Here is a 57,671-nt window from a genome sequence, read left to right as displayed (position 1 = left end):
ACTGTTGAATTTGACAATGTTAAAGTTGGTGATGTTGAATTAGATAAAACTAAAGGCATCAATGCTGGTGATAAGAAAATTACAGGTGTTGCTCCAGCAACAATTGGTGATAATTCAACAGATGCGGTCAATGGTTCACAACTTAAAGATTTGGCGGATCAATTAGGTTTAACACCTGATGCAACAGGTAATGCTTTTGCTACACCAACATTAACTCAAATAGAAAATGCAGATGGAACAAAATCGGCTGCAGCAACTAATTTAGTGGATGGTGTAAATCAGGTAACAGCAAAAGTGAATGAAGGTATCAACTTCGGTGCAAGTAACACAACTAAGGGCAATCAAAAATTAGGATCAACCCTTGAAGTGGTTGCGAGTGATAAAGTTGCTGGCGAAACTTATTCGGAGAAAAATCTCACCACGACATATACAAAAGATGCCGATGGTAATGGTAAGATTTTAGTTGAAATGAATGAGAAACCAGAATTTAAAGAAGTCTCTATTGAAGGCTCAACGGTTAAATTAGCTAAAGACGGTTTAGATAATGGTGGAAACACAATCACTAATGTTGCAGCGGGCGATGATGATACAGATGCAGTCAATGTATCTCAATTAAAAGACGTTGCTAATCAGGCTGCGGATAATAATCCATTTGAATATACCAATGTAGATGGTGATAAATTAGTTAAAGTGGGTGATAAATACTTTAAAGCTGGCTCTGATGGTAAACCAACTACAGAAGAAGTTGCAAAAACTGATGTAAATGTATCCGCTAAGGGTGATGCTAAACCATTGAATAACATTAAGAGTGTAATAGGTAATAACAATGGTGATGGTGCAATTACTGCGGATAAAGCAAAAACTGCAGTAGGTGATTTATTGACCAAAACAGGTGACTTAAATCAAGCAGCCACAGCAGGTGATTTACAGGCTTTAGCACAAGCAGGTTTAGACTTTGCGGGTGATAACGGTGCTGATACTACTATTCATAAAGAATTAGGTAAAAAACTGGATATTATCGGTGGAGCAGATAAAACCAAATTAACAGAAAATAATATTGGTGTAAATGCTGTTGATGGTAAGTTAAAAGTACAACTTGCGAAAGACTTAAAAGGTCTTGATTCTGTGGTGTTAGGTGACACAACAGGTGATGATGTTGTTTCAATGACCAAAAATGGAATTAATGCAGGTAATAAGAAACTGACGGGTGTGGCTCCTGCAACTATTAGTGATGCCTCTACTGAAGCAGTAAATGGTTCGCAAATTAAAGGAATATCTGATTCTATTGCTAACGCTTTAGGTGGAAACACAACAGTAAATCCTGATGGTACAATTTCTGCACCAACATTTACATTAACAAATGGAAATCCAGTAGATGGTGGAACGACTACATATAATAATGTAGGCGAGGCATTAAATGGTTTAAATGAAGCAGTAACGAAACCAATAACCTTTAAAGCGGATGAAAATGCTGATACTGGTGCTGATGGTTCACAACAAAAATTAGGTTCTGAATTTGAAATCTTGGCAGGCAATGCGACAGAAACATCAACGAAGAACTTAAAAACAAAAGTTGAAGACAATAAAGTTACTATCTCTATGTCTGAAAAACCAATCTTTAAAGAAGTAACTGCGGAAGATAAATTAACTATTGGTACTGGGGATAATGCAATAGTATTAGAACCAACGAAAACAACGGCATTAAAAAATGGTGCACAATCTCCTGTCAATGCACTTGATATGAAGGGTTCAACCTTTACAGGTCTTGCAAGTAATGTCGCACCAGTAACGAATGAAAACGCAGTCATTAATCCTAATTTCTCACCTGCACAACAATCGAATGCAGCAACATTAGGTGATCTATTAAATACTGGTTGGAATTTGGAAGTTGCAGGGGCACCAGCAGACTTTGTTAAACCTTATGATACGGTAAACTTTGTCGGAAAAGAGGGTGTGACAGTTACTGAAAAAACAGATTCAACGGATAAGAAAACCACTATTGAAGTAGCAATAGCTAAAGGTGATGTTACCGCTAATGCGGATACTGGAATTGCAGAAGCAGGACAACCAGATGGCTTTGTAACAGGTCTGCAAGTTGCAGATGCGATTAACTCAGCATTCTGGAAAACAGGAACTGGAGCTTCAGAAAAAGGTGGCGTAGTTGAACCAGCAGATGAAGTTAAAGTTAAAGCTGGAAGTAAAGTAGAATTTACATCTGGTAAAAATATGAAAGTGAAACAAGTTAATACTGCTAATGGTGTTAAATATGTTTATGCGACTAAAGATGATGTTGAATTTAACTCTGCAAATATCGGTGGCGTAGAAATTAGTAACGATGGTATTAACTTAAATGATAAGAAGATCAAGGGAGTTAAGAAAGGAACTGATGATACTGATGGTGTAAATTTAGGTCAAATTAAAGACATCTCTAATTCAGTTGCGAATACATTCGGTGGTAAAAAAGTAGTTAATCCAGATGGAACGGTATCAACTGAGTTTGATGTTCCAGGATTAACAGGTGGACCATTTGATAATGTTGGCGAAGCACTGAAAGGTTTAGGTGATGAATTAGACAAAGGTCACGAATTCCAAGGTGATTTTGCTGATGCTTCAGATGTAGATGGGTTCTTAAAACGTAAACATGGTGAGCGTTTAATTGTCAAAGGTGGAAAAACGGTAGCTAGCGAATTAACAGAAGGAAATATTGGAGTAGAAACATTCTCTGATAATACAATGTGGATTAAGTTAGCTAAAGACTTAGAACTTACCGCTGAGGGTAGCGTCAATTTTGATGGAACTAATCTTGATAAAGATGGTTTAGAAATTAAAGATGGTCCTAAATTTACTAAGACTGATATTGATGCAAGTGGTTTACAAATTCACGGTGTTAAAGCAGGTGAGCAAGGAACTGATGCAGTTAACGTATCACAATTAGAAAAAGCTCAAGCAGCAGCTAAAACAGTTGTTAAAAAAGGCGATCATATTGCAAGTGTTGTTAAAAAAGATGGCACTGCTACAACACCTGATGAATACACCATAAATGCAAAAGATATTAAATCAGGCTCTGAGGGATTAGATGTTGTTGAAGCAGCTGATAAATTTACTATTGACTTGAGTCAAGCTAACAAAGATGCCTTAGAAAATGCAAAAAATGGTTTCTATATAACCGCTGATAATGTAACAAATGGTGTTTCTGATGTAACAAAAGATAATGTTAAATTAGATGATCGCCCAGTTAAGTTTACTGGTGGTGATAATAACCCTAACATTGTTACTACGGTTGATGATAATGAAATCACTTTTGATTTAGCAAATACCATTACGGTAGGTAATTCAAATGCAGGCGGTAAGCCAGTTGTTATAAATGGCGAAAAAGGTGAAATCACTGGATTAACGAATACAACATTTGATCCTAGTGCAACTTATAATGATAAAAAAGCAGCAACAGAAGAACAGTTGAAATCTGCTTATGATCAAGTTAAGAAAGTAGGTGAAGATTATGCTGATAGTAAGACATTTGGTTTAAAAGGTGCTGACGGCAAAAAAGTTGAAAAAGCAGTTGATAATGTTATTGAAGTCGTTGGTGCGGATAGTAATATCTCAACAGCAGTGAAAAATAATAAATTGATGATTAAACTTGCTGATACCTTAACAGATATTAAGAAAGTAACAGGTTTAGACGATCATTTATCGCCTGTAACCGATGAAACTAAGCAAGGTGTTAAACCAACTGATTTGGCAACAATAGGTAAAGATGCGGCAACGATTAATGATTTAATGAATGCAGGTTGGAACTTAGAAGTTGCTGGAGAAGAAAAAGACTTAGTAACCGCTTATGATACCGTTAATTTTGAAGGTGAAGGTCCTGTAACTGTTACTCACGAAGCAAAAGATGGTAAGCAAAATATCAAGATTGGTATTAAGAAAGGTGAGTTAGAAACAGACGCCAATGGTAATGTGATTGCTAAACCAGAAAAAGATGGTTTTGTAACAACACAAGATGTGGCAGATGCGATTAATAGTACAGGCTTTAACTTATCTACTAATGGTACGGATGCTAAACTTATCAAATCTGGTAACAAAGTAGATATGAAAAATACGGATGGAAATCTTGTTATTTCTCATAAAGACATTGTTGAGGCAGGTAAAGTTATTGGACAAGAAGTTAATTACGATTTAGCAAAAGATATCAAGGTTGATACGGTTGTTGCTAAGAAAGGATTAACAGTTGGTGAAGGTGCTGATGCGATTACCCTAGCACCAGCTAAAACAACTAATATTAATGGAGTTAATAACCAACCAGCATTAGATTTAGGTGGTAAATCAATTACTGGTTTAGCAGATAATCTTGTTCCAACCGAAGGTAAACAAGAACAAGCTGCTCCAAATACAAATGAAGTTAATGGTAAAAATGCAGCCACTGTCAATGATGTGATGAATGCAGGTTTTAACCTCAAAGCAAATGGTGTGGCTAAAGATTTTGTGAAAGCGTATGACACAGTAAACTTTGTTGACGGTAATATGGCTAAAGTTACGATTAGTGATACCAATGAAATTAAAGTGGATGTGGATACAACACAATTACCTGTTGTTTATACTGATAAAGAGGGTAACAAAGTTGCAAAAGGTAAAGATGGATTCTGGCATAAACTAAATGAAGATGGTTCATTAGATTTAGCACAGATAAAACCAGAAGATGTAAAAGCAACAATGCAATCGCCATCGGGAGATACAATAACGGGTACTAAATTAACTAATGTTGCACCTGCTAAACTTTCAGATGACTCTAAAGATGCAGTAAATGGTTCACAACTTAAGAAAGTGGCTAATACTTTAGGTTTAGAATTAAATGATGCAAAAGATGACTTCAAAGCACCTGTATTAAATGTATTGAAAGATGCTAAAGGTTCTGATCAACCTAAACCTGTAACAGTGATTGATGCAGTCAATGGTTTAACAGAGCAAGTCAATGCAGGTATTAACTTTGGTGCAAGTAATACAACGAGTGGCAAACAACAATTAGGTTCTAAACTTGATGTTGTTGCTTCTGATAAGGTTGATGGTCAAACTTATTCAACAAACAATTTAACCACTGAATATGTTAAAGATGCTGAAGGCAATGGTAAGATCACGATTTCAATGAAAGAAAAACCTGTCTTTAAAGAAGTTACCGCAGACAAAATTATTGCGAAGAATGGCTTAAACGTGGGTGATATTGAAATTACACAAGCTAAACCAGATGTTATTACAAAAGGTAGCAAGCCAACAAAAGCACTTGATTTAGGTGGTACAACCTTAACCAATATTGCTGATAACTTAAATGATGGCAATGGTACAAGCGAAAAAGCACCAGCAGATGTTAATGGTAGTAACATAGCAAGTGTGAATGATGTGCTAAATACTGGTTGGAATTTACAAGTTGATGGTGTAGAGAAAGACTTTGTTAAATCTTATGACACTGTAAATTTCAAAGGTGAAAATGGTATTAAGGTTAAACATAATACTGCAAATGGCATAAATGATATTATCATTGCACTAGAGTCGGCTGATTTTGGTAAGGGTAACAATGGTACATCAAGTGGTGCAACCAATGGCTTTATTACCGCACAAAAAGTTGAGGAAGAGCTAGATAAATCTGGCTTTACTCTGACTGCATCAGGTAAGGATGGATCTTTAGTTCAACGTGGTGAGTCTGTCGATCTTAAAAATACCGATAAAAACTTAGTTATTACTAAGGATAAATTAACTAATGATGTTAATTTCGATCTTGCCGATAAAGTTAATGTTAAGGAAAGCTTAACTGTTGGTAATACGGTGTCTATCAGTAAAAACGGTATTGATGCAGGTAAAAAGCAAATTACTAATTTAGCAAGTGGATTAGTTGATAAAGATGGAAAAGCGGTTACAGACCCACATAAAGCAGTAGCAACAAATGCTGTAAATGCAGGTGATTTGGCTACTGTTCAGGATAATGTAAATGGCAATGTTGCAAACATTAATAATATTAACAAAATTATTGGTGGAACAGATACTAATGGGAAGCCTGTTGATGTTTCTGATGCTTTAAAAACTTATGATGTCGAAGGGCAAACAGCAACAAATAATAATACGGTTGTTTCAGCTATTAAAAATATGAATGAGGGTGGTATTAAATACTTCCATACAAATGACGATAGTGGTCAAAAAGTTGGTGGTGCAGTAGCGAATACCGAAGATTCAAGTGCTTCAGGGAAAAATTCTACAGCTATTGGTCGTCAAGCTTCAGCAACAGCTGAAAATACGATTGCCTTTGGTCATGGTTCTCAAGCAACAGCTGAAAATTCAATTGCCATAGGTACGGGCAATATTGTTAATGCTAAACGATCAGGTGCATTTGGTGACCCAAGCTATATCAGTGCAAAAGCGGGTAAAGATGGCAAGGGTAGTGATGTAGAAGGAAGCTACTCTGTTGGTAATGATAATGTTATTAATAGTTCAAATACTTTTGTATTAGGTAATAACGTTAATAATTCAGGGAAGAAAGATACTGATGGAAAACCAGTTGCTCAAGGTGATACTGTTGAAAATTCTATTTATTTAGGTAATCAAACTACTGCGACAAAAGGAAATAGAGCAGGTACACAAAACTTAGATAAACAAGGTAAAAAAGGTAAAACAACTACAGCTGGGGATAGAGGAAAAGTTGAATCAGCTACAGTAGGCAGTATTACTTATGGTGGTTTTGCAGGAGCTCAAGCAAATGGAGTTGTTTCTGTAGGGGCGTCAGGAAATGAACGACGTATTCAAAATGTTGCTGCAGGTGAAATATCTAAAACTTCAACAGATGCTATAAATGGTAGTCAACTTCATGCAACTAATAGAGAAATTGCTAAACTCTCTAATAAATTAGGTGATATGAAATCTGGAATAACTGCAGGCGTTGCGGGTGCTTATGCCGCTGCTGCTTTAGGGCAACCACACGATCCTGGTGCTAGCTCGGTGGGTGTGGCAGTAGGTAATTTCCAAGGAGAGTCTGCATTATCATTGGGTATTTCAACTATTTCTGATAATGGTAAATGGATTTTAAAAGGAATGGTAACTCACGATACACAAAATCATACAGGTGCAGGAGCCAGTGTGAATTATCAGTGGTAAGAGGGAAACTATTGTTAAGTTGAGTTTCTTTGAAGCTCAACTTTTAATAATTGTTAGTTGACTAAATGTACTAGTTAGCTATAATGTAATCGATTTTTAATAAGAGGTTTAAAAAATGAAACTACTAAAATATGCGGGTTTAACCGTAGGTGTGCTATCTTTAATGGCATGTACAAATACATTAAATAAATTTAATGATAATGCTGTATTAGAAAATTCTAATATTGATGATCTTGTTTGGCCAGAACTTGATGAAGCTACACAACGTGAAGGTATCTTTCCTAATTTAGGAAATTTAGATCGTATTGGTCCTGGAGTGACAAAAAAAGATTTGTACTATCTAATTGATCGTCCTCATTTCTCTGAAACTCACGGAGCAAGAGAGTGGGATTATATTCTGAAATTCCGTCAAGTAGATCGTAGTATAAAAATCTGTCAGTATAAAGTATTGTTTGATAGCAATATGGTGGCTCAAAACTTTTATTGGTTACCAAAAGATTGTTTAACAGAGAAATTTGATTTAGCTGCAGATGCATTATTCCCATTCAATCGTGGTGGAGTAAAAGATATTAAACTTGCAGGTAAGCAAAAATTAGATAAATTAGCAGCACACATTACAAGTTTAGGTAATAAAGCTCAAGTACATTTAATTGGTCATACAGATTATATTGGTAGTGATTCATACAATCAAAAATTATCTGAAAAACGCGCAAGAAGTGTTGGTCGTTATTTAGTAATGAAAGGTGTAAGATCATCTAATATCACAACTTCAGGTATGGGTGAAACTCAACCAGTTAAGCAATGTGCTAAAACAACAAAAGCACGTTTAGTTAAATGTTTAGCGCCTAACCGTCGTGTAAGCGTTGAAATTGTTAAACGTTAATTAATAATTTAGTTTTATTTAAAGATAATAAAAAGAGAGTAATTTAATTACTCTCTTTTTTCTATGTCGCTATTTAGTAAAAAATCACAAAATCTCTTTTGCTTTTGCTACTACATTTTCAACAGTGAAACCGAATAGTTTAAATAATTCGCCTGCTGGTGCAGATTCACCAAAGCTGTTCATTCCAACAATACGTCCACCGAAGCCAACATATTTGTACCAGAAATCTGCAATACCCGCTTCAATCGCAACACGTTTGGTTACTGAGCTTGGTAATACACTTTCACGGTATTCTTCATCTTGACGATCAAAGATGTTAGTACAAGGCATTGAAACCACACGTGCTTTTTTACCTTCCGCTGTTAATTGTTCTGCTGCTTTCACCGCTAATTCAACTTCTGAACCTGTTGCGATTAAGATTAATTCAGGTGTGCCTTCACAGTCTTTTAATACATAACCACCACGAGAAACATCTGCTAATTGTTGAGCATTACGATCCATTTGCTCTAAGTTTTGACGAGTAAAGATCAATGCACTTGGACCATCTTTACGTTCAACTGCACATTTCCAAGCAACCGCTGATTCAACTTGGTCACAAGGACGCCACGTGTCTAAGTTTGGAATTAAACGTAATGCAGTCGTTTGTTCAACAGGTTGGTGGGTTGGACCGTCTTCCCCTAAACCGATAGAATCGTGGGTATAAACGAATAATGCACGCTGTTTCATTAATGCAGCCATACGGATTGCATTATGGGCATATTCCATAAACATTAAGAAGGTTGCACCGTAAGGAATGAAACCGCCGTGTAATGCGATACCGTTCATCATTGCTGACATACCAAATTCACGTACTCCGTAGTTGATGTAGTTACCATCAATATTTTTATCCGCACGAATTGGTTTTGAACCAGACCATAATGTTAAGTTTGAGCTTGCTAAGTCTGCTGAACCACCTAAGAATTCAGGTAAGATATGAGCATAAGCTTCTATTGCATTTTGAGATGCTTTACGGCTTGCAATACTTGCAGGGTTAGCTTGTAATTGTTCAATAAATGCTTGTGAATCTTTTGCCCAGTTTTCTGGTAAATCGCCATTCACACGACGTTTGAATTCTTTTGCTAATTCAGGGTATGCCGCTTCATAAGCTGCAAATTTTGCATTCCATTCTTTTTCTGCCATTTCGCCTTTTGCTTTTGCATCCCATTGTGCGTAAATATCAGCAGGGATTTCAAAAGGTTTATGCTCCCAGTTTAAAAATTCACGTGTTGCTTGAATTTCAGCATCGCCTAATGGTGCACCGTGACAGTCGTGAGAGTTTGATTTATTTGGTGAACCATAACCGATAATGGTTTTACAAATAATTAAGGTTGGGCGATCTTTTTCTTCTTTTGCATTTTCAATTGCAAATTGAATTTGTTCTGAATCGTGTCCATCAACATTACGAATAACTTGCCAGCCATAAGCCTCAAAGCGTTGTGCAGTATCATCAGAGAACCAACCATCAACGTGACCATCAATAGAGATGTTGTTATCATCATAGAATGCGATCAGTTTACCTAAACCTAATGTTCCCGCTAATGAACAGGCTTCGTGTGAAATACCTTCCATTAAACAGCCATCACCTAAGAAAGTGTAAGTATAGTGATCAACGATATCGTGACCTTCACGGTTGAATTGACCTGCTAAGGTTTTTTCAGCAATCGCCATACCCACAGCATTAGTGATACCTTGACCTAATGGACCTGTTGTGGTTTCAACACCTGGTGCATAACCATATTCTGGATGACCTGGCGTTTTTGAGTGTAATTGACGGAATTGTTTTAAGTCTTCGATTGAAAGATCATAGCCACTTAAATGTAATAAGCTATAAATAAGCATTGAACCGTGTCCGTTAGAAAGAACGAAACGGTCACGGTTTGCCCATTTAGGGTTAGTTGGATTATGAGATAAAAATTTACGCCATAATACTTCTGCAATATCCGCCATTCCCATTGGTGCTCCAGGGTGACCTGAATTTGCCTTTTGAACGGCATCCATACTTAGCACTCGAATTGCGTTTGCTAGTTGTTTACGATCAGTCATATTTATTACTCCTTTTTGATAATTTGAATTAACCATTAGAATTTAACGTATAATAGTGTAATTTTACACTATTTTTGATAATAAATTTATCATTATATTCAAATAAAGTGTGATCTAAATCACATCAATTATTCATCAATGATTATAAAATCACAAATAATCAAAATAAATCACTTTGGAGTCTCTTTTGATAATAATAAAACATTTTTTTTGAGTGAATAAATAACTTGTTATCTAGCACTATTTTCGGTAAAATTCCGACTTCTTTGGTGCTGAGATATTCTCAGTGTTTTTTAATACGTATGGTGTTGAGGTACAAATATATTTGTATGGCTCAATGGCGATACGGTCTCAACAGAGGTTTTCTATAATGAAACAAGGTATTCATCCTAATTATGAAGAAATTACTGCAAACTGTTCTTGTGGTAATGTTATTAAAGTTCGTTCAACTGCGGGCAAAGACTTAAACTTAGATGTGTGTGGTAAATGTCACCCATTCTATACTGGTAAACAACGTGTTGTTGATACTGGTGGTCGAGTAGAACGCTTTAACAAACGTTTTGCTGTGTTAGGCGGAAAGAAATAATTTAGTTTTATATGATAAACCCCACATTTTTGTGGGGTTTTGTTTTTCTAGCGAATGATCAGACAATTAAAATAAAAAATATTTATTCGTCGTGTGCAATGCCCTAAAACATTTAGGACATTTTAAAAAATGAGAATAAATTATCTTCTACGATTTTTATTATTGTAACGTTGAGTTCTTGGACGTTTTGGTAAAGGCAATAACGCTTCAGGGTCATATTGACTGACTGGAATTTGATGCCCAATATACTCTTCAATTGCCGTTAAATTAGTGGCATAACGCTCACAGGCAAAACTGATTGAATGCCCACTTTCACCCGCACGACCTGTTCGTCCAATACGGTGTACATAATCTTCACAATCATCAGGTAAATCATAGTTAAAGACGTGTGTAACTTGTGGAATATGTAAACCACGAGCGGCAACATCTGTTGCAACTAAAATATCTAAATCACCTTTGGTAAAGCTTTCTAGCAATGCTAAACGTTTTTTCTGAGCAATATCGCCAGTTAAGATACCTACTCGATGTTTATCTGCTTTTAGGAAACGCCATACATCTTCACACTTTTGTTTTGTATTTGCAAAAACAATACAACGGTCTGGCCATTCTTCTTCCATTAAAGTTAAAAGCAGTGCCATTTTATCTTTATTAGAAGGATAGAAAAGTTCTTCTTTAATACGATGTCCTGTGCGTTGTAAAGGTTCAATCTCAATATAGGTTGCTTCATTCATATCTTCATAAGCGAGTTCTCGTACACGCTCTGAAAGAGTGGCAGAAAATAGCATTGTTAAACGGTTTGATGGAGCAGGACATTGACGCATTAAATAGCGAATATCTTTAATAAAACCTAAATCAAACATACGATCTGCTTCATCCAGCACGACCACTTGAATTTGCTCCAAATTAATTATGCCTTGTTTTACATAATCAATGACACGTCCTGTTGTTCCTACTAAAATATCAACACCACTTTCAATGGCTTTTAACTGTTTATCATAACCATCACCCCCATAAGCAAGAGCAACGTTTAAATTACAATTTTGTACAAAAATTTCTGCATCAGCACCAATTTGAACAGCAAGTTCACGAGTTGGAGCTAAAATTAATGCTCTAGGTTGATTAGGTTTTGTTTCAACATTATTGTTTAATAAATGATGAAAAGTAGCAACTAAAAAAGCAATAGTTTTACCTGTGCCTGTTTGAGCTTGCCCTGCAATATCCTTACCTAAAAGAGTGTGAGGAAGTGTTTGTGCTTGAATTGGCGTGCAGAAATCGAAACCTTTATTATCAAGTGCTGTGAGGACATCTTGATGAATAGAAAGATCTTTAAATTGTTGTTCTGTAAGGTGTTTTGACATTATGTTTCTCAAATTTGTAAATTTTAAATAAAATCTTACCGCTTGTTGTAAGATAAAGTTATGTATAAAGATACCATAAATAGAGGAATTTTAGTAGAATTCTATTTAATTAGTTATTGGCTATTCCCTATATTACAGATCAAAATAAATTATGAACTTAACAAAATTTTCTAAAACAGAAGAAGAACTTTTAGCGAAAGCACAATGGTTATCAGGCTTCAGCTTGGGTGAAGTGGCTGAATTTTTAAATATAATTGTTCCTCCTGATTTACGACGTGATAAAGGTTGGGTTGGAATGTTAATTGAAACAGCATTAGGAGCAAAAGCGGGCAGTAAGGCTGAACAAGATTTTGCACATTTAGGGATTGAATTAAAAACTATTCCCGTGAATACTCAAGGGCATCCCTTAGAAACAACATTTGTAAGTCTTGCTCCTTTAACACATAATAGTGGTATTACTTGGCAAAGTTCCCACGTTTGTCATAAATTACAACGTGTATTGTGGATCCCAATTGAAGGGGAGCGACAAATACCATTATCACAACGTCGTATTGGACAACCTATTCTATGGTCACCCACGCCAGAACAAGAAAAACAACTGAAACAAGATTGGGAAGAACTAATGGAATTAATCGTATTAGGACGATTAAATGAAATAAATGCAAAAATAGGGGAAGTATTACAATTACGTCCAAAAGGAAAAAACAGTCGTTCTCTCGCAAATGCTTTTAATCAAAGGGGAGAACAGGTACAATCCCTACCCTTAGGTTTTTATTTACGAAAAGAATTTACCTCAAAAATTTTACACCAATTTTTTAATTAAAAGGAATAGATATGTTTGAATGGATTGCTAATCCAGAAGCGTGGATTGCATTATTAACACTTTCAGCGTTAGAAATAGTATTAGGCATTGATAATATTATCGTTATTACCATTTTGGTATCAAGATTACCTCAACACCAGCATCGATCAGCTCGTATTTTAGGTTTGGGATTAGCGATGATTACCCGAATCTTATTATTGCTTTCACTAGCTTGGATGGCTCGTTTAGTTGATCCTTTATTCTCATTTTTAAATATAGATATTTCAGGGCGAGATCTCATTTTAATTTTAGGTGGATTTTTCTTAATTATAAAAAGTGGGAGTGAATTGAAAGAGGCAGTGAGTGGTAAAATTCATAGTAATGTTTCCTATAAGGCTAGAAAAGCTAATTATATAATGACCCTTATTCAAATTGCGATTATTGATATTGTATTCTCTCTTGACTCCGTCATTACTGCAATCGGAATGGCAAACGATATTCCTGTAATGGTGTTAGCAATAATGATTGCGGTGGGAATAATGATGTTAGCGGCAAATAGCATTGGTGATTTTGTTGATCGTCATCCAACCATTAAAAACTTAGCTTTAGCCTTCTTAATCTTAATTGGATTGGCTCTGATCGGTGAAGGATTTGAAACTCATATCCCTAAAATAGCGGTTTATACTGCAATGGGATTTTCTGTCATTGTGGAGTTGTTGAATATTCAAATGAAAAAAAATATTGAGAAGTGTAAAGGAAGTAATAGTAATGAATAGGACAGTTATCTTTTGATTTTGGCTATAACATTACTAGATATTAATCAATATAATTTATCGATATATAAGGGATATTTTGGAGGGAAATATCCCTTATATATTTCTGTTTACTAATTAATAGGTTATTGATGAAACCAAGCATTTTGCTCGATAGTTTTCATCAATTCTTTATGATCAACTTCGTGATCCTCAACTAAACTATAATCACTATTTTGACGAACTTCATTTTGAAACATTTTATTTGGTAAGTTTGAAAAAACATAAGTATATGATTTTGTTAAAATAGCATTATTATTCCAATTAGAAATAAACACACTGTTTCGATGAAAATCGTTAGCAAATAAATCATAGCCATTTGAATAATCTTTCGGATCATTTTTTACGCCAATATAACTTAATAATGTTGGGACAACATCTAAGTGAGAAGTGAGTTTATTAATTTCTTTATGCTCTTTCGTTGGCATCTTTACAATAAAAGGAACCTGTGTTTGTGCGGTAGAGAAACTGGAGTTATGTCCAAAATTTCCGTGGCTAAAAAATTCTTGTCCGTGATCACTGGTGTATATGATAATTGAATTATCATATAGCCCTTTTTCTTTCAGTTTATCAACAATCTTTGCAAAGAGCATATCATTATAGTAAATAGAGTTTTTATAGCCATTTATAACAAAAGGTAAATCTTTACTATCTTTATTTAATGTTAAATAATTGATTTCCCCTTTTGTTGGGAATTTATGACTTTCTTCAGGAAAAGAATTTCCGTGTGGTGCATCCATAAATAAAAATGCAAATTGTGGTTGTTTCGGGTCAATTTTATCAATCAATTCAAGTAGTTTAGTTGAACTTTGTTGATCTTTTTCCCAAGGTTCACCATCAAATTTATCATAAACACTTTGTTGAATATTAACATAAGCCGTTTTTAAAAATTCTGGCCAGGAAGTGTTGGTACTTGAAACAATATTAATGTTGTAATTTTGTGATTTTAAATAGTCGAATAGAACGGTACCTTTTCTTGCTGGATAAAAAGAAAACCAATAGTTGGAGTTCAAACCATAAAGTAAAGAAAAAATACCAAATCTAGTAGAGTTCCCACCTGAAAAATGTTGATTATAAACCAATGAATCTTGCTGGAATTTAACGATATTTGGTGTAATTTCTGGGGTAATATATTGAGAATTAATTGAATCACTCGCAATAATAAAGATATTCACTTTATTTAATTTGTCTGTAGAAATTAGCGGTGATTTTGGATAATTCAAACTTGTTGTTTGAGATATATAATTCTCCGCTTGTTTTACTACTTTAAATCCTAAATAGCGATGAGCAAAAGATTTAAATGTTAAAGGTTGATATAGCGGAATGGCTTTAAATGGCTGTATCAATTCATTTTTTGATGAAAGTGAAGCAAAACCATAAGAAATTTTTTCAGTAAGAATAATTAATAGCAATGGTAATAAAATAAATTTATTAATTTTTTTATTTTTGGTGCGCAATTTTTCTAGTGATTGAGTATTATTTGATAGTTTATTGACTAAGTAAATTTCAAATAGAATGCCTATTCCTACACACAATATAGAAAAGATAATAGGCATCATTCCCAATTGAATAGAATCAAATGCCTTCGGACTGGTTAAAATATTCAATACCATTGCATTAATATGAAAATGATATAAACGATAAATAAAGAAGTCAGTAACTAATGCAATATCAACAATTAAAAAGCATAACGCAATAAAATAGAGCCCTTTTTTCCCTAAAAATTGAAAAAGAAAAAGAGCAAGGTATAACAACGCATATAAAATAGTAGCACTAGAAATTGCCCCTAAAATACTTAATGTAAGGGAAAGAGTGGTGTAGTGGCTATTAAAAATAAGAAAGCTAAGAAATATCAGGGTAGTTAAAAAGAAATTGTATTTATATAGTAAAGAAAATTTCACGATATTTTGTTTTAACATTATTTTTGTTCTCTATTTTTGAAATAAATGGCTCTAAAAAGTAAGAGGAATTATAACTAAATTTGTCTATTAGAGTAAGAAATATTTGATTTAAGGTTGTTTAATTTTTATAGTCGTTAGGTCAAGGTCGTATTTGAAATTTCCCCCCCCTCCTAGCCTCCCCCCGCAAGCGGAGGGAGGAATTATGTGTACAACCCAAATTCCCTCCTCCGCTTGCGGAGGAGGGCTAGGGTGGGGGCATTTAATTTTTAAATCAATAGCTAAAAGTTTACGGTTACCCTGTTATAGCGGTAACATCTTCTTTAAAATTTGCAAATTTAATACTTTACCATTTTACTCTATAAATGCTATATAATAACCATCAAACAAACTGACAAAGGTTTTTAGTATGAGAAATATTGCCTATTTTTTTATTGTCGCAATCGGCACAATATTAACGTTAATTTATGGTCAAAGTATGTTAGTGCAATTCATTATTGCCTCCCTTCTATGGTTTGCCACAATGCAGTTGAAAAAAACAGCCAATAAGTTACCCCTGTTTAGTCGTTTTGTTCCTGAAAAATTACAATCCATTGCGGTGTTAACCTTACTTTTATTTATCGTGTACTTAGTACTTGAGGCTGTAATAGGTAATTTATCCAATTTGTTAGCCTCTTTTGCAAATTATGAAAAGAATGTGACCGCTATTGCAGTGAAAATTGAGACATTATTTCATATTGATTTACAAGCTGAAATTAGTGCTATGCTGAGTTCATTAGATATTAAAAATATCTTAGCCCAGTTAGCTACAAGTTTATCCAGTATTTTATCTAACTCTATGATGATACTGATTTATTTACTCTTTATCTTTTTAGAAACCGATAGTTTTAAGTTAAAAATCAGTGCGTTATTTCCAGAGGAAGAGGGGAGAGCGAAGTTTATTGATACATTGCTTAAAATTGAATTATCTCTTTCAAGTTATTTTCGAGTAAAAACATTAATGAGCTTATTAACAGGATTTTTAGGTTTTATTGTTTTATCTATTATTGGGGTAGATTCTCCAATATTTTGGGCATTTTTAATTTTCTTACTGAATTATATTCCAACCATTGGCTCACTGATTGCAACGGTTTTTCCTGCAGTATTTAGCCTATTACAATTTGGTAGCTTTATTCCTTTTATTGCTATTTTATTATCTATTGGAGCCATTCAACAAATTGTCGGTAATTTAATTGAACCAAAATTGATGGGAAAAAGTTTAAATATTAGTCCGTTAGTCACTATTATTGCATTAGCTATTTGGGGAAAATTATGGGGAGTGGTTGGAATGTTATTAAGTGTGCCAATTACCGTTATTATGATTATTATTTTATCTCAATTTAAATCAACACAAAAAGTGGCAATTTTATTATCTGAAAAAGGGAATATTACTTCAGATAATAAAGCTTAGAAACTAACTTAGAAGGAAATTAGATGAAAAATACAGTTAATATTTCATACCATAAAACTAAAATAGGTGAACTGATTATTGGTTCTTTTGAGGATAAAATTTGTATTTTAGATTTTTGTTATCGCAAAATGAGACAGACTGTTGACAATAGAATAAAAAAATACCTTAATGCTGATTTTGTCGAGCAGGAAAATGATGTTATTTCTCAAACAAAAAAACAAATTGATGAATATTTACAAGGGCAAAGAACCGCATTTGATGTTCCATTATTATTTTTAGGAACCGACTTTCAAAAGCAAGTTTGGAATGCTTTAATGACTATCCCTTATGGGAAAATGGTTTCATATTTAGATGTTGCGACAAAAATTAATCATCCTAAAGCTGTGAGAGCAGTAGCTTCAGCAAACGGAGCTAATGCGATTGCATTGATTGTACCTTGCCATCGAGTAATTGAGTCCAATGGAAATTTAGGGGGCTATGGTGGTGGTTTGCCCGTTAAAAAGCGTTTGTTAAAGTTAGAACAAGAGCGAGGATTATTTAATAATGAAAACTAAAAGACGATGTTCTTGGGTGAACTTAGATAATTCATTATCAGTCCAGTATCACGATACAGAATGGGGTAAGCCTGAATTTGATGATCGCAAGTTATTTGAAATGTTAATATTAGAAGGGGCTCAAGCAGGATTATCTTGGAATACTATTTTAAATAAAAGAGAAAATTATCGGATCGCTTTTGATCATTTCAATCCTCAAAAAATCGCAAAATATGATGAAAAGAAAATTGCAGAACTTTTGCAAAATTCAGGTATTGTAAGAAATAAACTCAAAATCAATTCAGTAGTTAAAAATGCGAAAATTTTTTTAGATATCCAACAAGAGTTTGGCAGTTTTTCTAATTATATTTGGGCTTTTGTTAAAAATAAACCAATTAAAAATCATATACAAGATTATGCTCAAACCCCTGCAATGACACCACTTTCTGATAAAATATCCAAAGATCTAAAAAAACGAGGAATGAGTTTTGTTGGTTCAACTATTATTTATGCTTTTATGCAGGCAGTTGGAATGGTAAATGATCATCAAACAGATTGTTTTTGTAGACAAACGGAGGATTTATGAACAAACTAGAAGAGATAGAACAATTACTGTTTCAATGTGAAGAAGATTTAAAACGATTACAAAATATCCATAAAGAGATTAAAAAAATTGAATTAAATTGTAAAAAACTAGACAAATATTATAACTCACAATATATGCAAGATTTTGATAATCAAAATAGCTTTGAGCGAGATTATGCAATGCTAGATGAGGATAGTATTTGGAATGTGTTAACAGAACTACATTGTGAACGCATTGCATTAATAAAAACATTAGTCAAAGCAATGTAATGAAATAATTATTAACGGAGAATATAATGAAAAAAATAATGGCATTTATCGTTTTAGGCATCAGTGGTTGCGGTGTTTCTCAACCTAATTTAGATATTAGTATGTATCCTAAAGCAGAGAAAAATCAAATTCAACATACCCTAACTCTTGAACCATTAAAGAATGAAGAAAATTATAAAGTGGAACTCTTTTTAGCCAAAGAAATGGTGTTAGATTGTAATTATCATTCGTTACCAGCCACTTTTGTGAAAAAAGATGTTAAAGGATGGGGTTATTCTTATTATCAAGTGCAAACAGACGGTAATATCAGAAGCACAATGATGGCTTGTCCTGAAAGTAAAGCGAAAAAAGGCGAAGTACTTTCACAAGGATTTTTGCAAAATTATAACAGTAAGTTACCGCTTGTTGTTTATTCTCCAAAAGGATATGGCGTAAAATATAGAGTTTGGAGTACGACTGTTGATAAAAAGAATGCCACTAAAATAGAAAAATAGGATCAAAGACCAATGACAATTTACGATTTAAAACCGAAGTTCCAACAACTTCTTATGCCTTTAGTAAATATTTTGCATAAAAAGGGCATTTCTCCAAATCAAGTAACAATAATGGCTATTTTGCTATCTGCATTGGGTGGTCTTTGTGTTTTAGCTTCGGTGGATAATACAAAATTGTTATTACTTATTCCTGTTATTCTTTTTGTTCGTATGGCATTAAATGCGATTGATGGGTTACTGGCGAAAGAGTTTAATCAAAAAACAAAGTTTGGGGCAGTACTTAATGAATTGGGTGATGTTATCTCTGATAGCTTTCTTTACTTACCTTTTGTTTATATTTTAGATCCTGTATTCGTGGTAATTTTTGTCGTATTAGCTATTTTAAGTGAATTTAGTGGCGTTTTATCTTGGGCGATTATTGGGGAAAGAAGATACAATGGACCTATGGGCAAGAGTGATAGAGCATTTTTGTTAGGTTTACTCTCTGTTTTAATTGCTTTTTTTGATGCTTTTTATATTGCCAATATATTATTAAGTATTTCAATAATTCTTTTACTTTTAACTATTTACAATAGAAGTAAAAATATGTAAATGAGGAGACAACTATGTCAACAACAATGAATTTTTATGGATATAACAATAGAGAATTACTGGCAAGGAAGTGGGAGAATACAGGTGATTATAATCAAAAAGTTATCATTATTCTTCATCGAGGCCACGAACATTCTCAACGATTAGATGAAATCGCAAATTATGAGAGTTTTAGTGCTTATAAAAAATATTCTTATGATTATAGAGGACACGGTGCAGAAAAAGGTGAGCCTTGCTATGAGTTTATGGATCTAGTGAGAGATTTAGATTTATTTATTAAATTCGTAAAAGAGGATGCAAAGGTAGAGCTTAAGGATATATTTATTATCGCAAATTCAGTCTCAGGTGTGGTGACTTCCACGTGGTTACACGATTATGGATTAAATATTGCGGGCGTTGCTTTAGTGGCACCTGCCTTTAAAATAAAACTTTATGTACCTTTTGCAAAACAAGGGTTAGCTTTAGCGTTAAAAGTAAAACCTAAATTACATATAAAATCCTATGTGAAATCAAAAGTGTTAACTCACGATATAAAAGAACAACAAAAATATGATAATGATCCTCTAATCAGTCCAGATATTCCTGCAAGTCAATTAGTGACTTTACTTAATACCGCAGAACGAGTTGTTAAAGATGCCAGTATGATCACAGTACCAACATTGGTGTTAAGTGCTGAAAAAGATTATGTGGTTTCAAATGCTATGCAAGGGGATTTTTATGCAAATTTATCTTCTAAATGTAAGAAGTTTGTGCGATTAGATAATTTTTATCACGGCGTTTTATATGAAACCGAAAGAGATATTGCACTCAAAGAAATCAGTGATTTTATGGAGCAATCTTTCTCTTTAACAGAAGAGATAAATTATCTTGAAAAACTGATAGATATAAGAGAAATAGAAAAAAATAAGGTTGCCTACGGAAGCTTATGTATTCTGGATAAAGTTAGATTTGCTATTCAACGCTTTTTTATCAACCAGTTCGGGCATTTGAGTAATGGTATTACTATTGGTAAAAAATATGGTTTTGATTCAGGTGTTACCCTAGATTATATCTATCAAAATAAAGCAAATGGAACAAACTTTTTTGGTAAGTTTATGGATAAAACATACCTGAGTGCTATTGGCTGGAGAGGGATTCGACAAAGAAAAGTAAATTTAGAAAATATGCTTGAATATGCTATTGAAAATCTTAAACAAGAAAATGTAAAAGTAAATATCTTGGATATAGCAGGTGGTCCTGCTAAATACTTAATCCAAATGGCTAAAAAATATGAAGATGTAGATATTTTAGTAAGAGATTATCAAGCGCAAAATATAGAAAAAGGCAGAGAGTACGTTAAAGAATATAATCTAACAAATATCTCTTATGAGCAAGCTGACGCTTTTGATAAAAAAAGTTATGAAAATATGGAATTTAAACCCAATATTGTTGTAATTTCAGGTGTTTTTGAGTTATTTAATGAAAATGACACGATCCAAAATGCAATAGACGGCGTCAGTGCTATTTTACAAAAAGGGGATACGTTGATCTTCACAAATCAGCCTTATCATCCACAACTATCTGAAATCTCAAATGTGTTGATGAATCATCAAAAACAAAAATGGACGATGCGATTAAGAAGTGAATATGAAATAAATAAACTTTTCGAAAATGCAGGTTTTGAAGTACAAGAGATGTTAATTGATAATGACGGTATCTTTACGGTTACAAGGGCGAAAAAAGTATAATGTATGCGTTTGACCATAGATTAACAGCCTCAGCAACCTTAAAAGAAAGAACGGTCTGGCTTATATATTTGGGCATTTTTTTCTTTTTATTATATGGAAGTGCAAATCAATTAGCTCATATTACCGCACCACATCAGAGTTTGGCGTTTGAATGGGAAAGAAAAATACCTTTTATTGATATTTTTATTTTTCCTTATATGTCGAGTGATTTGCTCTTCGCCCTTGCTTTACTACTCCCTCAAAGTAGATTTAAGTTAAGGGTGCTGACCACTAGAATTACGATGTTAATTTTAGTTTCGGTACTATTTTTTGTCTTTCTTCCTTTTAGTTTCTCTTTTGAAAAACCGCAAGATGTATCATTTAAGTTTTTATTTGATATTTTACAGGCTGACTTATCCTATAATCAGATGCCGTCTTTACATATTAGTTTAGCTATTGTTTTATTTGATTCTTTTAGACAAACGATAAAAAGCAATTTTATCAAGATGGTTATGCTGATATGGATTTGTTTGATATGTTTGTCGACACTATTTGTGTATCAACATCATTTTATGGATATACCGACAGGGGCAGCTTTAGCACTGGTTACGATATTTTTAATACCTTATTCTAAACAAACCTACTTTACTCAAAAATTCACCACTCCGAGAAGTTTAAAAATGGGGATATATTACCTTATACTCGCCCTTATTTTTGTACTTATCGCTTTTTATTTATCAAATATATGGTCATTTTTGTTTATCTATTTATTTGTCAGTATGTTAGTTTTAAGTTTGGCATATTGTTTTAATACAAGTGAAATAATGAGTAAAAAAGTGTTTTACCCTATTTTGCTTCCTTATTTTTTCGCAAATCATTTATCTTGGGTTTATTTTAAAAATAAATTACCTTTATATAACCAACTAGATGAAAATATATATTTTGGACGAATGCCGAGTAAAACAGAATATAACGAACTAAAAAATAGGGGAGTCGATATTTTTATAAATCTTGCAAGTGATTTAAAGTTTAATACTTATTACAAAACAAATTTTACTGTTGATTTAATGGATATGACCATTCAAGATCCACAAAAGTTAGATGAAATTTATCAATATATTCAAGAAAACCAAAATAAAAAACTATTTATCCATTGTAAGTTTGGGTTATCTCGAACCATCATTTTTCTACTTTATTATTTATATAAAGAAAAAGGACTTGAACCACAGCAAGCATTTGAGCAAATAAAAAACATCAGCAATATGTATAAATTTAAACCCTATATGCAAATAAATAGTCGAATTTATACTAAACAACAATTTTAAGGAATTTATTTTATGGCAGGATTATTGGAGTATAATTGCTTGCCTTAAGTAAAATTATAATAACAAGTTACCGCTTGTTATGTATAAGTCTTATATATTATCAGGATAAGCCCATACTTTAATTAACTTAGATATTATTAAGAAAAAAGTAGTCTCAAGACATACCTTGACGAATATAAATGTATGTGATGGTTTGGGGAGCAAGATGGTATTTACATAATAATTATTAATTTTTTAAAATCAATAGGTAAAAGTTTACTGAAATTAATTGACAATTATAATGTAAAAGACAAAAATAATGCCAATATATCTGACTGACCACTGTTACAGGAAGCAATTATGAACACCCTAACAAACACACCAGAAATTTGGATAGGACATTACTGTCTTTCTACAAACCAACAAGGTTTCGCTTTAGGTTATGCTATTAATCGTGAAGAGTTTAATGCTCGAGTAAAAGAGTATTGTTCATCATTAAAGGTGAATGAAACGCACAAGTTAGCACCACTTCCATTACGAATTTGGATACAACGATATAGTATAGATGAAAATATTACTCAGTTTGTAAAAAATCTATCAATAGATAACCCTTTTATTTTTGTTTATCAAGAGGAATTATCAGCCGTTGAATCTATTACCTCTCAATCTTATCTTATTACTCAATCAGACACGGTGAATGTTTTGCCTGAACAGTGGGGAACACATTTCCCCAATATTATTCCACCAGCTTTAAAAGACAGTTTTTTCCAATTGATGGATTGGTATGAAGATTATGCCGATGAAGAAAAATCAATTAAACCTCATTTTGATGAAAATACTCAATACCCTAATTATTATTTAGTGATAGAGGGTGTGAAGTCATTTTTCTTTCCCACGCTGTTTATTGATGATATGCCGACTCGTTGTTTATATACAGGTGAGACTTATGAAAAAGTGGAAGAAGCCTCACCTTACTTTGTTCAAATAGAACCGGGTTGTAATGGAAGCCGAGACTTTATCAAAAAACTATTTAGCCGTCACGAAAGTGAAATATTTGGTTTATGGGATTTAAATCCGAATGTTTTTATTCGCAGTTATCACGATTTTGATACGGTTTACAGCCATATGCGAAAATTTACGCATTTACAGAGTAAAAATGATGAGGGAGAAAATAAATGGTATTATTTTCGTTATTATGACCCTGCGGTATTTTCGTCCTACATACAGCAATTATCCAATCACCCCGAGCGATTGGCAACATTATTTGGTGTTAAAGACGGTGAGGCCATTATTGACGCTTATGGTGCTAGAGTGGAAAATACTTTTCATACATTTACCCTCAACGCTTTACCTGAAAATACAAAGCGAGCAAAAATTGAGTTGGGTGAATTTGAGAAAAGAGTATTTAAGCAGTTGAGTTGGGAAAAACAAAAACAGCGTATTATTGCTACTGTATCTGCTAATTTACATAATGTTGATAGCCAACAAATGAATAAATGGCTAGATGAAGCCTATAAAAATCAATTGGTGACATCAAAGCGAGGTTATGTGGGATATTTAATGGGTAGGTTAGTTGCTCATAATTCTGGGTTAGATTATTTAACATTATGGAATGAATATCAAGAAAGAACAGGCTATGAAGACGCTAATTTAACGGAATTGTTACTTAGTGATATTACCCATCATAAGGAGTAAATTATGACAAAAAAGTCTCTATCAGATTTTAGTTTTGAAGATTATCAAAAGATAGCAAAAGATTTTTCATTGGATAATGTAGATTGGTCAGAGCGTCAATGTGGAGTACCAAAGATACCAATTTATCCTGTTCGCTATGGTTTAACGAAAGATTATATTGATAAAGTAAAAGGAGGGCAAGCTTCTTATCAACACCCAGTTATAGGTAATATTCCTGAGCCAAGTGGAATGAGTCGTACTGACGTGCACCAATTACAACAAATCCGTCAAGGTTTTATCTATATTTATGCTCATACTCAACATAGAGAGTCATCAACGGACTGTAAGGGTAAATGGATGGTATTTCGCTATTTGACAAATCATAATGATGCGAATGGCGTTTTTCATTCTACTAAGATAGAGATGAAAAATTATTCGGGTAAGCCCACATTTTTTCTTTATAATTGGAAAGAAGAGGGGGCAGAAGGGAATTGGGATAGAGCGGAGTTAAAGGGATATGATACGGTCTTTGTCGATCCAGATGTTAAGTTTATTGATATTGCGTATAGTGATTATGCCTGGCCGCCACAGTTATTTGATAGTTTAGAGAGTGATGATAAATTACGTCAAAAATTGATGGTATCAGTAAATACAGATGAGAGGGATAAAATAACGACATATTCAGCCCCATTGGAAAAGATTGATGAGTTTGTGTTGGAGTATAGCAGTAAAGAAAATTTATTAGTGTTGAGTGAGGCGTGGCATACTTGTGTTGTGAATGCGGAAATGCCGATAAAGACGTTAGATGGAGAAAAAGGGTTAATCGTTGCATTAAGAGACACCTTAGGAGAGATACAGGAATTACAACAGTGTCATATAATTTTATCGGAAAGGCAGAAGCAGTATTTTGCTGAATATGCTTATCCTTTGACAATAGGGGATATAATCCACCCTAAGTTAATGCATAAGTTGAGAGGGACGACTTATGAGGGTAAGGAAAAGACGTTATTTGAACAAGATATGTATAAAAAGCAACTTATAGTTGATTTTGAAGATGAATATAAAAAAATTGCAAAGAAAGGGATAGAGGATTATGAGAAACCCACTAAAGAGATAGTGGCGATGATAGCGACGTTAGCGAAAAGACCGTCTTTTTCGGGTTATATAGAGGCTTTGGGAAAGGGAGTAAAGCAGGCGAAGACGGATAATGGTGCGATACTTGGAAGTGGTTGTTTATTGTCTACAGTGGGCGATGTTTGTTACTCATTAGAATGCTCTCCAGAGGGAGAGAAGGTGATTAATTCGGTGTTGGGCGCGACACTTCAAAAGAAAGATAACGCCTTTGATTTAAGTGAATGGGGTGTTTTTTTATCATCAATGTTAGATAAAGTGGATAGTATTGTTAGTCTGATTCATAAAGATAGGCGAATAAGCAGTAAATTGTTAGCCCCATTTTATTGGGGAATGGAGAAGCTTTTTTATACGAGTGGTCGGGCATTAGTTAAACAATGGATACTAGATTTAGACAATACTAAGGTTGCATTATCGAGTGAAAAACTATCTCGTATTTATAATTTAGAAGGTTTAGATAAAACACCAGATGAGTTTTTTTCTGCAATGATAGAAGAGATTTTATCAGAAACCAAGGCAGAGATGTTGCGAAAAAGAATAGATCGCCGAGAAAGAAGACCGTATTTACGCCAGTTGAAAAAGTTATTAAAGCCGAAGATAAAAGCAGGGAAAATGAAGATTCAGGCGGCAGAAAAGATAAGCCAATTGAAGGCTCAACATTTTCATGGAGCAGTAGGGGTAATGGGTATTTTTACGGGATTGTTATCATTAAGTTCAGATGATGCGATACAACGTAAATTGTCACACAGTGGGGTGGAGTATTTAGCAACAAATAGGGTGTTGTTAAAAACGGCGGCAATAACAGATATTACGTTGGCGACTTGGGGTGTGGCGTCAGGTAAGGCGTGGGCAAAGAGTTTGGGGATACCAGAGATGCCGGATAAGATAGTTCCACCAAAAGGAGCCGGAAAATTAAGTTTACGAACAGTGGGGGCGAATAAGGTCGCTTTTGGTGTTCTTGGGTTAAATATTATTGCAGGCGTAGCGGGTATGATTATTGCTTATGGAGGCATTGAAGCAGCGATAAGGCATGATGATAAAATAGCTTTATGGAGCTATCGAATGATTATGATATCAGGGGCGGTAACGACTTTTGCACCGCTTGTTGCCAAAGGAATCGCTTCTATTTTAGGTGTAACATTGGCAATAAACCCTCTTTTAACTATAGCCGCTATTATTGCGATTATAGCAGGAGGAGTCTTATTTTTCTTTGCTAAAAATGAGTTACAAAGTTGGCTAAGCACAGGGTTTTGGGGAAATTCTGAAAATTATCCGTTTTGGAAAGAGACAGTACGTCCACCATTAATTAAGCAAATTGAAGCAGCTAAAATTTTAGCCAACCTAGAGGCTAAAAAACAAGTAAAAGAGAATGAAAAATTGATTAATAATGCCATTGCAACAGGAGAACTACTGTTGCATAAAAATACTGAAGAAGTGTTATGGTTAAAATATCAGCGTATCAGTGAAGGCTTTGCGGAAGAACTGTATGAATATGGTATTTTAGGTGGCTTACAAGTTAGTCAACTATCTACTGGGGCTCGTTTCGTGACTATTAGATGTGCCGAGTTTAGTAAAACACCTCCTAATACAACTAACTTAATCGTTAAGTACAGTGTGATTAGAGAAGGTAAACTAATCACCAATAAGCTGACTTGGAAGGCACAATTAATCTCACAAAGTTTTGTTGTGATTGATTTAAAGGAAGAAAAGATAACAGATAAAGCGATTCGTATTGATGCCACATTTACAGATAAGGAAGATGAGGAGTTTGAAGGATACAGTGAAACGGTTGAATATAAGAATGCGTTAACCAAAATAGCCAGAGAAAGAGGGTCGGGCTACTGGCCTATTTATGGATTAAGGGAGGTGAAAAAATGAGTAATCATCAACTAAGTCGTAGAGAAAAGTATGCCATTCACCGTTGGTTTAAAAAGATAGATGATAATACATTAGAGCTTAAAGAAAAGCGATTAGGACCGATAAAACTTATTTTCTTATTTATGCTCTCTTTGGCTGTCTATTATGATTTTATTCACCCTGAGTATAGGGAAATGAATATTCATTCATTACAATTTTCTTTTATGCCAGAAACGAGGTTTCAAGAAACATGGTATAGATATTATGGAGATGATCTTGAAAATCCAGGATTTTCCAAAAAGGGAGAAAGTAAAGCTCAGTTTATGGCTGAAATGTGGGAAAAACATAAACATAGGGTATGGGATGGTTATGGGATGGTCGCATATTATATTTTCTTATTAACAATGATATTATGGCCAAATAAACGGCGGATTCGATTTGACCGTAAGAGAGGGATTATTTATACCTATGCGAAAGGGAAATTATATGTTACCGAAATTAATAAATTAATGCGTCCTTTGTCGGAGTATATTGCGAATAAGCGTCTTGCTGTTGTACTGTGGGTACACCCTTATCAATATACCAAACGTTTTCGTTTTTTTCTTGAACCCTCTCAAATGGCTTTTTATGACTATACTATGTGGTTACCGTTATTTGGATTGATATTTACATCAAAAAAGGCATTTTTTAAGAAAAGTAGCACTCCATTAATGCAACGATTTTTAGTTGATTTTATGAATCCTGATATAGAGCCAGAGCGGTTGGCAAGTATGATGGAAGCGGTATCTTCAAGACGTAATTTATTAGAATGGGTAATGTGTATTTTAATAGGTTGGATTGATGGGTTATGGTGTAAGGGTTTACCGAAACAATCTGTTTTAGAAAAAGCATTAGCAGATTATTTTTCTGATATTGCACCAACAATCCAAGCCTTACCTTCTTGGCGTAGTGCTAAGCAGAAGGAATATGAAAAAGAAAAAAGATTTCTCCGTATTATTTCAGTAAAAGAAAATAAACAAGCAGGTTTTAGAAAAGTGCCTTGTCCAACTTTATTTGAATATCCTACAGATTCTTTACATTATGATGGTTGGGGTAAAATAGAGGAATCATCGTGATTGATTTAAGAGAAAAGGATAAAACAGATAAGGAAGATGAGGAATTTGAAGGATACAGTGAAACGGTTGAATATAAGAATGCGTTAACTAAAATAGCCAGAGAAAGAGGGTCGGGCTACTGGCCTATTTATGGATTAAGGGAGGTGAAAAGATGAGTATTCATCAACTAAGTCGTAGAGAAAAGTATGCCATTCGCCGTTGGTTTAAAAAGATAGATGATAATACATTAGAGCTTAAAGAACAGTGGCTAGGACCTATAAAATTTATTTTCTTATTTATGCTCTCTTTGGCTGTCTATTATGATTTTATTCACCCTGAGTATAGGGAGATGAATATTCATTCATTACAGTTTTCTTTTATGCCAGAAACGAGGTTTCAAGAAACATGGTATAGATATTATGGAGATGATCTTGAAAATCCAGGATTTTCCAAAAAGGGAGAAAGTAAAGCTCAGTTTATGGCTGAAATGTGGGAAAAACATAAACACAGAGTATGGGACGGTTATGGGATGGTCGCATATTATATTTTCTTATTAACAATGATATTATGGCCAAATAAACGGCGGATTCGATTTGACCGTAAGAGAGGGATTATTTATACCTATGCGAAGGGGAAATTATATGTTACCGAAATTAATAAATTAGTCCGTCCATTACATGATTATTTGGATATTCGAGATCCTTATAAAATAACAATCTGGGTTCACCCTTATATCAAAACGACTAAATATTTTGCAGATGATTCACGAATGAATTTTTGTGACTATTCAATGTGGTTTTGGGGTATGGCACAACGACCTCAAAGAGGAAATTTATTCTTAATGCAACGTTTTTTAATTGATTTTATGAACCCAGATGTAGAGCCAGAGCGATTAGAAGGTATGATGAAAGCAGTATCCGGCTGGCGTGACCCGTTAGAATGGTTGATACGTTTAACAGTAGGACTGTCGGATAATGGTTTGTATTGTAAACCATTACCAAGAAAGGCTTTTTTAGAAAAAGAACTGGCACATTATTTTAGTCATATTGCTCCTAGCATAAAACAACACCCATCTTGGAGAAGAAAGGCACATTATGATGATCCTAAAGAATTTTTTAATGTGAAAGCCATTTCAGATAAAGAAAATAGACGAGCAGGTTATTCAAAAGTACCTTGCCCAAATTTATTTGAGTATTTAACGCCTTCTCAATTATATAATATCTGGTTTGTAGATAGAGATAGTTAGCTTTTAGTCGTTTGAAATAGTGATGTTTTTTATGATAAAAAAGGTTATATCAGATTTTAGTTTTGAAGATTATCAAAAGATAGCAAAAGATTTTTCATTGGATAATGTAGATTGGTCAGAGCGTCAATGTGGAGTACCAAAGATACCAATTTATCCTGTTCGCTATGGTTTAACGAAAGATTATATTGATAAAGTAAAAGGAGGGCAAGCTTCTTATCAACACCCAGTTATAGGTAATATTCCTGAGCCAAGTGGAATGAGTCGTACTGACGTGCACCAATTACAACAAATCCGTCAAGGTTTTATCTATATTTATGCTCATACTCAACATAGAGAGTCATCAACGGACTGTAAGGGTAAATGGATGGTATTTCGCTATTCGACAAATCATAATGATGCGAATGGCGTTTTTCATTCTACTAAGATAGAGATGAAAAATTATTCGGGTAAGCCGACATTTTTTCTTTATAATTGGAAAGAAGAGGGGGCAGAAGGGAATTGGGATAGAGCGGAGTTAAGGGGATATGATACGGTCTTTGTCGATCCAGATGTTAAGTTTATTGATATTGCGTATAGTGATTATGCCTGGCCGCCACAGTTATTTGATAGTTTAGAGAGTGATGATAAATTACGTCAAAAATTGATGGTATCAGTAAATACAGATGAGAGGGATAAAATAACGACATATTCAGCCCCATTGGAAAAGATTGATGAGTTTGTGTTGGAGTATAGCAGTAAAGAAAATTTATTAGTGTTGAGTGAGGTGTGGCATACTTGTGTTGTGAATGCGGAAATGCCGATAAAGACGTTAGATGGAGAAAAAGGGTTAATCGTTGCATTAAGAGACACCTTAGGAGAGATACAGGAATTACAACAGTGTCATATAATTTTATCGGAAAGGCAGAAGCAGTATTTTGCTGAATATGCTTATCCTTTGACAATAGGGGATATAATCCACCCTAAGTTAATGCATAAGTTGAGAGGGACGACTTATGAGGGTAAGGAAAAGACGTTATTTGAACAAGATATGTATAAAAAGCAACTTATAGTTGATTTTGAAGATGAATATAAAAAAATTGCAAAGAAAGGGATAGAGGATTATGAGACCCCCACTAAAGAGATAGTGGCGATGATAGCGACGTTAGCGAAAAGACCGTCTTTTTCGGGTTATATAGAGGCTTTGGGAAAGGGAGTAAAGCAGGCGAAGACGGATAATGGGGCAATACTTGGAAGTGGTTGTTTGTTGTCTACAGTGGGCGATGTTTGTTACTCATTGGAATGCTCTCCAGAGGGAGAGAAGGTAATTAATTCGGTGTTGGGCGCGACACTTCAAAAAGAAGATAATGCCTTTGATTTAAGTGAATGGGTTGGTTTTTTATCATCAATGTTAGATAAAGTGGATAGTATTGTTAGTCTGATTCATAAAGATAGGCGAATAAGCAGTAAATTGTTAGCCCCATTTTATTGGGGGATGGAGAAGCTTTTTTATACGAGTGGTCGAGTATTAGTTAAACAATGGATATTAGATTTAGACAATACTAAGGTTGCATTATCGAGTGAAAAACTATCTCGTATTTATAATTTAGAAGGTTTAGATAAAACACCAGATGAGTTTTTTTCTGCAATGATAGAAGAGATTTTATCAGAAACCAAGGCAGAGATGTTGCGAAAAAGAATAGATCGCCGAGAAAGAAGACCGTATTTACGCCAGTTGAAAAAGTTATTAAAGCCGAAGATAAAAGCAGGGAAAATGAAGATTCAGGCGGCAGAAAAGATAAGCCAATTGAAGGCTCAACATTTTCATGGAGCAGTAGGGGTAATGGGTATTTTTACGGGATTGTTATCATTAAGTTCAGATGATGCGATACAACGTAAATTGTCACACAGTGGGGTGGAGTATTTAGCAACAAATAGGGTGTTGTTAAAAACGGCGGCAATAACAGATATTACGTTGGCGACTTGGGGTGTGGCGTCAGGTAAGGCGTGGGCAAAGAGTTTGGGGATACCTGAGATGCCGGATAAGATAGTTCCACCAAAAGGAGCCGGAAAATTAAGTTTACGAACAGTGGGGGCGAATAAGGTCGCTTTTGGTGTTCTTGGGTTAAATATTATTGCAGGCGTAGCGGGTATGATTATTGCTTATGGAGGCATTGAAGCAGCGATAAGGCATGATGATAAAATAGCTTTATGGAGCTATCGAATGATTATGATATCAGGGGCGGTAACGACAGCGGGTGGTGCTGTAAGTATAATGACGGCAGGAGCAGCGAAGGGGACATTAATGGCTGGATTAGGCTCTGCTATGGCACCAGTACTATTTGTAGCCGCTATTATTGCGATTATAGCAGGAGGGATCTTATTTTTCTTTGCTAAAGATGAATTACAAAGTTGGCTAAGTACAGGGTTTTGGGGAAATTCTGAAAATTATCCGTTTTGGAGATTGGAAGAGCGAGAGGAAATATCAAGACAAATAAATGACGCCAAAATATTAGCCAATCTTGAAGCAAAGAAAGCGTCAGAGAGCGATATTCCTACTGAAGAATCTTTTGAATATAGCCGTATCAACAGAGGTTTTATTGAAGAATTGTATGAATATGGTATTTTAGGTGGCTTACAAGTCAGTCAACTATCTACTGGGACTCGTTTCGTGACTATTAGATGTGCCGAGTTTAGTAAAACACCTCCTAATACAACTAACTTAATCGTTAAGTACAGTGTGATTAGAGAAGGTAAACTAATCACCAATAAGCTGACTTGGAAGGCACAATTAATCTCACAAAGTTTTGTTGTGATTGATTTAAAGGAAGAAAAGATAACAGATAAAGCGATTCGTATTGATGCCACATTTACAGATAAGGAAGATGAGGAATTTGAAGGATACAGTGAAACGGTTGAATATAAGAATGCGTTAACTAAAATAGCCAGAGAAAGAGGGTCGGGCTACTGGCCTATTTATGGATTAAGGGAGGTGAAAAGATGAGTATTCATCAACTAAGTCGTAGAGAAAAGTATGCCATTCGCCGTTGGTTTAAAAAGATAGATGATAATACATTAGAGCTTAAAGAACAGTGGCTAGGACCTATAAAATTTATTTTCTTATTTATGCTCTCTTTGGCTGTCTATTATGATTTTATTCATCCTGAATACAGGGCGATGAATATTCATTCATTACAATTTTCTTTTATGCCAGAAACAAGGTTTCAAGAAAATTGGAAATGGAGAGAAGATAGAAACAATTTGGGTTTTACTAAAGAGGGTGATAGTAAAGCGGAATATATGGCTGAAATGTGGGAAAAACATAAACATAGAGTATGGGACGGTTATGGGATGGTCGCATATTATATTTTCTTATTGACAATGATATTATGGCCAAATAAACGGCGGATTCGATTTGACCGTAAGAGAGGGATTATTTATACCTATGCGAAGGGGAAATTATATGTTACCGAAATTAATAAATTAGTCCGTCCATTACATGATTATTTGGATATTCGAGATCCTTATAAAATAACAATCTGGGTTCACCCTTATATAAAAACGACTAAATATTTTGCAGATGATTCACGAATGAATTTTTGTGACTATTCGATGTGGTTTTGGGGTATGGCACAACGACCTCAAAGAGGGAATTTATTCTTAATGCAACGTTTTTTAATTGATTTTATGAACCCAGATGTAGAGCCAGAGCGATTAGAAGGTATGATGAAAGCAGTATCAGGCTGGCGTGACCCATTAGAATGGTTGATACGTTTAACAGTAGGACTGTCGGATAATGGTTTGTATTGTAAACCATTACCAAGAAAGGCTTTTTTAGAAAAAGAACTGGCACATTATTTTAGTCATATTGCTCCTAGCATAAAACAACACCCATCTTGGAGAAGAAAGGCACATTATGATGATCCTAAAGAATTTTTTAATGTGAAAGCCATTTCAGATAAAGAAAATAGACGAGCAGGTTATTCAAAAGTACCTTGCCCAAATTTATTTGAGTATTTAACGCCTTCTCAATTATATAATATCTGGTTTGTAGATAGAGATAGTTAGCTTTTAGTCGTTTGAAATAGTGATGTTTTTTATGATAAAAAAGGTTATATCAGATTTTAGTTTTGAAGATTATCAAAAGATAGCAAAAGATAATACGGTAAAACAAGGGAAAGTATTTTCACAAGGATTTTTGCAAAATTATAACAGTAAGTTACCGCTTGTACTTTATGAATATGGTATTTTAGGCGGATTACAAGTCAGCAAGCCGTCTCCAGAGGGACGTTTAGTGACGATTAGATGTGCCGAGTTTAGTAAAACACCTCCTAATACAACTAACTTAATCGTTAAGTACAGTGTGATTAGAGAAGGTAAACTAATCACCAATAAGCTGACTTGGAAGGCACAATTAATCTCACAAAGTTTTGTTGTGATTGATTTAAAGGAAGAAAAGATAACAGATAAAGCGATTCGTATTGATGCCACATTTACAGATAAGGAAGATGAGGAGTTTGAAGGATACAGTGAAACGGTTGAATATAAGAATGCGTTAACAAAAATAGCCAGAGAAAGAGGGTCGGGCTACTGGCCTATTTATGGATTAAGGGAGGTGAAAAGATGAGTGTTCATCAACTAAGTCGTAGAGAAAAGTATGCCATTCGCCGTTGGTTTAAAAAGATAGATGATAATACATTAGAGCTTAAAGAACAGTGGCTAGGACCTATAAAATTTATTTTCTTATTTATGCTCTCTTTGGCTGTCTATTATGATTTTATCCACCCTGAATACAGGGCAATGAATATTCATTCATTACAATTTTCTTTTATGCCAAAGAAGGTATTAGAGAGAGATTTTCATTATTATAGAGAAGATAGCAACAAATTGGGTTTTACTAGAGAGGGTGATAGTAAAGCAGAATATATAGCTGAAATGTGGGAAAAACATAAACATAGAGTATGGGACGGTTATGGGATGGTCGCATATTATATTTTCTTATTAACAATGATATTATGGCCAAATAAACGGCGGATTCGATTTGACCGTAAGAGAGGGATTATTTATACCTATGCGAAGGGGAAATTATATGTTACCGAAATTAATAAATTAGTCCGTCCATTACATGATTATTTGGATATTCGAGATCCTTATAAAATAACAATATGGGTTCACCCTTATATAAAAACGACTAAATATTTTGCAGATGATTCACGAATGAATTTTTGTGACTATTCGATGTGGTTTTGGGGTATGGCACAACGACCTCAAAGAGGAAATTTATTCTTAATGCAACGTTTTTTAATTGATTTTATGAACCCAGATGTAGAGCCAGAGCGATTAGAAGGTATGATGAAAGCAGTATCAGGCTGGCGTGACCCATTAGAATGGTTGATACGTTTAACAGTAGGACTGTCGGATAATGGTTTGTATTGTAAGCCATTACCAAGAAAGGCTTTTTTAGAAAAAGAACTGGCACATTATTTTAGTCATATTGCTCCTAGCATAAAACAACACCCATCTTGGAGAAGAAAGGCACATTATGATGATCCTAAAGAATTTTTTAATGTGAAAGCCATTTCAGATAAAGAAAATAGACGAGCAGGTTATTCAAAAGTACCTTGCCCAAATTTATTTGAGTATTTAACGCCTTCTCAATTATATAATATCTGGTTTGTAGATAGAGATAGTTAGTTTTTAGTCGTTTTAAATAGTGATGTTTTTTATGATAAAAAATTCTCTATGTGAAATATTAGATTTGTAAATTTTTGATTTGATCTATCCGCTATATTTATACCTAATAATGTTTTACTGTTGAGGAGATCGTTCATTCACAGGGAAGTATAAGCATATTTTGTCATTGTGATTGTTATTTAATTTCATCGAGTAGATTTTCTTATTATTTTTTAGTAAATCACTTATCGTGGTATCATATTAGAACTAAAATTATTACATTGATATAACATATTTTAAGGAATTTATTTTATGGCAGGATTATTAGGATATTTATCTCTTTTAGCCGATGATATCGGTAGCTTAGCGAGTAAAACCGTTGCAAGTACAACTAAAACAATAACCACCTCTTTTGATGATGTTGGTATTTTATTTGACGATATTGCAACTTATACTAAAGTGGCGGGAATAAAATCCACAGGTTTGATCGTAGATGATTTGGCAGCGATTGCCAGTATGACCAATGATACAACGTCTGAAATACTAAAAAAGGAATTATCTAAGGTTAGAACCACACAAGAATTAAAAGAGCATATTGAAAAATTGCCCGAAAATGAAAAGAAAGAGGTCTTAGCAGAGCTAGAAATTTTAAGACAAAAAGCAATTCAACAAGCCACAGGAAATGCGGCAAAACGAGAAATCCCAATTGTTTATAAAATTGCCAAAGGGAGTGTTAAAAACAAGTTTATCATTATTCCATTGGTATTATTGATGAGTGCTTTTATTCCTTGGTTAATTTCTCCTATTTTGATTTTAGGGGGAATATATTTAGCTTATGAAGGGGTTGAAAGTATTTTAGTAAAATTGGGAGCTCACCATAAAAAGCATAATAAAGATCCACAAAGTGTTCATTTAACATCAGAAGAGTTTGAAAATAAAAAAGTGGCAGGTGCTGTTAAAACAGACTTTATTTTGTCCTTTGAAATTATTGTGATTACCTTAGGCTTGGTACAAGAGAGTGATTTTATTACTAAACTTTTTGTTTTAATTTTAATTGGGATGATCACGACTGTGGCTGTTTATGGTATTGTTGGTTTGATTATTAAGTTAGACGATATTGGTTTTTATCTTAAAAAGAAACAAAGTGAATTTTTTCAATCGTTGGGTAATTTTTTAATTAAAGCAATGCCGATGTTGATAAAAGGCATTGGCATTATTGGTACGATCGCAATGCTTGCTGTTGGAGGGGGAATTATTTCACATCAAACTCACTTATTTCATTCTTTTGTGCATAGTATTGAAAGTATTCCTTTTGCTACTTTAATATTAGATATTATGCTTGCTTTGATTGTGGGCTATATTGCGGTTCAGAGTGTGGAAGTAGGCAAGAAATTTTTAAGAAATAAGCATCGAAAAATTAACAATACAAGAGATTTATAATATGAAAATATTTTTATTATTACCTTCTGCATTTTGGTTATTTTTAACAGCATTAGGATTTGGGGCACAAAGTTTAGCAAATTTAGTAGAATTAGTTGTTATTTTTTGTCTTTCAATTCTTTGTGTATTTATACCTGAACATTTTATTTCCTCAAAATATGTAGTAATTATTTTATTGATAATTACCTTTTTAACACGGCTTTTAATGCCAATTATTCCAGAGTAAAGAATATATAAAATGTACTTTATAGATATTTTTTAACTTCTTTTCTCGCTCTTTTTAACCACTCTTTTTTATAGTTTGGTAATTGCAGTTGCTCTCTATTCAGAACACTATTTAATTCAATTAATTCAGTTGGATAGCGTTGTTGTAAGCGCTTTAAACTTGCATAACAAGAAGTTAAAGAACGATGATAATAGGCAAAACCCTGTAGGTTTTTATGGTCGTTCTCCATAAATACAAGTTGATGTTCAAGCGGTACGATCTTGATCATTTTTTGCAAATTTTGTAAAAAAGGCAAAAGAAGGAAGTCTCGTTGAAATTGCATTTGGGCTTGCTTTACAAAAGTTAGCCCCTTTTCGCTGATTGGATATAACATCATTGCACTGTGGTAACCACTACTGGCTTCTTTGGATGGGCTAATTTGAACCAATTGGAAACCACAGCTTTTCCAAAAATTAAAAAGTTTTTCATTTAGACCAAAACTCACTGAAATAAAATCCACATTTTGTTGAGTTCGTATTTGCAAAATTAATTGAGAAACTAACCGCTTACCGATACCTTGTTGCTGTTTTTCAGGAGTCACGGCAATGCGAGAAATACGAATTGAACGTAATAAACAAGCTTCTATTAAATTTCCTTGAAAACAGAGGTATTGTGCCACTAAATTACCCTTTGGACGGCGTTTTCCTTGCCAAATTTCCTCGGCTAAACCTTTATCTAATCCGCCTTCAAAGATTGCCCAAATACCACCAATAAGTTGATGATTTTCAATATGTTTTAAATAATATTGATGAGGTGCATCAAACAAACGGCGTAGATCTGTTGGGGTAGTTTTATAATGAGCATTGGCTAAAAGTTGGTAAAAGGCTTGGTTGCTATTTGGGTCACTATTTTCAACATTATCTAAAATAAGCAGTTGGTTAACAAAATTTTCTAATGAATCATTATTTTTCCAGCGTAGGGCTTTTGTTAATTTCCATTGTTGGTAAGGACGTTTTAATTGAGGCAAAAACTTAAGACTAAAGCCTCGTCCTGTCCCTTCATAATTTTGAGTTGTAGTAGCCAATATGACTTTTTTAAAATAATGTGAAAATTGCTGTAACATTGGTAAAGGCAGACTTGCCGCTTCATCAATAAAAAGCCAATAATCATTAGTTAACTGTTGATTTTCAATTTGTTGAATAAGTTGATCGGGAGAAAAAAATAATATTTTGTCTTTATCTACATTTTGCCAAAAAGTGGGTAGAGCAGAGTGGCTCCGAGCGGTAATAATAACCTTTTGTTTTTGTTGAATATATTGTGCTAATTTTCCTAATAATGTAGATTTACCACGTCCTCTTGGTGCGGTAATTAAATGAATATCAGCTGAATGTTGTGGAAGTTCTTCAAAAATATTTTGTTGCTGTATGGTAAGTGATGAAAAATTGCAAATTTTTGAAAAGATCGTACCGCTTGTGAATTTATTAAAATCAAATTTTTCTACAATCTCAAATTGAAATTGTTCAACAAGTTGTTGAAAATAATTAAAAAAGTTCGGGCTTTTTATCTTTCCTTGTTCACTCCAACGGATCGCATCGAGATCTGTTTGTTGCGTTAAATGATGCCATTGAGGACAAATAATAATTAAGTAACCGTTATCTATAATGGTACCTGTAGCGATTGCTAATGCATCTAAATTAAAACAAACCCCCTCTTCACTTTGCATATCATAAATGACGTAATCAAGAGTTTGACCCAATAATTTTTTGGCATTTTTAAAAGAAAGAGTGGCAATATTCAGGTTTAAATCAGTGACGGTTTCACTTAAAAATACGCCATTTCCACCTAAAGGTTGAGCAGAAAATGGTGTAGTAACAATCACTAATTTACGCATAATTACTTGATATTTAAAATATATTCAAAAATACAAAAAGCGGCAATTAAGTCTGTTCTTGCAATCGGTTTAAAAGGAGACAATAACCAATATAACCAACGTTTATTTTTTATATAGTCAATAGTGGCTTTCCAAATCTCATTACCCCCTGCTTGAACATAACTTTCTACTGCTTGTTCAACACATTGTTGAGATAATTTTTCACGGTATAAACTATGGATAAAAATCAATAAATCTCGAACTTGACGATGTTCAAGAGCCTTATTGGAAACTTTATTTTCAAAATCAATAAAATAAATTTTATCCTCTAATAATGTGATATCTCGTACTGCAGGACGACCGTGTACAAAACCCTGTTGATGTATTTTTTGTAATTCGGTGGCGGCTAATGTTACTAAAAATTGCGTTTTTTCAGGGGTAATATCTTTATCATTTATTAATGAGCTGATAGATCTGCCAACATCATTTGTGACAAAGTAATCCTCTCCTGTCATTATTAATTTAGCTGTGGAAACATTGTGTTTATTGAGATAGGTTAATTGCTCAATTTCACGTTGTAATGCTTTTTGAGGAAAAGGTTTTAAAAAATGTTCAACACCTTGTAATTTTTCGGTTTGCTTCAGCCAATAGCGATTATCTTCAAATTCAAAAGAAGTTATTCGTTGTCCTTTATTTGCTTCTAATACTGCTTTTACTTGTTGCTCAAAAGTATTCATAATGCTTTAATGTGTTGAAAGAAGAGGGGATTTTATCCTTATTTTTTAACTAAATCAATTTTGTGTGAATTTTTGAAATAAAACTTTATTTTTTCTTGAGGTTTATGAAAGAAAAATTTATTATTTATTCAAGTTTTTAACTTTAAGGAGTGATTATGTTATTTGGGCATTTAAGTCGTGATGATTACGCAGTAGGTTTACCTTCTGTGTTTGCACGTTTGTGTGGGAAATTAAAATCTTTAGATTTAGTCAACCTACCTTTAGGTTGGCAAGATCTTGAAGAGGGCATTCGAATGAATGTAATGGAATTAGAAAGCTCACCAGCAGAGGGAAAAGTAGCGGAAATTCATCGAAAAATGATTGATGTTCATCTTTTAATTGAAGGTGAAGAGATGATTGAATATGGTCTGGTTGAACCTGATTTAAGTTTGTATAACGAATATAATGAAGCAGATGATTATCAAATTTCAGAGGTTATTGAAGATAAAAACCAACTTTTCTTAACGCCAAATTCTTTTGCTATTTTTATGCCGAATGAACCTCATAAACCAGTAAATTCAGTTAATGGAAATAAAAAATTGAAAAAAATCGTGGTGAAAGTTCCTGTCGAAATGTTGGCATAAATTATTTGCAGATAATTAAGCGGTGACATTTAAGCTAAAATTTGCAAATTTTCATAACAATGTCATCGCTATATTCTCATATTATTAAAATTACATTATCACTGTTTTATTATTATGCACGAATACTCGATTATCTAGTACATATTCTAAAGCTTGTGTTAAAACACTTTTCTCAACATCTTTACCTGCTTTTTGCATCAATTCAGCCGTGTAACTATGATCGACATTAATCACATTTTGCATAATGATCGGACCTTGATCGAGTTCATTATTAATAAAATGTGCCGTCGCACCAATAATTTTCACCCCACGTTCATAGGCTTGCTGATAAGGTTTTGCGCCTATAAAAGCAGGTAGGAAAGAGTGATGAATATTGATAACTCTATTAGGATAGCGTTCTACAAATTGTGGATTTAACACTCTCATATATTTTGCCAGTACAATATAATCTGGAGAGTATTCATCAATTTTATCTGCAAGTTGTTTATCGTGTTGTTCACGAGTTAAATTAAGATGACTAATAAAATGAAAAGGAATATCAAAACGTTCTACGAGATCTCGCAAAGTATCGTGATTGCCGATTACCGCAGCAATCTCCATATCTAAGCCTCCGTAATAATTTTTCATTAAGATATCACCTAAACAATGTGCTTCTTTTGTGACTAAAATAACAATTCGCTTTTTCTTCTTAGGAATTAATTGATAAAAACCGCCTTCAGGAAGACTATCTTTTAATTCTGTCAGAAAGTCGTCATCATTAAAAATACCTTGTAATTCTGTCCGCATAAAAAAGTATTTTTCATTATTATCTACAAATTCATTATTTTTTATAATATTGAATTGGTATTTATAGCAAATATTGGTAATTTTAGAGACTAATCCTTTTGCATCAGGACATTCTGTTAATAAAATCTTATTTTCAATCATTATTAATTTCCAAGGTTATAGAATAGAAAAGCCTATTAATTTAAGGGGGTAATAGGCTTACAAAAATAGACAAAATATTAAATTTTAAATTCAGAAAGTGATTGTCCTTTATCTAAGGCTTTTTGAATTATTTTGGGTGTACGACCTTGTCCAGTCCATTTTTTTTCATTTCCGTTTTCATCAATATATTTATATTTAGCAGGACGAAGTTTTGTGGTTTTACGTTGTTTATTTTTTATTGTTGGTTGTAAAGCGGTAACTAAATCTTCAGGATTGATACCGTCTTGTTCTAACATCTGTTTGTATTTATTTAAATTCTCAAGATATTTTTGATGTTTAGCTTCTTGCTTTGCTACTTCTTCTTTCTTTTCTTCAATGACTTGAGTTAATTTTTGTAATAGTAATTCAAGTTGAGATAACGAAGTTTCACGAGCAATTGCACGTAATGTTCTTATATTAGAAAAATTTTTAAATTTATTTGACACAATAATACTCCATAGATATAAAATAATTATACTTTTCTTTATATTAATGAAATTTTAAAAGATCGCAAATAATAATTATCAATTTTGCTATTTTTAGAATTGTAAATTTTTATTAAAATCATACCGCTATAATCATACTATAATACAGCTAGTTATTTACTCTTTTCTCAATGCGAAATTGCCGAATATAAGGTATAATCTCTCACAGATTTTTAAACTAAATTAAGAGATTTCAATGACAACAATCGCAAAAAATCCGTTCGTTTTAGTGGACGGTTCATCTTATCTTTATCGTGCATTTCACGCCTTTCCACCGTTAACCAACAAAGACGGTCAGCCAACAGGGGCGATGTATGGCGTGTTGAATATGTTAAAAAGTTTAATCGCACAGGTTGAACCAAGCCATATTGCGGTAGTGTTTGACGCTAAGGGTAAGACATTTCGTGATGAACTTTTTGAGCAATATAAAGCGCATCGTCCACCAATGCCTGATGATTTACGCACTCAAATTGAACCACTTCACACTATTATCAAAGCATTGGGCATTCCGTTGATTTCTGTTGAAGGCGTGGAAGCTGATGATGTGATCGGCACACTTGCTCTACAAGCCTCAAAAGAGGGTAAAGATGTGTTGATCAGTACGGGCGATAAGGATATGGCACAGTTAGTTGATGATCATATTATGTTGATTAACACAATGAATAATACCTTGTTGGATCGTGATGGCGTGGTTGAGAAATACGGTATTCCACCTGAACTGATTATCGATTATCTTGCATTGCGTGGCGATGCGTCAGACGGTATTCCGGGCGTAAAAGGTGTGGGTGAGAAAACCGCATTAGGTTTATTACAAGGCATAGGCTCGCTGAAAGAAATTTATCAAAATTTAGATAAAATCGCTGAATTAGGCTTTCGTGGTGCAAAAACCTTAGCACCAAAAATGGAGGCTGAAAAAGAAATGGCAGAGCTTTCTTATACCCTTGCGACCATTAAAACTGATGTGGAACTTGATGTAACCCACGATCAACTGGTTACTGAACCACAAAATCAATCTTTATTAGTTGAGTTATTTGAACGTTATCAATTCAAACGTTGGTTAAGTGAAGTGCAAGGCAATGCCAATCCTGTTACTCAACAACAAAAAGAAAATGTACCAAATGATTATCAAATAACGTCAAACCAAGCGGTTACATCAGAGAAAAAATTTGCAAAAATTGAAATAAATCGCACCGCTTATCAGCAAGTGGATAGTGAAGAATTATTACAACAATGGCTTGAAAAACTACAAAAAGTGAGCGTGTTTGCGGTCGATACTGAAACCGATAGCCTTGATGTAATGACAGCAAATTTAGTGGGAATTTCATTTGGTTTAGAAAATGGCGAAGCCTGTTATATTCCACTCGATCACAATTATTTAGGTGTGCCACAACAGTTGGATAAAAAGCAAGTTTTAGCCCAATTAAAACCGATTTTAGAAAATCCAGCAATTCTAAAAATAGGGCAAAATATTAAATATGACTTAACCATTTTTGCTCAAAATAACATTGAATTACAGGGTGTTGCCTTTGATACAATGCTAGAATCTTACACCCTAAACAGCACAGGGCGACACAATATGGACGCATTGGCGGATCGTTATTTAGGGCATAAAACCATTAGTTTTGAAGAAATCGCAGGCAAAGGTAAAAATCAACTTACTTTTGATAAAATCGAACTTGAACAAGCCACGCAATATGCTGCCGAAGATGCGGATATTACAATGAAATTACATCAAGTGTTATCCGCTGAATTGCAAAAAACGTCTGAATTAGTGAAATTATTTAATGAAGTAGAAATGCCGTTGGTTAATGTGCTTTCACGCATTGAGCGTAACGGCGTGTTGGTTGATGATCATCTTTTATTAGAGCAATCAAGTGAAATTTCAGCACGTTTGATAGAGTTAGAAGAACAAGTACATAACGAAGCAGGTGAAGTATTTAACCTTGCGTCAACCAAGCAGTTGCAAGAGATTTTATTTAATAAATTAAACTTACCAGTTATCAAAAAAACGCCAAAAGGTGCGCCATCAACCAATGAAGAAGTATTAGAAACCCTAGCAAATATGGGGCATAACGTACCAAAATTGATTATTGAACATCGTGGTTTAAGCAAATTAAAATCAACTTATACCGACAAATTGCCACAAATGATCAACCCAACAACAGGACGTATTCATACTTCGTATCATCAAGCGGTCACTGCAACAGGACGCCTTTCATCAAGCGATCCAAACTTACAAAATATCCCAATTAGAAACGAAGAGGGCAGACGTATTCGTAAAGCTTTCATCGCTCGCGAGGGGTATGTGATTTTAGCCGCCGACTATTCACAAGTTGAATTAAGAATTATGGCACACTTATCGAACGATCAAGGAATGATTACCGCATTCGCAGAGGGCAAAGATATTCACAAAGCCACCGCAAGTGAGATTTTTGGCGTACCACTTGATGACATCACAGGCGAACAACGTCGCAGTGCCAAAGCGATTAACTTCGGCTTAATTTATGGAATGTCTGCTTTTGGGTTGTCAAATCAACTTGGTATTTCACGAGGTGACGCTCAACAATATATGGATCTCTATTTCAAACGCTATCCAAATGTCCAACAATTTATGTTAGACATTAAACAAAAAGCAGCAGAACAGGGCTATGTTGAAACCTTGTTAGGTCGCCGTTTATATTTACCTGAAATTCAATCAAGCAACCAAATGCGTAAAAAAGCCGCCGAACGTGTCGCTATCAACGCCCCAATGCAAGGTACAGCGGCAGATATTATCAAAATTGCAATGATTAGCATTGATAAACAAATCCGTGATTGCGATGATATTCTAATGATTATGCAAGTCCACGATGAATTGGTGTTTGAAGTCAAAGCCGATAGAGTAGAGCATTATAGCAAGCTCATTAAAGCAGAAATGGAAAAAGCCTTTGAGTTGAAAGTTCCGTTGATTGCTGATGTTGGAGTTGGGGGAAATTGGGATGAGGCGCATTAAAATAATTAAAAATGGTTGAATTTACATAAAATAATCATATATTGTAAATATAGTATTCTTTTGGAGGTGTTTTATGGAAAAAGAAATTGTTATTTTGGCTAAATCAATTAAACATAATGGATATTGTGTAGCAGGTAAGTATTTTAGTACTAAGCAATGGGTACGTCTTGTTTCTAATTCAGGTGGAGGGCAATTATCTTTTGAACAAGTTCAATATGAAAATATCTATGGTAGATTTGAGGTTAAACCATTACAAAGAATGAAAATAGGATTAGTTAAAGAAGTTTCTTTAATTAATCAGCCTGAAAATTGGTTGATAGATAATCGATTATGGGTTCAAAATTATCGTATAGAAAAATCTGAATTATATAATTATCTTGATAAGCCAGAAGATCTTTGGGGCGATTCTCATAAGGTAAATTATAATAGTATTGAAAGTAGAAACATTTTAATAGAACAGTCACTTTATCTTGTAAAAGCTCATAATTTAAATTTATATATAACAGAAGATCAAAAGCGAAGAGCTAAATTTTGTTATAATAATATAAATTATGACTTACCAGTAACAGATCCGGAGTTTGATAATATTTTTAATGATAAAAATATTATAAATAATGCTATCTTGTGCATTAGTCTTGGAGAGGAGTTCAATGGTTATTGTTATAAAATAGTAGCTACAATATTTGAATGTGAAGAGGAAGGATAAAATTGGATATTTATACAATTGGTTTTACAAAAAAGAATGCAGAAACTTTTTTTGGTTTTATAAAATCTGCTAATATAAAAACTTTAATAGATGTTAGAATTAATAACATTTCTCAGTTAGCAGGTTTTGCCAAAAGAGATGATTTGAGATTTTTCCTTAAATCTCTCTGCAACGTAGATTATATTCATATGCCAGAATTAGCTCCTACACAGGATTTATTGAACGCATATAAAAAAGGAAATATGAGTTGGGATATCTATGAAGATAAGTTTTTAAATTTAATGGCTCAAAGAAATATTGAAAGAGTAATTTCTTCTTCATTATTAGAGCAAGGTTGTCTTTTATGTAGTGAACATAAGCCTCATTTATGTCATAGAAGATTAATTATTGAATATCTAAATGAAAATTCAAATTTAGATTTAAAAGTAAAACATTTATACTAATGAATTATATTCTTATTCTTTACCCTAAATTGTTTAATAGTTATAGTAAATTTTCTAGGAAAATAGAAAAAATAATATCTAGATTAGATAATGTAAATTTTTTAACTCAATCAGATCCTAATAATTTTATTTATAATTTCTCGAAAGATAGAGATATTAAGGTATTAAATTTTGATGATAATCAAGATTTAATAACACATGCCATTATATTTGATGATGGAGAGGAATTTTTGAATGAAACAGTTGGTCTAAAATCTATGCAGATTCCATTAAGAGTAGTAAAAATTGCTATTACGAGAGTTATCAATATAAAAACAGATATTAGATTTCAAATTAGTACAAATAATCAAGACTATGAGTATATAGGACGTGGTTCTTATTGGGGTAATCCATACTCTATGTATGAAAATGGTGATGATCGAGACGAAGTTATAAGAAAATTTAAATATGACTTTGATTATGAAAAATTTCCTAATAAAGATAAAGAAAAAGTATATTTACTAGCAGGAAAAAGATTAGGATGTTTTTGTAAGCCTCTTGCCTGCCATGGAGATATACTTGCAAATTTTCTGAATTCTTGGGATGACGGAAAATAAATCAATAATTTGATTATGAAAAAATCTAATTTTGAAAGAATACAACCATTCTCTAAAAATCATTTTTCGTTAGGATATGAATTATCTAAGGTCGAGAGTGTTTTATATAAAGATATTCTTAAAGAGTATACTGATATTAATGATATTTTAGAACTTTATACAGTTAAGAAATATATTGATAATGAAGTCCATTTAAAAAAGTGGGCTCAAACCGATCTTATATTATTTAAGGAAAAAGTAGAACAATATGGAAATATAATAGGTAAATTTATATCTACAATCAATAATGATAATATTATTGAATATATTGATAACTTAGAGTTTCAATATTCTAAATTATTTTGGGAGGTAATAAGTAATTTTAATTGCTTTAAAAAAATTTCAAAAGTAACTTTTAATAAAATTCTAGATTGTAAGCCACACAGCATAAGCTCTATTTTAAAAAATAAGAGATTAGTAGAGTATTATAGTAATGAACTAAAATTTTTTTTGATTGACTATGAATATTCTGCTGAAATTATTCTATCAGTGTATGAAAAAGATAATTCATCTAATCTTTACTTACCGAAATCACTGACGTTATCAGATAAAGAACATATTATTTTAAAATATCTAAGCAATGAGAATTTTAATGTAATAAATTTAAATTATATTACTTTAATAAAGGATATAAAAAATAATGATTTTTTAAAAATTTCTGATAAAACTAGGTTAATGGCAAAAAGATTATATGAAGAAAAAATAAAAGAATATCTTACTTTTAATCAAAGTATCAAAAGAGCAACATATGTTGGATTTTCTAAAGATATGGATACAATCAAAGATATTAAGATTGATGGAAATACTACATCATTTTTATATAATTTAGATTTTATTATCAATAATAATGAGTCTTATGCTCTCTTTAAAAATTTCAAATATTTGTTTGAATATATTGATGAAAAAAATAGAATTACTTTGGTTAGTAAGCCAAATAAAATGAGTACTTTTGAGAGAATGATGGGCGAAACTTCAAAATATCATTATCAGAAGGGATTTACATTTGATTCTTTTGAGACCGTTTCTCTTTTGCAAATACGAGGTTATACAGAGATTTTAATAAAAAAATTAAATATATCTTTGGAAGAAATAATTCATAGAATTTTTACAAAAGTTTTTCAAGAGAGATATGATTTTTCTGCAAACACTAGTTTTAATATTCCTAGTACGGAGTCATATCTTGAAAAAATAAGAATATTAGCACCTGAATTTGAATCAATCTTAAAACAATTTAAATTATTTGTAGAAGATAGTGATATTGATTTAGAACTTTTACAAATGTCATCTAAACCTGTCCATTTTTCTGAAATACCGAGTTTGAATCATTATAAATATATTTATTTAAATAATGATAACCCTATATTAGAAAATATATTAACTTTATTTTTCTCAGATCAAACATTGTTGCCTTATGTTGAACCTTACAAAGATAAAGGCTATAACTCTTTTTGGGATCTGATTATAAATGAAGATGTACTTTTTAATAGTTTTGAAGATTATTCAAAAAAGACATTAAATTTTCTTATAGAGCAAAATTTTATTTTTATAGATGATGATAATTTTATTAGATTTTTCAATCCTATTAGATTGCATCTTTTAAAAGATCTTTATGATAATGAAGTGGGAGCTTATTATCATTATCCAAAAGAATTTCAAGAAGAAGTAAAAATTATGGCTGATGAAGATCTTCTTTACTTTGAAGGCTCTTTATTATCAATTCCAGAACAAAAATATTTTAATTATTATCTAAATAAAAGTGAGTTTGTTAATGGACTAGATTTAAGAAATAGGTATGTACACGGTACACAAGCAAATGCAGATAAAGAAGATGAACACGAAAGAGCTTATTTAACTTATTTAAAATTATTGATTTTAGCCTTACTTAAAATAGATGATGATTTAAATATTTTTTATCTTCGTAAGAAAAAATTTAACTTTATAAATAAAAAAGATTATTAACCATGACAAGAATAAACTTAATCCCCCCAAAAGAACTCTGCGATCAACACCTTCTCGCAGAGTTCCGAGAACTGACTCGAATTCCTAATGCGGTTGCAAAAGGGAAATACAATTTAGTTGGAATGCCTGATGATTATAAGCTTGGAACAGGACACGTTCGTTTTTTCTTTAATAAATTGATGTTTCTTAAAAAAACGTTATCAAGATTTATATGAAGAATGTAAAGCAAGAGGGTTTAATGTGAAATATATTTGGTTAGATAACTTACCAGAAAATGGAGGTTTATGGCTAGATTATGCCGACTATGAATGCGATTGAAGTAAATAGGGCAAGAATTTTAGAAAGAATGCAGGCAAAACCAAGATTTACATCTCGTATAGAAAAATTTAACACAGGAGAAACAAAATGAAGAAAAATCTATTTTTAGTCTTTACTATGGCACTAGGGATACAAGCTTGTGCTTATCAAAATACAGATAGTAATACATCTATAAATTTTGATGTTAATTCATCTGGTAAAAGCCTCATTTTAGTGGCAGAAAATCATCTTATGTTACCCTTTAAGGGGAATACTTATATGATGGATACTTATATTGTACCATTTGAGAATCCTTATTATATAAGAGTGTTAAAAAAGGGTAAGGCTTCAATAACCAAAAAAGAAGCAGTAGAAGTATCTAAATACTACATTAAACCAAGAGGTTGTACTCAACCAATAAAACGAATGCCAGATTTAGATAAGTATAATACTGATAAAACAAAGTGGTTAATTGGAATTTCTTGTTAGTTAATGTAGGAAAGTATTACTTTGATAATTGAACATTAAGAAAAAGTATTTTAAATGGCACGACGATTTTTATAAAAAGAGTTTCTAAAAAATGTGAGATTAATGTTGGATCTTAATTCAGATCATAAATATATATCAGATTGGGTACTGGAAGCTTATAATCTCTCAATAGAATGGCGAGATGAAGTTAATGATTTTGCTATGGATTTAATATACCTTACTGAAGAGGGTTTTGAAATGACAGATGGTGAAATTAGAGAAAAACTTAATAAACTAGAAAAATAATTAAGGTTATTGGCTATGACAAGAATTAATGTGGTTTCTCCAACTGAACTCTGCGATCAACACCTTCTCGCAGAGTTCAGAGAACTAACTCGAATTCCTAATGCAGTCGCAAAAGGGAAATATAATTTAGTGGGAATGCCTGATGATTATAAGCTTGGTACTGGACACGTTCGTTTTTTCTTTAATAAATTGAGGTTCTTAAAAAAGCGTTATCAAGATTTATATGAAGAATGCAAAGCGAGACAATTTAATGTGAAATATATCTGGTCAGAAAACTTACCGGAAGATGACAGTTTATGGCTAGATTATATTCCAACGGTGAATGCGATTGAAGTCAATAGAGCAAGAATTTTAGAAAGAATGCCGGTGAAACCAAGATTTACGCCACGCATAGATGTGTAAATTTTTCTAAAAATCTTACCGCTTAAAAAGTACGTAATACCAAGGAAAAGTAAAATGAAGAAAAATCTATTTTACTCTTTACTATATATGAACTTACGAACTCAAGTTCATAGTTTGTAAAATACGCACTAAATTTTTACTTAATAGTCTTATTGCTTATTCTTTAAGCTATCGCCTAAGTTATAGACAAATATCGCTTTAATTTGTCTTAATTAACTATTCTCACTTGTATTTTTTTTCTTGTTTTTTATAATGACCAAGTTTTAATCTATCTTATCTTATTAAATATGGTATTTTATAGGAAAGGAGTTAGAGGTTTAAGTGAAGGAAATTTTATGAATATTATTAGAGAACTAAATCTTACAAAATATGTGGTTTTACCATTCAGTAGAGAACAAATAGTCTCTAGTATTAAAACTGGCGATGATTTATTAATTAAATTAAGTAATGGTGAGGTAGTAAGAGTTGAAGACTACTTTAGTATGTTTCGTCATTTAGTTTTAAATTCAGAGCAAGGTCAAAATGTTCAATTATTGGAAGTTGATGATATCTCTGGGTACCTGTTAAATACTAAAACACTTACTTACAATGAACAGTCTGAATTATTTGGTAACGATTTAGCAATGTTGAGTTCTCAAACATCAGAAGATGTTTTATTATCAAATGGTTTGAATTCAAGTGTTATCGAGGATTCAGGCGTTGTAGATGGTGTCACTGGTGGTATATTTCTAGGATTAGGTGCACTTGGTGCTGGAATAGGTGTTGCAACAGCAATTAAGCATAGTGATGACGATACTAAAGTTGATACAGTCAAAGGTATTGAGAATGATGCAAGTAAAACAGTGATTGATGTAAACAATGACGGTAATCCTGAGAAAGTAATAGTAACTAATATTGATTCAATTACAGGAGAGGTTGTTACAACGACAACAGAAGATAAAAATGATGATGGTATAATTGATAAAAAAACGATAACCGTTGATAAGGATGCAGATGGTATTGCTGAAAAAATTACTGAAATTACCATAGAGAAAGATGGAACAAAAATTACAAAAGTATTTTTAGATACAGATGATGATGGTAAATTTGAGGATGTGATCACGACAACAGAGCACCCTGATAAAACGATTACTACTGAAAGTAGAAGTGCTATTGCTGATAATAATGGCGATCTTGTTGACACTGATTTTATAAAAGATGACGCTAGTTTAGTTATTTCAGAAGGAACCTTAAATAAAATTGCTAACAGTGAAAATGGTCATAAAGTGATGGTAAATAATGAAAAACCAGCCAATCAGTCATCTTTAGAGAATGATTTTACTAAAACTGCTGAGACAGAAGGTCGTGATGGCGAAGAGTATGTGAAATATACTAATGATTCAGATGATATGTTAATTATTAACCCTGATATTACTAATAGTGATACATTTATTGTGTAGAAATGGTTTAATATATAAACTATTTCGATTCGGACTATTAATTAGTGTTTTATTTTTTATAACTGAATATCGTTTTTTGATGAAAAAATGGTGTATAATGTTATTGGAATTTTACAAATTTTATTAGTCTTTTCAACCATTCTTAAAGTTTGTGTTATTTTTTTATAATTCAGATTTTTTAACTAATATGGATTAATTTATGAGTATAAAAAATAAAGTATATGGCAAAACTAATAAAGTGTTGACTTTATTAAGTAGTGGAATATGCATCTTTGCTTTGTCGTCTTGTAGTTTACCTCAAAAAAACTCAGCAGCATTTACCGTGCGTAAGTTGTCTTTTTCTTCTTCTGATTCTTCTAAAGTAGTGACGAAAAATAAAGCAAAATCTAATGAGCAGCATAATAAAGCGAAGGATAAACAAGATAATAAACAGGTAAATAAACAGGAAAGCAAGCAAGATATTGCTCAGCTAGTTTCAACAATGAATGCGGTTACAAAAATAAAACCAGCAATTCCAACTACTATAAAGGATAATCCTTTAATGGCAATTGTGCGTACTGCATTACGTTATAACCTTGCACATTCTCCGTTACCTTCAGTGATTGAACAGAGAGAGTTTGAAACGGAAGCCATTCGACTTTCACGTCTGCCTGATATTCGTCCATCTGCGAGTGTGTCTAAAGATGGTAATACTTTTGCTGGTTTATCAGGTTCTTATACTTTATATGATTTTGGATTAAACAATGCAAGAGAAAAACAAGGTGAGTTAAATACTACACGCTCACGTTTAGATTTTTCTCAAGAGCAGCGAGATACTATCGCAGATACTTTAGTTTCAGTGAGTAAAATAGCTTCTTTAAAAGCAAAAGAAAAATTAGTTAAGGAATCTATTTCTCAACAGAAACAATTAGCAAATTATGCTAAAAATCGTTTAAGTGCAGGATTAGTAACTCAATCAGAGCCTCTAGCTTTGAATTTACGTTTATCAGAATTACAAACCAAATTAGGTGCAGTTCAAGCAGAAATACAATTAAATTTAAAACTATTGGCATCTAAATTAGGTGAACCAATTAGTATTCATAAAATTCCTAATATTAATTCATTAGGAAAAATGGCAAGTATTTTTAATACATCTGGTGATGCCATTGCTTTACGTCAAGCAGAAGTAGAAGTACAAACTGCAAAAGAAAAATTAACCCAAACCGAAGCTGAACGTTATCCGAAAGTAATTTTAGAAGGTAGAACTGGGTATGACAGTATCAATAAAAAATCTTATCAAGCTAATGTTACTTTAAGTACCCCAACTTCACTCTTTTCAAGCGGTACCAATGTTAGTGTGGCGGAAGCAAACTATCGTAATAAACAAAAGCGTTTAAGCCAGCTACGGTTACGTTTAAAAACAGAATATGAACGTATAATTCTGGAAGCTAATCGTCTAAAACAGAATAAACTACAGTTACAAGTATTAGAAAAAGATAGTCAACGTAGTCTTGCGTTATATCGACAAAAAATTGATATAGCTAAAGCCTCTATCAGTGATATGATCAGTGCTTATCGCACATTATTAAACACTCAAGAGCAATTAGTAAATTTAGAGAATGAATTACTTATTTTAAAAGCGAAGTTAATTAAAATGACAGAAGGTGATAAATTGATGAATAATCAATTAAAACCAAGTAAATTATTATAAATCAACCAAATAATAATGATGGATATATCCATTCGTATATTGTAGGGAGAGAGTATTTTTTGTCTCTACAAAGAATATTAGAATACATAGAGAAAATAGATAAATGTTAGATAAAAATAATAGCTCTGGGAATTGGCAACTATCACTTCAACAAGCGGTTGAAATACAAGCAACACAAATTGGAGTGGGGATTGTGCGTAGCGATATTCAAGGGATAGATAGTTTTAAGGCACTAGTGAATTCTGCTTTTCTTACTGAAGAATTGCAACTTGATTTACAAATACGACAATTATCCTTAAAACATCTTCAACAGTTGCAGTGTCCTGTGACTATTAAGTTGAAAGAAAATTGCTACACAACAGTTCTCAAAATACACAAAAAGCAGGTGATTGTTGCGAGTGACACAGGAGCAAACATTACACTTCCTTTAAATACTTTTTTAGCTCAGTGTGAAGATAGTGTACTCCTTATTCGTAAAAATATTAGTCGGATGTACAATGAACAGGGTATTGATTCAGAGAAAAAACATTGGTTTTGGAGTGTATTTAATAAAGAATATCCTACTTTTACTCGTGTATTGATTGCATCTTTTTTCGCTAATTTACTAGCGATTGTCGCTTCTCTGTTTTCATTACAGGTTTATGACCGAGTAATACCGAATAAATCGGAAGAAACTCTTTGGGCGTTGTTGATTGGTGTTTTGTTAGCAATGGGATTGGAAGCTATTTTACGTACTTTACGCTCTGTTTTGTTAGATCACAGTGGTAAACGTGTCGATTTAACGACCAATGGATTTTTATTACGTCATTTATTACGATTACGCTTATCCGCAAATACGCCTCCACCTAATTATTTGACTCAAATGATGAGAGAATTTGCTTCTGTTAGAGAGTTTTTTACAGAAGCGGCGGTAGGTTCTTTAGTGGATATTCCTTTTGCATTCTTATTCTTATTTGTGATTTATGCGATTGGTGGTAACGCAGTCTGGGTTCCGATATTAGCAAGTATTGCAATGATTTTACCTGCCTTTATTTTTCGGGGTAAAATGCGTCGTATTGTGGCGTCAGCACAAGGAGCTCACGGGGCAGCAAATCGTCTTTGTAATGAAGTTGCCTATAATTTAGAAAGCGTTAAAGTTACTCAATCTTACGGTTTTTTTGAAAAGCAGTGGAACGATGTTAATGTGATTAATGCTAATGTTTCTACGAGACAACGTTACCTTGTGAATGCTCTAACGCAATGGGCAATGAGTATGCAGCAGTTAGCTTACGTAGTAACCATTACTGTTGCAACTTATGCTGCTTTTGAAGGAAAAATGACAATGGGGGGGATTATTGCACTGAATATTCTAGTCTCCCGAACTCTTGCTCCAATGACAAGGTTAAGTTCATTATTTATCCGTTGGGCTCAAGTTAAATCTTCTTTAAAAGGATTAGAAGCAATTGCTCAAGGAGAGCAAGATGATCCGATTACTCAGAAAAAATTACGTCGTCCTCAACTAAAAGGCAACTTATCACTTCAAAATGTAGAATATAGTTATGCAAAAGATGTGGATCCCGCTATTCAAATTGGTACATTAACTATTCGATCAGGTGAGAAAGTTGCTATTTTAGGACCAAATGGCTCAGGTAAATCAACGTTATTAAAATTATTATCAGGATTATATTTTACCCAAAAAGGGGAGATTAAATGCGATAGTATTGATATGAGACAAATTTCAGAAAGAGATTTACGCCGTAATATTAACTATTTTACTCAAGAAGTGAACTTATTTAATGGTACGTTACGCCAAAATATTACTTTTGATGATACTCAAATTAGTGATGATGTTATCATTGATGTTTTACAACAAACAGGTTTAGGTGGATTATTAAATTCTCATCCTCATGGTCTAGATCTACCAATTAAAGATGGTGGAATTGGATTATCTGTGGGACAAAAACAGAGTGTGCAGATCGCAAGAATGTTATTGGGTCAGCATAATATTTTGTTATTGGATGAACCTACAGCTAGTTTAGATCCTAATATTGAAGCGCATTTAATTCAACGATTAAAGCAATTCTCACAAGATAAAACAATGATCTTAGTGACACATCGAATGCCAATATTGGAATTAGTTGATAGAATTATTGTGATTTCTAACGGTAGAATTACTGCAGATGGTCCAAGGGATGAAATTTTACAGCGAATTCATAAAGCACAAAAGAATAATGCATAATTGATATTTTTAAAATAAATAATTAAAAACAAGCGGTGACTTATTATAAAAAATTTGCAAATTTTATAAAATTGTCATCACTGTGATTAGTTATCAATAGCTAATAGTAAAAGGATAAATAAATGCGTGATTTAAGTAAAGAGATACATCAACCTAAAAAAAGTAAAACTTTTTTATTCCTTATTTCTCTTTTTTTGATTGCCTTACTTGTATGGTCATATAATACTCAATTTGCTCGTGTGGTAAGAGCGAGTGGTAAAGTTGTTTCTGCCGCAAGAACGCAAATCGTACAAAACCTTGAAGGTGGTATTTTAACTGCACTTTATGTAAAAGAAGGTGATAGTATTCAAAAAGGACAAGTTTTAGCTCAGTTTGATCCAACTCGCTTTCAAATTTTAGTGGAAGAATCAGAAAAGAAAATTGCTACCTATACATTAAGAAAATTACGTTTACAACAAGAGATTAATCGGCAAAATGAGTTAAAAGTTCCTGCTTTATACCTCAAAGAATATCCTGATTTAGTGAAAAGTGAGCAAATATTATTATCTTCACGTTTAAAAGAATTACAGTCTCGTCAAGATAATCTTGAACATTTAATTACACTGAAAAAACAGGAATATAATAAACTTAAAAAGTTTAATCATGGTGGAGCGGTATCTTCTATTGAGTTATTAAATACCCAACAAAAACTGGCTAATTTACGAGCAGACTTGGAGAATTTCTTAGCTACTCGCTATAAAGAACAAGCAGAAAGCCTTTCAAAGGCAGTATCAGAAATTTCTCTTCTTAAAGAAACGATTAAAACGGCAAAAGATCAACTTGCACGTACAATTGTGCGTGCTCCTTCTTCAGGAACGGTGAATCAAGTATTTTTCTCAACAGTGGGAGCAGTTGTTCGTCCAGGACAAACTATTTTAGAAATTGTGCCTAATGATGGTAGTATTTTAGTAGAAACACGGGTTGCTCCTAAAGATATTGGTTATGTTGTACTAAATATGAAAACTTCTTTAAAATTAACTGCTTATGATTATAGCATTTACGGAACCTTGTTAGGTAAAGTCACTAAAATTGGTGCAGATACTGTACCAGATGAAAATACAAGAGACAAAAGACGTAATTATGTTGTGACTATTGCGATTAACCCTAATTCTCTTTCTAAATGGCAGGCTAGAAAGCTAGATATTCGTACAGGTATGATAGTTGAAGCAGAATTAGAAGCAGGCAGTATGCGAATTATTGATTATATTTTACGTCCATTATTAAAAACTCGTGATGCTTTGGCATCAATTTAATAAGAGTAATTTTATTGGTTTCGTATACAACCAGTTATTATCCCGTATGAGTAATGAAAACGAGATCGTATTCTTCTAAAAGTGCAATCTAATATGATCTATAAAAATAGAAAATAAGGATAATAAAATGATTACTTTCCTGTACTTTGTGGGGAAGGGCATATTTATATTTTTTAAAATTAATATTTAAAAGTACGTGGTTACCTTGCACAGTTACAGGGCAAGATCATACTTGTAAACTTACAATATGTTCATTATTTACCTTATTTAAAAGGTTAAAAATCAAACAAAAAACGTTTAATTAATATCTTTCTATACTTGAATGTTGTAAATAAAGTTTATTTTCAAATTCAAATAAATGGTTATTTTGCTAATAAGTATATTTTTTATTCAAGTATGATTTTGCCCTGTGCACAGTTACTTTTATGTATAAAAAAAGTTTGCTTTAATTAAGATATTATGTTCTAATGAAGCTCTAGCTAAGAGCAGTTTAAGAAGTTAGTTATTATAGTTCTTCCTCATTGTTACAAAGTTTTTACTTTATATCTTGAAAGTCCTGTTAATATCCATCTCTATTTATAAAGTGATTAGCGTTACCGCTTGAATTTTCAAGCATTCAAATAAATTTTTAAAATAAGGAAGACATATGTCTAAATTAACTGGTATCGTAAAATGGTTCAATTCTGAAAAAGGTTTTGGTTTCATCACTCCATCTAATGGTGGAAAAGATGTATTCGTTCACTTTTCTGGAATCGTTGGTGACAACTACAGAACATTAAACGAAAATGATAACGTTGAATTTGAAGTTCAAGATAGTCAACGTGGTCCATCAGCAGTAGATGTAAAAATTATCTAATTCGCTTTTAGCAATTAAATAGATTTTCAAAAATCCCCTTTTATAAGGGGATTTTTTCATATTAGGCCATATAATCACTATTTTTTTAATGATTTTCCTCGCTATTTTTTGTATTTTTATGAACAGGTCTCTTTTATGTAAACCTATCTTGAGACGGGAAAAATAATAAAGCAGAAGTTCTGATTTGGTGACAAACTTTATTGATGTATGTTGAAATAGTTAAATTGCATTTCTAGTAACATATTTTAGAGCTATTATGTATTTATAATAGCTCATATGTAAATTTCTAAAAAAATATGACCGCTTATTTTTATTCATCAATTTTTATTTTGAAGTATCGCGGGTTAGTATTTATTTCTCTTTAAGTGGTTTATCTAGCTGGATATCGCTTACCAGTCCACTATGATCAAAGTAAATAAATAAAGTACGTTGAACAGGGTCTTGATGTCCTTTACGTTTGATAAAAACATAATCCCAGCGGTTTTGTGCAAATATATCTTTTA

The 57,671-nt window shown here is 32.9% G+C and carries 46 protein-coding genes and 1 pseudogene (2 of these 47 cut by a window edge); 39 read left to right on the top strand and 8 right to left on the bottom strand.

Going from position 1 to position 57,671, the window contains the following annotated elements:
• Both U9966_RS08555 and U9966_RS08550 read left to right on the top strand, forming a co-directional pair.
• On the top strand, window positions 1-7,134 hold the final stretch of the coding sequence (locus tag U9966_RS08555; protein WP_306346588.1) for a YadA-like family protein. It extends 7,428 nt beyond the left edge of the window; the window shows 7,134 of its 14,562 coding nt (coding positions 7,429-14,562); the start codon falls outside the window, past its left edge; the stop codon is at window positions 7,132-7,134.
• Between the two features lie 115 nt (window positions 7,135-7,249).
• On the top strand, window positions 7,250-8,017 hold the full coding sequence (locus U9966_RS08550) for an OmpA family protein (RefSeq protein WP_306346589.1): 768 nt from the start codon (window positions 7,250-7,252) through the stop codon (window positions 8,015-8,017).
• Window positions 8,018-8,101: 84 nt separating this feature from the next.
• Here U9966_RS08550 and tkt read toward each other — a convergent pair whose 3' ends face one another.
• A complete protein-coding gene (gene tkt / locus U9966_RS08545) occupies window positions 8,102-10,099 on the bottom strand; it encodes a transketolase (protein ID WP_306346590.1) in 1,998 nt (665 codons plus the stop codon).
• Window positions 10,100-10,469: 370 nt separating this feature from the next.
• Between tkt and rpmE the strand changes: the two genes are divergently transcribed.
• Complete coding sequence (gene rpmE / locus U9966_RS08540) at window positions 10,470-10,685, top strand: 50S ribosomal protein L31 (protein WP_211598381.1); 216 nt, start codon at window positions 10,470-10,472, stop codon at window positions 10,683-10,685.
• A 140-nt stretch (window positions 10,686-10,825) separates the two neighbouring features.
• Here the strand turns inward: rpmE and rhlB are convergent, their stop codons facing one another.
• The gene (rhlB, locus tag U9966_RS08535; RefSeq protein WP_306346591.1) at window positions 10,826-12,043 is read right to left on the bottom strand and encodes an ATP-dependent RNA helicase RhlB; all 1,218 of its coding nucleotides are present in this window, start codon (window positions 12,041-12,043) and stop codon (window positions 10,826-10,828) included.
• A gap of 151 nt (window positions 12,044-12,194) precedes the next feature.
• Between rhlB and mutH the strand changes: the two genes are divergently transcribed.
• Together mutH and U9966_RS08525 are read left to right on the top strand one after the other, a co-directional pair.
• Window positions 12,195-12,866, top strand: coding sequence for a DNA mismatch repair endonuclease MutH (gene mutH / locus U9966_RS08530; protein WP_306346592.1), 672 nt, complete (start codon window positions 12,195-12,197; stop codon window positions 12,864-12,866).
• Between the two features lie 11 nt (window positions 12,867-12,877).
• Entirely contained in the window at window positions 12,878-13,621 is a 744-nt protein-coding gene (locus U9966_RS08525; RefSeq protein ID WP_306346593.1) for a TerC family protein, read from the top strand.
• 122 nt (window positions 13,622-13,743) lie between these two features.
• Here the strand turns inward: U9966_RS08525 and U9966_RS08520 are convergent, their stop codons facing one another.
• Window positions 13,744-15,576, bottom strand: coding sequence for a sulfatase-like hydrolase/transferase (locus U9966_RS08520; RefSeq protein WP_306346594.1), 1,833 nt, complete (start codon window positions 15,574-15,576; stop codon window positions 13,744-13,746).
• A gap of 388 nt (window positions 15,577-15,964) precedes the next feature.
• On the opposite strand from U9966_RS08520, the gene U9966_RS08515 reads away from it, so the two are divergent.
• From U9966_RS08515 to U9966_RS08425, 19 genes are all read left to right on the top strand, one after another.
• Window positions 15,965-17,005 (top strand): AI-2E family transporter, encoded by a 1,041-nt coding sequence (locus U9966_RS08515; RefSeq protein ID WP_306346595.1) that lies wholly within the window; start codon window positions 15,965-15,967, stop codon window positions 17,003-17,005.
• 23 nt (window positions 17,006-17,028) lie between these two features.
• The gene (locus tag U9966_RS08510) at window positions 17,029-17,559 is read left to right on the top strand and encodes a methylated-DNA--[protein]-cysteine S-methyltransferase (RefSeq protein WP_211598418.1); all 531 of its coding nucleotides are present in this window, start codon (window positions 17,029-17,031) and stop codon (window positions 17,557-17,559) included.
• A complete protein-coding gene (locus U9966_RS08505; protein ID WP_306346596.1) occupies window positions 17,549-18,124 on the top strand; it encodes a DNA-3-methyladenine glycosylase I in 576 nt (191 codons plus the stop codon). The genes U9966_RS08510 and U9966_RS08505 overlap by 11 nt, the downstream gene beginning before the upstream one ends.
• Entirely contained in the window at window positions 18,121-18,393 is a 273-nt protein-coding gene (locus tag U9966_RS08500; protein ID WP_306346597.1) for a DUF4298 domain-containing protein, read from the top strand. The genes U9966_RS08505 and U9966_RS08500 overlap by 4 nt, the downstream gene beginning before the upstream one ends.
• Window positions 18,394-18,419: 26 nt before the next feature.
• Window positions 18,420-18,887 carry an ecotin family protein gene (locus U9966_RS08495; protein WP_306346598.1) on the top strand — a complete coding sequence of 156 codons (468 nt, stop codon included), beginning with the start codon at window positions 18,420-18,422 and terminating at the stop codon, window positions 18,885-18,887.
• Window positions 18,888-18,899: 12 nt separating this feature from the next.
• Entirely contained in the window at window positions 18,900-19,478 is a 579-nt protein-coding gene (locus U9966_RS08490) for a CDP-alcohol phosphatidyltransferase family protein (RefSeq protein WP_090920884.1), read from the top strand.
• Window positions 19,479-19,492: 14 nt separating this feature from the next.
• Window positions 19,493-21,205, top strand: coding sequence for a bifunctional alpha/beta hydrolase/class I SAM-dependent methyltransferase (locus U9966_RS08485; RefSeq protein ID WP_306346599.1), 1,713 nt, complete (start codon window positions 19,493-19,495; stop codon window positions 21,203-21,205).
• Window positions 21,205-22,509 (top strand): dual specificity protein phosphatase family protein, encoded by a 1,305-nt coding sequence (locus tag U9966_RS08480; RefSeq protein ID WP_306347894.1) that lies wholly within the window; start codon window positions 21,205-21,207, stop codon window positions 22,507-22,509. The genes U9966_RS08485 and U9966_RS08480 overlap by 1 nt, the downstream gene beginning before the upstream one ends.
• A gap of 339 nt (window positions 22,510-22,848) precedes the next feature.
• Window positions 22,849-24,183: a DUF4123 domain-containing protein gene (locus U9966_RS08475; RefSeq protein WP_306346602.1), complete on the top strand. Its 1,335-nt coding sequence runs from the start codon at window positions 22,849-22,851 to the stop codon at window positions 24,181-24,183.
• A gap of 3 nt (window positions 24,184-24,186) precedes the next feature.
• A complete protein-coding gene (locus U9966_RS08470) occupies window positions 24,187-27,171 on the top strand; it encodes a toxin VasX (protein WP_306355627.1) in 2,985 nt (994 codons plus the stop codon).
• The gene (locus U9966_RS08465; protein WP_306347856.1) at window positions 27,168-28,265 is read left to right on the top strand and encodes a hypothetical protein; all 1,098 of its coding nucleotides are present in this window, start codon (window positions 27,168-27,170) and stop codon (window positions 28,263-28,265) included. Before U9966_RS08470 ends, U9966_RS08465 begins: the two co-directional genes overlap by 4 nt.
• Entirely contained in the window at window positions 28,262-28,420 is a 159-nt protein-coding gene (locus U9966_RS08460; RefSeq protein WP_306347924.1) for a hypothetical protein, read from the top strand. Before U9966_RS08465 ends, U9966_RS08460 begins: the two co-directional genes overlap by 4 nt.
• The gene (locus tag U9966_RS08455; RefSeq protein WP_306347923.1) at window positions 28,417-29,490 is read left to right on the top strand and encodes a hypothetical protein; all 1,074 of its coding nucleotides are present in this window, start codon (window positions 28,417-28,419) and stop codon (window positions 29,488-29,490) included. Before U9966_RS08460 ends, U9966_RS08455 begins: the two co-directional genes overlap by 4 nt.
• A 31-nt stretch (window positions 29,491-29,521) precedes the next feature.
• Complete coding sequence (locus tag U9966_RS08450) at window positions 29,522-32,470, top strand: toxin VasX (RefSeq protein WP_306355626.1); 2,949 nt, start codon at window positions 29,522-29,524, stop codon at window positions 32,468-32,470.
• The gene (locus tag U9966_RS08445; protein ID WP_306347396.1) at window positions 32,467-33,534 is read left to right on the top strand and encodes a hypothetical protein; all 1,068 of its coding nucleotides are present in this window, start codon (window positions 32,467-32,469) and stop codon (window positions 33,532-33,534) included. The genes U9966_RS08450 and U9966_RS08445 overlap by 4 nt, the downstream gene beginning before the upstream one ends.
• Window positions 33,535-33,565: 31 nt before the next feature.
• Window positions 33,566-34,093 carry a hypothetical protein gene (locus U9966_RS08440; protein WP_306347395.1) on the top strand — a complete coding sequence of 176 codons (528 nt, stop codon included), beginning with the start codon at window positions 33,566-33,568 and terminating at the stop codon, window positions 34,091-34,093.
• Window positions 34,090-35,160 (top strand): hypothetical protein, encoded by a 1,071-nt coding sequence (locus U9966_RS08435; protein WP_306347394.1) that lies wholly within the window; start codon window positions 34,090-34,092, stop codon window positions 35,158-35,160. The genes U9966_RS08440 and U9966_RS08435 overlap by 4 nt, the downstream gene beginning before the upstream one ends.
• A 291-nt stretch (window positions 35,161-35,451) precedes the next feature.
• On the top strand, window positions 35,452-36,579 hold the full coding sequence (locus U9966_RS08430) for a DUF808 family protein (RefSeq protein ID WP_306347393.1): 1,128 nt from the start codon (window positions 35,452-35,454) through the stop codon (window positions 36,577-36,579).
• A 1-nt stretch (window position 36,580) separates the two neighbouring features.
• The gene (locus U9966_RS08425; RefSeq protein WP_090920874.1) at window positions 36,581-36,805 is read left to right on the top strand and encodes a hypothetical protein; all 225 of its coding nucleotides are present in this window, start codon (window positions 36,581-36,583) and stop codon (window positions 36,803-36,805) included.
• Between the two features lie 19 nt (window positions 36,806-36,824).
• Here the strand turns inward: U9966_RS08425 and U9966_RS08420 are convergent, their stop codons facing one another.
• Both U9966_RS08420 and U9966_RS08415 read right to left on the bottom strand, forming a co-directional pair.
• Complete coding sequence (locus tag U9966_RS08420) at window positions 36,825-38,675, bottom strand: GNAT family N-acetyltransferase (protein ID WP_306347392.1); 1,851 nt, start codon at window positions 38,673-38,675, stop codon at window positions 36,825-36,827.
• A 2-nt stretch (window positions 38,676-38,677) separates the two neighbouring features.
• The gene (locus tag U9966_RS08415; RefSeq protein WP_306347391.1) at window positions 38,678-39,391 is read right to left on the bottom strand and encodes a BUD32 family EKC/KEOPS complex subunit; all 714 of its coding nucleotides are present in this window, start codon (window positions 39,389-39,391) and stop codon (window positions 38,678-38,680) included.
• 155 nt (window positions 39,392-39,546) lie between these two features.
• Between U9966_RS08415 and nanQ the strand changes: the two genes are divergently transcribed.
• Window positions 39,547-40,014: an N-acetylneuraminate anomerase gene (nanQ, locus tag U9966_RS08410; RefSeq protein WP_306347390.1), complete on the top strand. Its 468-nt coding sequence runs from the start codon at window positions 39,547-39,549 to the stop codon at window positions 40,012-40,014.
• A gap of 90 nt (window positions 40,015-40,104) precedes the next feature.
• Here nanQ and purU read toward each other — a convergent pair whose 3' ends face one another.
• Both purU and U9966_RS08400 read right to left on the bottom strand, forming a co-directional pair.
• A complete protein-coding gene (gene purU / locus U9966_RS08405) occupies window positions 40,105-40,941 on the bottom strand; it encodes a formyltetrahydrofolate deformylase (protein ID WP_306347389.1) in 837 nt (278 codons plus the stop codon).
• Between the two features lie 77 nt (window positions 40,942-41,018).
• Window positions 41,019-41,426, bottom strand: a complete 408-nt coding sequence (locus U9966_RS08400) for an H-NS family histone-like protein (RefSeq protein ID WP_211598440.1) — start codon at window positions 41,424-41,426, stop codon at window positions 41,019-41,021.
• Window positions 41,427-41,661: 235 nt separating this feature from the next.
• Here U9966_RS08400 and polA point away from each other — a divergent pair, with 235 nt between their 5' ends.
• The 14 genes and pseudogenes from polA to cspE all read left to right on the top strand — a co-directional run bounded on the left by polA (window position 41,662) and on the right by cspE (window position 57,168).
• Window positions 41,662-44,457, top strand: coding sequence for a DNA polymerase I (gene polA, locus U9966_RS08395; protein WP_306347388.1), 2,796 nt, complete (start codon window positions 41,662-41,664; stop codon window positions 44,455-44,457).
• A gap of 73 nt (window positions 44,458-44,530) precedes the next feature.
• Window positions 44,531-45,163, top strand: coding sequence for a dual OB domain-containing protein (locus U9966_RS08390; protein WP_306347387.1), 633 nt, complete (start codon window positions 44,531-44,533; stop codon window positions 45,161-45,163).
• A gap of 2 nt (window positions 45,164-45,165) precedes the next feature.
• Window positions 45,166-45,606 (top strand): DUF488 domain-containing protein, encoded by a 441-nt coding sequence (locus U9966_RS08385; protein ID WP_306347386.1) that lies wholly within the window; start codon window positions 45,166-45,168, stop codon window positions 45,604-45,606.
• Window positions 45,606-46,202, top strand: coding sequence for a DUF4326 domain-containing protein (locus tag U9966_RS08380; RefSeq protein ID WP_306347385.1), 597 nt, complete (start codon window positions 45,606-45,608; stop codon window positions 46,200-46,202). The genes U9966_RS08385 and U9966_RS08380 overlap by 1 nt, the downstream gene beginning before the upstream one ends.
• Before the next feature lie 15 nt (window positions 46,203-46,217).
• Window positions 46,218-48,200, top strand: a complete 1,983-nt coding sequence (locus tag U9966_RS08375) for a hypothetical protein (protein WP_306347384.1) — start codon at window positions 46,218-46,220, stop codon at window positions 48,198-48,200.
• Window positions 48,201-48,202: 2 nt separating this feature from the next.
• A pseudogene (locus U9966_RS08370) lies at window positions 48,203-48,609 on the top strand (pyrimidine dimer DNA glycosylase/endonuclease V).
• A 26-nt stretch (window positions 48,610-48,635) separates the two neighbouring features.
• Window positions 48,636-48,986 (top strand): hypothetical protein, encoded by a 351-nt coding sequence (locus tag U9966_RS08365; RefSeq protein ID WP_322631697.1) that lies wholly within the window; start codon window positions 48,636-48,638, stop codon window positions 48,984-48,986.
• A gap of 102 nt (window positions 48,987-49,088) precedes the next feature.
• Entirely contained in the window at window positions 49,089-49,271 is a 183-nt protein-coding gene (locus tag U9966_RS08360; RefSeq protein WP_306347382.1) for a hypothetical protein, read from the top strand.
• A 15-nt stretch (window positions 49,272-49,286) separates the two neighbouring features.
• On the top strand, window positions 49,287-49,673 hold the full coding sequence (locus U9966_RS08355; protein ID WP_306347381.1) for a pyrimidine dimer DNA glycosylase/endonuclease V: 387 nt from the start codon (window positions 49,287-49,289) through the stop codon (window positions 49,671-49,673).
• Window positions 49,674-50,008: 335 nt separating this feature from the next.
• The gene (locus U9966_RS08350; RefSeq protein WP_306347380.1) at window positions 50,009-51,112 is read left to right on the top strand and encodes a BapA/Bap/LapF family prefix-like domain-containing protein; all 1,104 of its coding nucleotides are present in this window, start codon (window positions 50,009-50,011) and stop codon (window positions 51,110-51,112) included.
• Window positions 51,113-51,311: 199 nt separating this feature from the next.
• Window positions 51,312-52,802: a TolC family protein gene (locus U9966_RS08345; protein ID WP_306347379.1), complete on the top strand. Its 1,491-nt coding sequence runs from the start codon at window positions 51,312-51,314 to the stop codon at window positions 52,800-52,802.
• Between the two features lie 103 nt (window positions 52,803-52,905).
• On the top strand, window positions 52,906-55,020 hold the full coding sequence (locus U9966_RS08340; protein ID WP_306347378.1) for an ATP-binding cassette domain-containing protein: 2,115 nt from the start codon (window positions 52,906-52,908) through the stop codon (window positions 55,018-55,020).
• Between the two features lie 122 nt (window positions 55,021-55,142).
• On the top strand, window positions 55,143-56,312 hold the full coding sequence (locus U9966_RS08335; protein WP_306347377.1) for a beta-barrel domain-containing protein: 1,170 nt from the start codon (window positions 55,143-55,145) through the stop codon (window positions 56,310-56,312).
• A 646-nt stretch (window positions 56,313-56,958) separates the two neighbouring features.
• Window positions 56,959-57,168, top strand: a complete 210-nt coding sequence (cspE, locus tag U9966_RS08330; RefSeq protein WP_211598522.1) for a transcription antiterminator/RNA stability regulator CspE — start codon at window positions 56,959-56,961, stop codon at window positions 57,166-57,168.
• A 351-nt stretch (window positions 57,169-57,519) separates the two neighbouring features.
• Here cspE and bamE read toward each other — a convergent pair whose 3' ends face one another.
• Window positions 57,520-57,671, bottom strand: the final stretch of a protein-coding gene (bamE, locus tag U9966_RS08325; protein WP_306347376.1) for an outer membrane protein assembly factor BamE. It continues 187 nt past the right edge of the window; 152 of the gene's 339 nt are visible here — the last part of the coding sequence; its start codon lies off the right edge, out of view; it ends in the stop codon at window positions 57,520-57,522.

Origin of the sequence: Pasteurella atlantica, assembly GCF_963693435.1 — a bacterium.
In the GTDB taxonomy this organism is placed as follows: Bacteria; Pseudomonadota; Gammaproteobacteria; order Enterobacterales; family Pasteurellaceae; genus Phocoenobacter; species Phocoenobacter atlanticus.
The sequence above is the reverse complement of the archived record's forward strand: the minus strand, read 5'-3'. Positions and strand labels throughout refer to the sequence as shown.

What these genes read in the sequence shown, in the direction of transcription:
- U9966_RS08550 (WP_306346589.1), top strand. Translation starts at nt 7,250, where the DNA reads ATGAAACTACTAAAATATGCGGGTTTAACCGTAGGTGTGCTATCTTTA.
- tkt (WP_306346590.1), bottom strand. Translation starts at nt 10,099, where the DNA reads ATGACTGATCGTAAACAACTAGCAAACGCAATTCGAGTGCTAAGTATG.
- rpmE (WP_211598381.1), top strand. Translation starts at nt 10,470, where the DNA reads ATGAAACAAGGTATTCATCCTAATTATGAAGAAATTACTGCAAACTGT.
- rhlB (WP_306346591.1), bottom strand. Translation starts at nt 12,043, where the DNA reads ATGTCAAAACACCTTACAGAACAACAATTTAAAGATCTTTCTATTCAT.
- mutH (WP_306346592.1), top strand. Translation starts at nt 12,195, where the DNA reads ATGAACTTAACAAAATTTTCTAAAACAGAAGAAGAACTTTTAGCGAAA.
- U9966_RS08525 (WP_306346593.1), top strand. Translation starts at nt 12,878, where the DNA reads ATGTTTGAATGGATTGCTAATCCAGAAGCGTGGATTGCATTATTAACA.
- U9966_RS08520 (WP_306346594.1), bottom strand. Translation starts at nt 15,576, where the DNA reads ATGTTAAAACAAAATATCGTGAAATTTTCTTTACTATATAAATACAAT.
- U9966_RS08515 (WP_306346595.1), top strand. Translation starts at nt 15,965, where the DNA reads ATGAGAAATATTGCCTATTTTTTTATTGTCGCAATCGGCACAATATTA.
- U9966_RS08510 (WP_211598418.1), top strand. Translation starts at nt 17,029, where the DNA reads ATGAAAAATACAGTTAATATTTCATACCATAAAACTAAAATAGGTGAA.
- U9966_RS08505 (WP_306346596.1), top strand. Translation starts at nt 17,549, where the DNA reads ATGAAAACTAAAAGACGATGTTCTTGGGTGAACTTAGATAATTCATTA.
- U9966_RS08500 (WP_306346597.1), top strand. Translation starts at nt 18,121, where the DNA reads ATGAACAAACTAGAAGAGATAGAACAATTACTGTTTCAATGTGAAGAA.
- U9966_RS08495 (WP_306346598.1), top strand. Translation starts at nt 18,420, where the DNA reads ATGAAAAAAATAATGGCATTTATCGTTTTAGGCATCAGTGGTTGCGGT.
- U9966_RS08490 (WP_090920884.1), top strand. Translation starts at nt 18,900, where the DNA reads ATGACAATTTACGATTTAAAACCGAAGTTCCAACAACTTCTTATGCCT.
- U9966_RS08485 (WP_306346599.1), top strand. Translation starts at nt 19,493, where the DNA reads ATGTCAACAACAATGAATTTTTATGGATATAACAATAGAGAATTACTG.
- U9966_RS08480 (WP_306347894.1), top strand. Translation starts at nt 21,205, where the DNA reads ATGTATGCGTTTGACCATAGATTAACAGCCTCAGCAACCTTAAAAGAA.
- U9966_RS08475 (WP_306346602.1), top strand. Translation starts at nt 22,849, where the DNA reads ATGAACACCCTAACAAACACACCAGAAATTTGGATAGGACATTACTGT.
- U9966_RS08470 (WP_306355627.1), top strand. Translation starts at nt 24,187, where the DNA reads ATGACAAAAAAGTCTCTATCAGATTTTAGTTTTGAAGATTATCAAAAG.
- U9966_RS08465 (WP_306347856.1), top strand. Translation starts at nt 27,168, where the DNA reads ATGAGTAATCATCAACTAAGTCGTAGAGAAAAGTATGCCATTCACCGT.
- U9966_RS08455 (WP_306347923.1), top strand. Translation starts at nt 28,417, where the DNA reads ATGAGTATTCATCAACTAAGTCGTAGAGAAAAGTATGCCATTCGCCGT.
- U9966_RS08450 (WP_306355626.1), top strand. Translation starts at nt 29,522, where the DNA reads ATGATAAAAAAGGTTATATCAGATTTTAGTTTTGAAGATTATCAAAAG.
- U9966_RS08445 (WP_306347396.1), top strand. Translation starts at nt 32,467, where the DNA reads ATGAGTATTCATCAACTAAGTCGTAGAGAAAAGTATGCCATTCGCCGT.
- U9966_RS08440 (WP_306347395.1), top strand. Translation starts at nt 33,566, where the DNA reads ATGATAAAAAAGGTTATATCAGATTTTAGTTTTGAAGATTATCAAAAG.
- U9966_RS08435 (WP_306347394.1), top strand. Translation starts at nt 34,090, where the DNA reads ATGAGTGTTCATCAACTAAGTCGTAGAGAAAAGTATGCCATTCGCCGT.
- U9966_RS08430 (WP_306347393.1), top strand. Translation starts at nt 35,452, where the DNA reads ATGGCAGGATTATTAGGATATTTATCTCTTTTAGCCGATGATATCGGT.
- U9966_RS08425 (WP_090920874.1), top strand. Translation starts at nt 36,581, where the DNA reads ATGAAAATATTTTTATTATTACCTTCTGCATTTTGGTTATTTTTAACA.
- U9966_RS08420 (WP_306347392.1), bottom strand. Translation starts at nt 38,675, where the DNA reads ATGCGTAAATTAGTGATTGTTACTACACCATTTTCTGCTCAACCTTTA.
- U9966_RS08415 (WP_306347391.1), bottom strand. Translation starts at nt 39,391, where the DNA reads ATGAATACTTTTGAGCAACAAGTAAAAGCAGTATTAGAAGCAAATAAA.
- nanQ (WP_306347390.1), top strand. Translation starts at nt 39,547, where the DNA reads ATGTTATTTGGGCATTTAAGTCGTGATGATTACGCAGTAGGTTTACCT.
- purU (WP_306347389.1), bottom strand. Translation starts at nt 40,941, where the DNA reads ATGATTGAAAATAAGATTTTATTAACAGAATGTCCTGATGCAAAAGGA.
- polA (WP_306347388.1), top strand. Translation starts at nt 41,662, where the DNA reads ATGACAACAATCGCAAAAAATCCGTTCGTTTTAGTGGACGGTTCATCT.
- U9966_RS08390 (WP_306347387.1), top strand. Translation starts at nt 44,531, where the DNA reads ATGGAAAAAGAAATTGTTATTTTGGCTAAATCAATTAAACATAATGGA.
- U9966_RS08380 (WP_306347385.1), top strand. Translation starts at nt 45,606, where the DNA reads ATGAATTATATTCTTATTCTTTACCCTAAATTGTTTAATAGTTATAGT.
- U9966_RS08375 (WP_306347384.1), top strand. Translation starts at nt 46,218, where the DNA reads ATGAAAAAATCTAATTTTGAAAGAATACAACCATTCTCTAAAAATCAT.
- U9966_RS08365 (WP_322631697.1), top strand. Translation starts at nt 48,636, where the DNA reads ATGGCACTAGGGATACAAGCTTGTGCTTATCAAAATACAGATAGTAAT.
- U9966_RS08360 (WP_306347382.1), top strand. Translation starts at nt 49,089, where the DNA reads ATGTTGGATCTTAATTCAGATCATAAATATATATCAGATTGGGTACTG.
- U9966_RS08355 (WP_306347381.1), top strand. Translation starts at nt 49,287, where the DNA reads ATGACAAGAATTAATGTGGTTTCTCCAACTGAACTCTGCGATCAACAC.
- U9966_RS08350 (WP_306347380.1), top strand. Translation starts at nt 50,009, where the DNA reads ATGAATATTATTAGAGAACTAAATCTTACAAAATATGTGGTTTTACCA.
- U9966_RS08345 (WP_306347379.1), top strand. Translation starts at nt 51,312, where the DNA reads ATGAGTATAAAAAATAAAGTATATGGCAAAACTAATAAAGTGTTGACT.
- U9966_RS08340 (WP_306347378.1), top strand. Translation starts at nt 52,906, where the DNA reads ATGTTAGATAAAAATAATAGCTCTGGGAATTGGCAACTATCACTTCAA.
- U9966_RS08335 (WP_306347377.1), top strand. Translation starts at nt 55,143, where the DNA reads ATGCGTGATTTAAGTAAAGAGATACATCAACCTAAAAAAAGTAAAACT.
- cspE (WP_211598522.1), top strand. Translation starts at nt 56,959, where the DNA reads ATGTCTAAATTAACTGGTATCGTAAAATGGTTCAATTCTGAAAAAGGT.